The organism is Mesorhizobium sp. WSM4306, assembly GCF_007003975.1.
Classification (GTDB): Bacteria; Pseudomonadota; Alphaproteobacteria; order Rhizobiales; family Rhizobiaceae; genus Mesorhizobium.
The window spans coordinates 1-57,671 of record NZ_VFTC01000032.1; the positions used below are offsets into that span (position 1 = coordinate 1).

General features: G+C 63.4%; 46 protein-coding genes and 1 pseudogene (1 of these 47 running past the window's edge). 20 read left to right on the plus strand and 27 right to left on the minus strand.

Annotated elements, in window-relative coordinates; all coding sequences use genetic code 11:
- Nucleotides 1-140: 140 nt before the first annotated feature.
- Nucleotides 141-1,256 (minus strand): 4-hydroxyphenylpyruvate dioxygenase, encoded by a 1,116-nt coding sequence (gene hppD / locus FJV77_RS27405; RefSeq protein WP_142869641.1) that lies wholly within the window; start codon nucleotides 1,254-1,256, stop codon nucleotides 141-143.
- Nucleotides 1,257-1,395: 139 nt separating this feature from the next.
- Here hppD and FJV77_RS27410 point away from each other — a divergent pair, with 139 nt between their 5' ends.
- Entirely contained in the window at nucleotides 1,396-1,863 is a 468-nt protein-coding gene (locus FJV77_RS27410) for an Lrp/AsnC family transcriptional regulator (RefSeq protein WP_142869642.1), read from the plus strand.
- A gap of 234 nt (nucleotides 1,864-2,097) precedes the next feature.
- Here the strand turns inward: FJV77_RS27410 and FJV77_RS27420 are convergent, their stop codons facing one another.
- A complete protein-coding gene (locus FJV77_RS27420) occupies nucleotides 2,098-2,436 on the minus strand; it encodes a TIGR01244 family sulfur transferase (protein ID WP_142869643.1) in 339 nt (112 codons plus the stop codon).
- Nucleotides 2,437-2,644: 208 nt separating this feature from the next.
- Here FJV77_RS27420 and FJV77_RS27425 point away from each other — a divergent pair, with 208 nt between their 5' ends.
- Entirely contained in the window at nucleotides 2,645-2,989 is a 345-nt protein-coding gene (locus FJV77_RS27425; protein WP_142869644.1) for a RidA family protein, read from the plus strand.
- Nucleotides 2,990-3,031: 42 nt separating this feature from the next.
- Here the strand turns inward: FJV77_RS27425 and hutC are convergent, their stop codons facing one another.
- Nucleotides 3,032-3,772 (minus strand): histidine utilization repressor, encoded by a 741-nt coding sequence (hutC, locus tag FJV77_RS27430; protein WP_142869645.1) that lies wholly within the window; start codon nucleotides 3,770-3,772, stop codon nucleotides 3,032-3,034.
- On the minus strand, nucleotides 3,769-5,121 hold the full coding sequence (locus FJV77_RS27435; RefSeq protein ID WP_142869646.1) for a formimidoylglutamate deiminase: 1,353 nt from the start codon (nucleotides 5,119-5,121) through the stop codon (nucleotides 3,769-3,771). Before FJV77_RS27435 ends, hutC begins: the two co-directional genes overlap by 4 nt.
- A gap of 89 nt (nucleotides 5,122-5,210) precedes the next feature.
- On the opposite strand from FJV77_RS27435, the gene hutI reads away from it, so the two are divergent.
- The 10 genes from hutI (at nucleotide 5,211) to FJV77_RS27485 (ending at nucleotide 25,698) form a co-directional block, all read left to right on the plus strand.
- Entirely contained in the window at nucleotides 5,211-6,446 is a 1,236-nt protein-coding gene (gene hutI / locus FJV77_RS27440) for an imidazolonepropionase (RefSeq protein WP_142869647.1), read from the plus strand.
- The gene (gene hutH, locus FJV77_RS27445) at nucleotides 6,443-7,981 is read left to right on the plus strand and encodes a histidine ammonia-lyase (protein ID WP_142869648.1); all 1,539 of its coding nucleotides are present in this window, start codon (nucleotides 6,443-6,445) and stop codon (nucleotides 7,979-7,981) included. The genes hutI and hutH overlap by 4 nt, the downstream gene beginning before the upstream one ends.
- 1 nt (nucleotide 7,982) lies before the next feature.
- Nucleotides 7,983-8,795, plus strand: a complete 813-nt coding sequence (hutG, locus tag FJV77_RS27450) for an N-formylglutamate deformylase (RefSeq protein ID WP_142869649.1) — start codon at nucleotides 7,983-7,985, stop codon at nucleotides 8,793-8,795.
- A 28-nt stretch (nucleotides 8,796-8,823) separates the two neighbouring features.
- Nucleotides 8,824-10,494 carry a urocanate hydratase gene (gene hutU / locus FJV77_RS27455; RefSeq protein ID WP_142869687.1) on the plus strand — a complete coding sequence of 557 codons (1,671 nt, stop codon included), beginning with the start codon at nucleotides 8,824-8,826 and terminating at the stop codon, nucleotides 10,492-10,494.
- A gap of 85 nt (nucleotides 10,495-10,579) precedes the next feature.
- A complete protein-coding gene (locus tag FJV77_RS27460; RefSeq protein WP_142869650.1) occupies nucleotides 10,580-11,158 on the plus strand; it encodes a HutD family protein in 579 nt (192 codons plus the stop codon).
- Nucleotides 11,159-11,469: 311 nt separating this feature from the next.
- Nucleotides 11,470-20,049 (plus strand): glucoamylase family protein, encoded by an 8,580-nt coding sequence (locus FJV77_RS27465; protein WP_142869651.1) that lies wholly within the window; start codon nucleotides 11,470-11,472, stop codon nucleotides 20,047-20,049.
- 343 nt (nucleotides 20,050-20,392) lie between these two features.
- Nucleotides 20,393-22,165, plus strand: coding sequence for a glucan ABC transporter ATP-binding protein/ permease (locus tag FJV77_RS27470; RefSeq protein WP_142869652.1), 1,773 nt, complete (start codon nucleotides 20,393-20,395; stop codon nucleotides 22,163-22,165).
- A gap of 168 nt (nucleotides 22,166-22,333) precedes the next feature.
- Nucleotides 22,334-23,086 (plus strand): heme ABC transporter permease, encoded by a 753-nt coding sequence (locus tag FJV77_RS27475; protein WP_142869653.1) that lies wholly within the window; start codon nucleotides 22,334-22,336, stop codon nucleotides 23,084-23,086.
- Nucleotides 23,087-23,330: 244 nt separating this feature from the next.
- A complete protein-coding gene (locus FJV77_RS27480) occupies nucleotides 23,331-24,011 on the plus strand; it encodes an outer membrane beta-barrel protein (protein WP_142869654.1) in 681 nt (226 codons plus the stop codon).
- 82 nt (nucleotides 24,012-24,093) lie between these two features.
- Nucleotides 24,094-25,698 (plus strand): sulfotransferase, encoded by a 1,605-nt coding sequence (locus tag FJV77_RS27485; RefSeq protein WP_246691401.1) that lies wholly within the window; start codon nucleotides 24,094-24,096, stop codon nucleotides 25,696-25,698.
- Between the two features lie 18 nt (nucleotides 25,699-25,716).
- Here FJV77_RS27485 and FJV77_RS27490 read toward each other — a convergent pair whose 3' ends face one another.
- Nucleotides 25,717-26,775: a D-TA family PLP-dependent enzyme gene (locus FJV77_RS27490; RefSeq protein WP_142869656.1), complete on the minus strand. Its 1,059-nt coding sequence runs from the start codon at nucleotides 26,773-26,775 to the stop codon at nucleotides 25,717-25,719.
- A gap of 143 nt (nucleotides 26,776-26,918) precedes the next feature.
- On the opposite strand from FJV77_RS27490, the gene FJV77_RS27495 reads away from it, so the two are divergent.
- On the plus strand, nucleotides 26,919-27,605 hold the full coding sequence (locus tag FJV77_RS27495; RefSeq protein WP_142869657.1) for a D-lyxose/D-mannose family sugar isomerase: 687 nt from the start codon (nucleotides 26,919-26,921) through the stop codon (nucleotides 27,603-27,605).
- Between the two features lie 212 nt (nucleotides 27,606-27,817).
- On the opposite strand, the gene FJV77_RS27505 is transcribed toward FJV77_RS27495, so the two are convergent.
- From FJV77_RS27505 to FJV77_RS27530, 6 genes are read right to left on the minus strand one after another with little or no spacing between them, the layout of a single operon-like run.
- Nucleotides 27,818-28,678, minus strand: a complete 861-nt coding sequence (locus tag FJV77_RS27505; RefSeq protein WP_142869658.1) for an RDD family protein — start codon at nucleotides 28,676-28,678, stop codon at nucleotides 27,818-27,820.
- Nucleotides 28,665-29,684: a stage II sporulation protein M gene (locus FJV77_RS27510; protein WP_142869659.1), complete on the minus strand. Its 1,020-nt coding sequence runs from the start codon at nucleotides 29,682-29,684 to the stop codon at nucleotides 28,665-28,667. Before FJV77_RS27510 ends, FJV77_RS27505 begins: the two co-directional genes overlap by 14 nt.
- Entirely contained in the window at nucleotides 29,681-30,991 is a 1,311-nt protein-coding gene (locus FJV77_RS27515; protein WP_142869660.1) for a DUF58 domain-containing protein, read from the minus strand. The genes FJV77_RS27510 and FJV77_RS27515 overlap by 4 nt, the downstream gene beginning before the upstream one ends.
- Nucleotides 30,988-31,944: a MoxR family ATPase gene (locus FJV77_RS27520; protein ID WP_142869661.1), complete on the minus strand. Its 957-nt coding sequence runs from the start codon at nucleotides 31,942-31,944 to the stop codon at nucleotides 30,988-30,990. Before FJV77_RS27520 ends, FJV77_RS27515 begins: the two co-directional genes overlap by 4 nt.
- Nucleotides 31,931-33,136 (minus strand): DUF4350 domain-containing protein, encoded by a 1,206-nt coding sequence (locus FJV77_RS27525; RefSeq protein WP_142869662.1) that lies wholly within the window; start codon nucleotides 33,134-33,136, stop codon nucleotides 31,931-31,933. The genes FJV77_RS27520 and FJV77_RS27525 overlap by 14 nt, the downstream gene beginning before the upstream one ends.
- Entirely contained in the window at nucleotides 33,133-33,765 is a 633-nt protein-coding gene (locus FJV77_RS27530) for a DUF4129 domain-containing protein (RefSeq protein WP_142869663.1), read from the minus strand. The genes FJV77_RS27525 and FJV77_RS27530 overlap by 4 nt, the downstream gene beginning before the upstream one ends.
- A 147-nt stretch (nucleotides 33,766-33,912) precedes the next feature.
- On the opposite strand from FJV77_RS27530, the gene FJV77_RS27535 reads away from it, so the two are divergent.
- Together FJV77_RS27535 and FJV77_RS27540 are read left to right on the plus strand one after the other, a co-directional pair.
- A complete protein-coding gene (locus FJV77_RS27535) occupies nucleotides 33,913-34,695 on the plus strand; it encodes a hypothetical protein (RefSeq protein ID WP_142869664.1) in 783 nt (260 codons plus the stop codon).
- Nucleotides 34,696-34,751: 56 nt separating this feature from the next.
- Nucleotides 34,752-35,621, plus strand: a complete 870-nt coding sequence (locus tag FJV77_RS27540) for a hypothetical protein (RefSeq protein ID WP_142869665.1) — start codon at nucleotides 34,752-34,754, stop codon at nucleotides 35,619-35,621.
- Between the two features lie 41 nt (nucleotides 35,622-35,662).
- Here the strand turns inward: FJV77_RS27540 and FJV77_RS27545 are convergent, their stop codons facing one another.
- From FJV77_RS27545 to FJV77_RS27570, 6 genes are all read right to left on the minus strand, one after another.
- Entirely contained in the window at nucleotides 35,663-37,348 is a 1,686-nt protein-coding gene (locus FJV77_RS27545) for a tetratricopeptide repeat protein (protein WP_142869666.1), read from the minus strand.
- Between the two features lie 125 nt (nucleotides 37,349-37,473).
- Nucleotides 37,474-39,114 carry an ABC transporter substrate-binding protein gene (locus FJV77_RS27550; RefSeq protein ID WP_142869667.1) on the minus strand — a complete coding sequence of 547 codons (1,641 nt, stop codon included), beginning with the start codon at nucleotides 39,112-39,114 and terminating at the stop codon, nucleotides 37,474-37,476.
- Between the two features lie 317 nt (nucleotides 39,115-39,431).
- A complete protein-coding gene (locus tag FJV77_RS27555; RefSeq protein ID WP_142869668.1) occupies nucleotides 39,432-40,490 on the minus strand; it encodes an alpha/beta hydrolase in 1,059 nt (352 codons plus the stop codon).
- 3 nt (nucleotides 40,491-40,493) lie between these two features.
- Entirely contained in the window at nucleotides 40,494-41,171 is a 678-nt protein-coding gene (locus FJV77_RS27560) for an isochorismatase family protein (RefSeq protein ID WP_142869669.1), read from the minus strand.
- 361 nt (nucleotides 41,172-41,532) lie between these two features.
- Nucleotides 41,533-42,837, minus strand: coding sequence for a Xaa-Pro peptidase family protein (locus FJV77_RS27565; protein WP_142869670.1), 1,305 nt, complete (start codon nucleotides 42,835-42,837; stop codon nucleotides 41,533-41,535).
- Between the two features lie 105 nt (nucleotides 42,838-42,942).
- The gene (locus FJV77_RS27570; RefSeq protein WP_246691403.1) at nucleotides 42,943-43,839 is read right to left on the minus strand and encodes a GlxA family transcriptional regulator; all 897 of its coding nucleotides are present in this window, start codon (nucleotides 43,837-43,839) and stop codon (nucleotides 42,943-42,945) included.
- A 181-nt stretch (nucleotides 43,840-44,020) separates the two neighbouring features.
- Here FJV77_RS27570 and FJV77_RS27575 point away from each other — a divergent pair, with 181 nt between their 5' ends.
- The gene (locus FJV77_RS27575; RefSeq protein WP_142869671.1) at nucleotides 44,021-44,518 is read left to right on the plus strand and encodes a GAF domain-containing protein; all 498 of its coding nucleotides are present in this window, start codon (nucleotides 44,021-44,023) and stop codon (nucleotides 44,516-44,518) included.
- Between the two features lie 6 nt (nucleotides 44,519-44,524).
- Here the strand turns inward: FJV77_RS27575 and FJV77_RS27580 are convergent, their stop codons facing one another.
- Both FJV77_RS27580 and FJV77_RS27585 read right to left on the minus strand, forming a co-directional pair.
- Complete coding sequence (locus FJV77_RS27580) at nucleotides 44,525-45,601, minus strand: YeiH family protein (RefSeq protein WP_142869672.1); 1,077 nt, start codon at nucleotides 45,599-45,601, stop codon at nucleotides 44,525-44,527.
- Between the two features lie 86 nt (nucleotides 45,602-45,687).
- Entirely contained in the window at nucleotides 45,688-45,945 is a 258-nt protein-coding gene (locus tag FJV77_RS27585; protein ID WP_142869673.1) for a hypothetical protein, read from the minus strand.
- A 15-nt stretch (nucleotides 45,946-45,960) separates the two neighbouring features.
- On the opposite strand from FJV77_RS27585, the gene FJV77_RS27590 reads away from it, so the two are divergent.
- The 3 genes from FJV77_RS27590 (at nucleotide 45,961) to FJV77_RS27600 (ending at nucleotide 48,396) form a co-directional block, all read left to right on the plus strand.
- Nucleotides 45,961-46,425, plus strand: coding sequence for a GNAT family N-acetyltransferase (locus FJV77_RS27590; RefSeq protein ID WP_142869674.1), 465 nt, complete (start codon nucleotides 45,961-45,963; stop codon nucleotides 46,423-46,425).
- 27 nt (nucleotides 46,426-46,452) lie between these two features.
- Nucleotides 46,453-46,836 (plus strand): ACT domain-containing protein, encoded by a 384-nt coding sequence (locus FJV77_RS27595; RefSeq protein ID WP_142869675.1) that lies wholly within the window; start codon nucleotides 46,453-46,455, stop codon nucleotides 46,834-46,836.
- A 126-nt stretch (nucleotides 46,837-46,962) separates the two neighbouring features.
- Nucleotides 46,963-48,396: an aldehyde dehydrogenase family protein gene (locus tag FJV77_RS27600; protein ID WP_142869676.1), complete on the plus strand. Its 1,434-nt coding sequence runs from the start codon at nucleotides 46,963-46,965 to the stop codon at nucleotides 48,394-48,396.
- Between the two features lie 76 nt (nucleotides 48,397-48,472).
- Here FJV77_RS27600 and FJV77_RS27605 read toward each other — a convergent pair whose 3' ends face one another.
- Nucleotides 48,473-48,745, minus strand: a complete 273-nt coding sequence (locus tag FJV77_RS27605) for a hypothetical protein (protein WP_142869677.1) — start codon at nucleotides 48,743-48,745, stop codon at nucleotides 48,473-48,475.
- Between the two features lie 157 nt (nucleotides 48,746-48,902).
- On the opposite strand from FJV77_RS27605, the pseudogene FJV77_RS27610 reads away from it, so the two are divergent.
- Nucleotides 48,903-49,131 (plus strand): annotated as a pseudogene (locus tag FJV77_RS27610) (aldehyde dehydrogenase family protein); the annotation flags it as partial.
- Nucleotides 49,132-49,209: 78 nt separating this feature from the next.
- Here the strand turns inward: FJV77_RS27610 and FJV77_RS27615 are convergent.
- From FJV77_RS27615 to FJV77_RS27640, 7 genes are all read right to left on the minus strand, one after another.
- Nucleotides 49,210-50,520, minus strand: coding sequence for an HlyD family type I secretion periplasmic adaptor subunit (locus FJV77_RS27615; RefSeq protein ID WP_142869678.1), 1,311 nt, complete (start codon nucleotides 50,518-50,520; stop codon nucleotides 49,210-49,212).
- On the minus strand, nucleotides 50,517-52,253 hold the full coding sequence (locus FJV77_RS27620; RefSeq protein WP_142869679.1) for a type I secretion system permease/ATPase: 1,737 nt from the start codon (nucleotides 52,251-52,253) through the stop codon (nucleotides 50,517-50,519). The genes FJV77_RS27615 and FJV77_RS27620 overlap by 4 nt, the downstream gene beginning before the upstream one ends.
- 28 nt (nucleotides 52,254-52,281) lie before the next feature.
- Entirely contained in the window at nucleotides 52,282-52,683 is a 402-nt protein-coding gene (locus FJV77_RS27625) for a hypothetical protein (protein ID WP_142869680.1), read from the minus strand.
- A 73-nt stretch (nucleotides 52,684-52,756) separates the two neighbouring features.
- A complete protein-coding gene (locus tag FJV77_RS27630; protein ID WP_142869681.1) occupies nucleotides 52,757-56,098 on the minus strand; it encodes a M10 family metallopeptidase C-terminal domain-containing protein in 3,342 nt (1,113 codons plus the stop codon).
- A gap of 342 nt (nucleotides 56,099-56,440) precedes the next feature.
- Nucleotides 56,441-56,944, minus strand: coding sequence for a hypothetical protein (locus FJV77_RS27635; RefSeq protein ID WP_142869682.1), 504 nt, complete (start codon nucleotides 56,942-56,944; stop codon nucleotides 56,441-56,443).
- A 280-nt stretch (nucleotides 56,945-57,224) separates the two neighbouring features.
- Nucleotides 57,225-57,515 (minus strand): hypothetical protein, encoded by a 291-nt coding sequence (locus tag FJV77_RS32690; RefSeq protein WP_142880235.1) that lies wholly within the window; start codon nucleotides 57,513-57,515, stop codon nucleotides 57,225-57,227.
- A gap of 95 nt (nucleotides 57,516-57,610) precedes the next feature.
- A protein-coding gene (locus FJV77_RS27640) for a hypothetical protein (RefSeq protein WP_142869683.1) crosses the window boundary here: on the minus strand, nucleotides 57,611-57,671 show its end. 572 nt of this gene lie beyond the right edge of the window; only the last 61 of its 633 coding nucleotides appear in the window; its start codon lies off the right edge, out of view; it ends in the stop codon at nucleotides 57,611-57,613.

Genomic DNA, 57,671 nt, shown 5'->3' on the forward strand with positions numbered 1-57,671 from the left:
GACGGAAAACCGCCGTCTTACGGGGCATGCGCATGTGGCATTTCGATTCACCCCTCACTTTCCCCGGACAGCCCTGCCGTTCACGGGGAGAGGATGCCGGCAGGCAGGTGAGGGGCGGCTCGACGCTGGTAATTCTGGCGTTACGCCGCTTTGCCGTCCACCTTGATCACGCCGCGCTTGATCTGGTCCTGCTCGATCGACTCGAACAGTGCGCGGAAATTGCCTTCGCCAAAGCCTTCGTCGCCCTTCCTCTGGATGAATTCGAAGAAGATCGGGCCGATCACGGTTTTGGAGAAGATCTGCAGCAAGATCTTGGTCATGCCGCCATCGACGACGCCTTCGCCGTCGATCAGGATGCCATGCTTCTTCATCCGCTCGATCGGCTCGTCATGGCCGTGCACGCGCTCATGCGACATGTCGTAATAGGTGTCGGGCGGGCCGGGCATGAATTTCAGTCCGTTGGCGGCAAGCTTGTCGGTGGCCTCATAGATGGCGTCGGTGCCGACCGCGATGTGCTGGATGCCTTCGCCATTGTACTTCTTGAGATACTCGGCGATCTGGCTGGTCTCGTCCTTGGACTCGTTCAGCGGAATGCGGATCCTGCCGCAGGGCGAGGTAATGGCACGGCTGACCAGGCCGGTGATCTTGCCATCGATGTCGAAGAAATGGATCTGCTTGAAGCCGAACAGCTCGCGATAAAAATCCCACCATTTGTCCATCTGGCCGCGATAGACATTGTGGGTGAGGTGGTCGAGGAAATAGAAACCGACGCCTTGTGGCCGCGGATCGCGCTCGCCCAGCCACTCGAACTCGGCATCATAGGCCGAGCCCTTCTTGCCGTAGGCCTCGATGAAATAGAGCAGCGAGCCGCCAATGCCGACAATGGCCGGCACGTCGAGCGCCTTGTCGTCGCCTTCATAAGGCGTGGCGCCTTTCGACACCGCATGGTCGAAGGCGTGCTTGGCATCGACAACACGCCAGGCCATCGAGGCGGCACAGGGACCGTGCTTGTCGGCGAACTTCATCGCATGCGAGCCGGGCTCGGCATTGACGACATAGTTGATGTCGCCCTGGCGCCAGACGGTGATGTCCTTCGTACGATGCTTGGCCACCGCGACATAGCCCATGCGGGTGAACAGTTCGGCAAGCTTCTGCGGCTCCGGATGCGCGAACTCGACGAATTCGAAGCCGTCCGTGCCGGCCGGGTTCTCCTTGCTGATTTTTGCGGGCGGGGCGTCGTGCGGGAAGGGACCCATGGCATTCCTCCAAACGGATGGTGGCCGCATCGGACCACGAGATATCCAATAATAGCGCGAAGCGGCCGCACGGTGCTTGCATTCAAACGCTTGAAATGATCATGTTGTGCGTAATTCATGCATGATTGGAGATAAATCCATGGATGATGCGCGCATCGACCAATTCGACCGCAAGATAATGGCTCTCTTGCAGGGCGACGCGCGGCTCACCAACAACGACCTCTCTGAGCGGGTGAACCTGTCGGCATCGCAATGCTCACGCCGCCGTCAGCGGCTGGAGGAGGACGGTTTCATCAAGGGCTATCGCGCCGTGCTCGATCGCGACAAGCTCGGCTTCTCGCTGGTCAACGTCATCTCGGTGACGCTAGCCACTCACAATCGCGATAATGCCAGGCGCTTCGGCGAACTGGTGGCGCGGCTGCCCGAGGTGCAGGAGGCGCACGCGCTGACCGGCGAGATGGATTACATCCTGAAAGTGGTGACGCCGGATCTCAAATCACTGTCGGAGTTCGTCAACGGCGTGCTGCTGCCGCACGAATCGGTGCAGCATGTGAAGACGGCAATCGTGCTGGAGACGTTGAAAGAAACCGGCGCGCTGCCGATTTAGTTTCATGGGTTTTATCGGATGAGCCGGCGGGACAGCGCCCCCTCTGTCCTGCCGGACATCTCCCCCACAAGGGGGGAGATCGGATGTCGCGTGGGCTTTCGCCAATCGCTAACGTTGCAGTAAGAGCGCCATAGGCGAAGCTGCTAATCTCCCCACCTGTGGGGGAGATGTCCGGCAGGACAGAGGGGGGCGCGAAGGATTGCCAGTCCTCGGGGACTGTCCCGCGGTAACCTGTCACCCCTTCGACTGCTGGATCAGCCCATACAAATTCGTGCACCGCGCTCCAGATCGGCAATAAGCAAACACCGGGCCTTCGAGCGCGTCGAGCGCCTCGGCCTGGTCCTCGACATTTTCGGCCGTGATCTGGCCGCTGATCACCGGGATGTAGCGGAAGGCCAGCCCTGCGGCTTCGACCGCCGCCTTGACGCTGTCGGCCGAGGGTTGGCCGGGCTGCTCGTCATCCGGCCGATTGCAGATCACGCTCTTGAAGCCGGCTTCCTTGATGGTGGCGGCATCTTCGGGCTGGATCTGGCCCGAGACCGAATAGTCCTCGCTGATTTCGCGATATTCCATGGCTCTCATCCTCGCGTCTGGTTTGGCCGGAGTCTTGCCACTCTCGCACGAGATCAGCAATCCGCGCCGGAAAGAAATCCCTCGGCGCAGATAGACATTTGCGGCCTAAGATCCAACCCAGGCTCAAGAGGTTTCGCGCTGTTGGCCTTGCCCGGAGCCAGCGCCAACTCTAAACAGGCCCCCTCCGACAACAGGTAAGGAACCTCCCATGAGCATTCGTCGCATCGATGTTGGCCCGCGCATGAGCCAGATCGTCATTCACGGCAATACCGTTTACCTCGCCGGTCAGGTTGGAACGCCTGGCGCCAGCGTCGGCGAACAGACCAAGTCGATCTTGGCCACCATCGACGAATTGCTGGCCAAGGCCGGCACCGACAAGACCAAGATACTGCAGGCGATCATCTGGTTGGCCGACATGGGCACCTTCGCCGAGATGAACAAGGAATGGGACAAGTGGGTCCCGCAAGGCAACACGCCCGCCCGCGCCACCGGCGAAGCCAAGCTCGCCGGCCCGGAATATGTGGTCGAGATTATCATTACGGCGGCGATCTGAGGCGTTGAAGCTGCTGATCTCCCCCCTCGTGGGGGAGATCACTTATCCCTGCGAAGGCCGGAACCTCGCCACCAGCGTGTGGCTCTCCGCGGCGTATGTGAACCTCACCTGCGTCACCGGATACTCGGCGCTCCAGGTTCGCCGCTCGACCACCAGGCACGGCGCGCCGGTTGCGATGTCGAGTGCTTCGGCAATGTGCCTGTCCGCCGCCACCGCGCGGATGCGGTGCTCGGCCTCGCTCCATGGCACGCGGCCGATCAGCCAGGGGCCGGGGGCGATGTCGAGAAATTCTTCCTCAGCGGCTTCCGCGACAGCGGCGAGATTGATCAGCCGCTGTTCGTGCGCGAACGGCCGCTTGCCGGCGAAATGCCGGCATTCCAGCGCCAGCACCTGTCCAGCGGCGTCCAGTTCCAGCAGGCCACGATCCTCGGCGCTGCTGCGCCTCTTTTGCCGCGCCACGCGCTCGTAGCGATAGGCCAAGCCGAGCGCCTCGACCTCGATCCTGATGTCGTGGATCTCCAGCACCGCCGCTTGCGACTGCGGCTGGCGCACGAAACTGCCCGAACGGCGGCGGCGTTCGATCAGCCCGGCCTTGGCCAGCTGCGACAGCGCCTTGTTCACCGTCATGCGCGAGCAATTGTATTCAGCGGTCAGTTCGTGCTCGAACGGGATGCGAAATCCCGGCGCCCAGGCGCCGGACAGGATTTTCTCGCTGATGTCGGACAGGATGCGCTGGTGCAGCGAGCCGCCGCCTTCCACCGCCGCTGTCTCGATCATGCTCATGCCGAAAGCGCCATCATCACTTGGCGAAAACGCTCGGCAATCGCCTCGCGCCTGGCGTGCCGGCCGCCGCTGACCTGCTTTTTCCCATGCACCCAGACGCAATCGATCTTGCCGCCATTGGCAAAAATCCAGGCGTCGAGGATGGCATCGCCGCTCTTGCCGGCCAGCGAGGGATGGTTCTGGTCGAGCGAGACGAAATCGGCTGGGCCACCGCCGGCGATCCGCGACGGACCGGCGCCAAGTGCGGTGCTGCCGCCGTCGAGCGCGGCGTCGAACAGCGCGCGCCCGGTCGAGCCGCCGGCCACCGCCAGCACATTGCGGGCGCGGTGCGCAAGGCGCTGCGAATATTCGAGCTGGCGCAATTCGTCCGGCAGGCCGATCAGCACGTTGGAATCCGAACCGACGCCGAAGCGTCCGCCCTGTTCGGTAAACAGCGGCGCGGCAAAGGTGCCGTCGCCGAGATTGGCTTCGGTGATCGGGCACAGCCCGGCAATGGCGCCGCTTTTCGCCATGCCGATGATCTCAGTCTCGGTCATGTGGGTGGCATGGATCAGGCACCAGCTTTTGTCGATCCCGGCATTGGCGAGCAGCCATTCGACCGGCCGCGCACCGGACCAGGCCAGGCAGTCCTCGACCTCCTTCACCTGCTCGGCGACGTGAATGTGGATCGGCCCATCCGGCGCCATAGCAGCGACCGCGGTGAGTTCCTCCGGCGTTGCGGCGCGCAGGCTGTGCGGGGCAACGCCGACGACAGCCTGATTCAATCCGCGAACGGATTCGCGGCTTTTCTCAAGCAAGCGCCCGAAGCGATTCACATCGTTGATGAAACGCCGTTGGCCTTCGTTGGGCGCAGCGCCGCCGAAGGAAGAGTGCGCATAAAACACCGGCAGCAGTGTCAGGCCGATACCGGTCTCGGCTGAAGCTGCAGCAATGCGCTCGGCCATCTCGGCAAGGTTGGCATAGGGCTTTCCGTCGCGGTCGTGGTGCAGATAGTGGAACTCGCCGACGCGCGAGAACCCGGCCTCCAGCATCTCGACATAGAGTTGCGCCGCGACCGCCTCGACCTGGTCCGGCGTCATCGACAGCGCGAAGCGGTACATTACCTCGCGCCAGCTCCAGAAACTGTCGGCGGAGGGGCCGCGCAGTTCAGCCAGCCCTGCCATGCCGCGCTGGAAGGCGTGGCTGTGCAGGTTCGGCATGCCTGGAACAACAATAGCGTGCCGCTCGTCGTTGGCTTGCGGCGAGGAGCCTGGCTCGACAGCCGCGATGCGACCGTCGGCCAACGAGATTCGCACCTTGTCGTGCCAGCCGTCGGCCAGCAGCGCCTGTTCCGCAAAGATCGCCGTCACGTTTTTTCTCCGCATTCCATGAACAATGCACTTGCAGTGCGTTTCAATATGTATATACATAATCGCCATCCAATCAACGGAAAAAGATGATGGCGGCACAGAACAAAAGTCGGGCAGGGGGCCTTCACCTTTGGCGCAATGCGCGCCTGGCGACCATGGCCGAAGGCGAAGCCGGACTGGGCATCGTCGAAAAGGGCGCGATCACCGCCCGCGACGGCGTGATCGTCTATGCCGGACCGGAAGCCGACATGCCGTCAGCCTTGAGTCAGGGCGCTGAGGTCACCGACTGCGAAGCCCGCTGGATCACGCCCGGCCTGATCGATTGCCACACCCATCTCGTCCATGCCGGCAACCGCGCCAACGAGTTCGAAATGCGGCTGGCCGGCGCTACCTATGAGGAAGTCGCCCGCGCCGGCGGCGGCATCGTCTCCTCGGTCAAATCCTTGCGCGCCGCCAGCGAAGACGAGTTGGTTGCGCAGACGCTGCCACGCCTCGATGCGCTGATGGCCGAGGGCGTCACCACGGTGGAAGTAAAGTCGGGTTACGGGCTCGATCTCGAAAATGAACAGAAGTCGCTGCGCGCGGCCCGGCGTCTCGATAAGGAGCGGCCGGTGACGGTGCGCACCTCCTTCCTCGGCGCGCATGCGCTGCCGCCGGAAGCCAAAGGCGACAAGGACGCTTTTGTCGATCTGGTCGCCAACACAATCCTGCCCGCCATTGCCGCTGAAGGCCTCGCGGACGCCGTCGACGGTTTCTGCGAAGGCATCGCCTTTTCGCCGGAGCAGATTGCCCGCGTCTTCGACAAGGCCAAGGCACTCGGCCTGCCGGTCAAACTCCATGCTGACCAGCTGTCCAACCTGCATGGCGCGGCCGTAGCCGCGCGGTATGGCGCACTCTCGGCCGACCACCTTGAATACACCGACGAGGCGGGTGCTGCGGCGATGGCCAAGGCCGGCACCGTGGCGACCATCCTGCCTGGCGCCTTTTATTTCATCCGTGAAACCAAGAAGCCGCCGATCGGCCTGTTTCGCCAGCACGGCGTCAAGATGGCGGTCGCCACCGACAACAATCCCGGCACCTCGCCGCTGACCTCGCTGCTGCTGACCATGAACATGGCCGCGACGCTGTTTGGCCTGACCGTCGAGGAATGCCTGACCGGCACCACCCGCGAGGCCGCCCGCGCGCTCGGCCTGCTCGGCCAGACCGGCACGCTCGAGGCAGGCAAATCTGCCGACCTGGCGATTTGGAACATCGAGCGCCCGGCCGAACTCGTCTACCGCATGGGCTTCAACCCGCTTCATGCCCGCATCTGGAGAGGACAATGACCGAACTCAACCTGAAGCCCGGCAATGCGACGCTGGCCGACTGGCGCGCGATCTACCGTGGCGCCGTGCCGAAGCTCGACGCTGCCTGTCGCCCGAAGATCAAGGCCAGCGCCGAGGCAGTCGCCCGCATCGTCGCCAAGGGTGAGCCGGTCTATGGCATCAATACCGGTTTCGGCAAACTGGCCAGCGTCCGTATTCCGGCCGCCGACCTCGAAACGCTGCAGCGCAACATCGTTCTGTCGCATGCCGCCGGCGTCGGCGAGCCGACGCCGGTCGCGGTGGTTCGGCTGATGATGGCGCTAAAACTCGCCAGCCTGGCGCAAGGCGCTTCCGGCGTGCGGCCGCAAACCATCGAATTGCTGGAAGCAATGCTCGCCAACGACGTCATCCCCGTCGTGCCGGCGCAAGGCTCGGTCGGCGCCTCCGGCGATCTCGCGCCGCTGTCGCACATGACCGCGGTGATGATCGGCGTCGGCGAATGCTTTACCCCGCATGGCCGCTTCCCGGCCAAGGTCGCTTTCGTCTCGCACGGCCTGGAGCCGGTGACGCTCGGCGCCAAGGAAGGGCTGGCGCTGCTCAACGGCACCCAATTCTCGACCGCCTATGCGCTGGCCGCTCTGTTCGAGGCCGAAGTTCTCTATCAGTCGGCCCTGGTCGCCGGCGCGCTGTCGACCGATGCCGCCAAGGGCTCGGACGCCCCGTTCGATCCGCGCATTCATCTGTTGAGAAAGCATCCCGGCCAGATCGAGACGGCGGACGCCTTGCGCAACCTGATGGCTGGCAGCGCCATCCGTGAATCACACCGCGTCGGCGACGAACGCGTGCAGGACCCGTACTGCCTGCGCTGCCAACCGCAGGTAATGGGTGCAGCCCTCAGCGTGTTGCGTCAGGCCGCCGATACGCTCGGCACCGAAGCCAATGGCGTCACCGACAATCCGCTGATCTTCGCCGAAGACGATACGGCGCTCTCCGGCGGCAATTTCCACGCCGAGCCGGTGGCTTTCGCCGCCGACATGATCGCGCTCGCCGTCTGCGAGATCGGCTCGCTGTCGGAACGCCGCATTGCCATGCTGGTAGATCCGGCGCTCTCCGGCATGCCGGCGTTTTTGACGCCGAAGCCCGGCCTGAACTCCGGCTTCATGATTCCGCAGGTCACGGCGGCGGCACTGGTTTCCGAAAACAAGCAGAAGGCCTATCCGGCCAGCGTCGATTCCATCCCGACCTCGGCCAACCAGGAAGACCATGTCTCGATGGCGGCGCACGGCGCGCGCCGGCTGATCGGCATGGTGGAGAATGCCACGGCCGTCATCGGCATCGAACTTTTGGCCGCCGCGCAAGGCTGCGATTTCCACGCGCCGCTGGCGTCGAGCGCCGCCCTTGAAGCCGTGCGCAAGCTGGTTCGCGCCGAGGTGCCGCATCTCGACACCGACCGGCATTTCCATCCCGACATCGAAAAGGCCATCGCCATGGTGCGCAGCGGCGCCACCATCAAGGCTGCCGGCGCGGTGACACTGCCTTCGATTTCGGGAGCCTGACATGACCGACTGGCTGACAGTCACAGAAGGCACCGCACCTCTTCTGGTGTCGATCCCGCACACCGGCATCGATCTCGCCGGCATCGACAACCGGCTGGTTTCGCCCTGGCTCGGCCGCCGCGATTGCGACTGGTGGATCGACAATCTCTATGATTTTGCCGCCGGCCTCGGTGCGACGGTTGTGCATACGTCGATCTCGCGCACCGTCATCGACGTCAACCGCGATCCCTCCGGCGCCTCGCTCTATCCTGGGCAGACGACGACCACGCTTTGCCCGACCGAGACCTTCGACGGCGATCCACTGTATCTGCCCGGCGCCGAACCGACGCCGTCGGAGATAGACCAGCGCCGCATATCCTATTTCGTGCCCTACCATGAAATGCTGGCAGCCCAGGCCGTCAGGCTGCGCGGCCTGCACGAAAAAATCGTCATCTACGATTGCCACTCGATCCGGTCCGTGCTGCCGCGTCTGTTCTATGGCACGCTGCCGGTGTTCAACCTCGGCACCAATGACGGCCAGACCGCCGACCCGGCGCTGCAGGCGCTGGTCGGCCGGATCATGGCCGAAAGCGGTGAAAGCAATGTCATCAACGGCCGTTTCAAGGGCGGCTGGATCACGCGCTACTTCGGCAATCCGCAAGGCGGCTACCATGCGCTGCAGATGGAACTTGCCGATCGCGGCTATTTGCGCGAGCCCGAAGGCAAGGGCGAACCGGACAATTGGCCGGTGCCTTACGATGCCGCGTTTGCCGCGCCGATGCGGGCCACACTGACGAAAATCCTCCAATCCGCCATTGACTGGGCCGGGCGCTGAGACGCCGCCTTACTCGAAAGGGACAATGATGAACAACCCTCGCCACAACATCCGCGAAGTGCGCGCGCCGCGCGGCGACAAGCTCAACGCCAAATACTGGACGACCGAAGCGCCGCTGCGCATGCTGATGAACAACCTCGATCCGGATGTTGCCGAAAACCCCAACGAGCTCGTCGTCTATGGCGGCATCGGCCGGGCCGCGCGCACCTGGAACGATTTCGACAGCATCGTCGCGTCGCTGAAGACACTCAATGAGGACGAGACGCTGCTGGTGCAGTCGGGCAAGCCGGTCGGCGTCTTCCGGACGCACACCGACGCGCCGCGCGTGCTCATCGCCAACTCCAACATCGTGCCGCACTGGGCGACCTGGGACAAATTCAACGAGCTCGATAAGAAGGGCCTGATGATGTACGGTCAGATGACGGCCGGCTCCTGGATTTATATCGGCACGCAAGGCATTGTGCAGGGCACTTACGAGACCTTCGTCGAAGCCGGCCGCCAGCACTACAATGGCAACCTCAAAGGCAAGTGGATCCTGACCGGCGGTCTCGGCGGCATGGGCGGCGCTCAGCCATTGGCCGCCGTCATGGCCGGCGCCTGCTGCCTTGCCATCGAATGCAATCCGGACTCCATCGATTTCCGCCTGCGCACCCGCTATGTCGACGAGAAGGCCGAGACGCTGGACGAAGCGATGGAAATGATCGAGCGCTGGACCAAGGCCGGGGAAGCGAAATCCGTCGGCCTGCTCGGCAATGCGGCCGAGATCGTGCCGGAAATGTTCCGGCGCGGCATTCGCCCCGACATGGTCACCGACCAGACCTCGGCGCATGACCCCATCAACGGCTATCTGCCCAAGGGCTGGACGATGGCTGAGTGGCGCGAGAAGCGAGTCAGCGACCCCAAGGCCGTAGAGAAGGCGGCGCGCGCGTCGATGCGCGAGCATGTCGAGGCGATGGTGGCCTTCTGGAACGCCGGCGTGCCGACGCTCGACTACGGCAACAACATCCGCCAGGTCGCCAAGGACGAAGGGTTCGAAAATGCTTTCGCGTTCCCCGGCTTCGTGCCGGCCTATATCCGCCCGCTGTTTTGCCGCGGCATCGGCCCGTTCCGCTGGGCAGCACTCTCGGGCGATCCCGAGGATATCTACAAGACCGACGCCAAGGTGCGCGAGCTCACCCCCGGCAACACCCATCTGCACAACTGGCTGGACATGGCGCGTGAGCGTATCTCGTTCCAGGGCCTGCCGGCGCGCATCTGCTGGGTTGGCCTCGGCGACCGCCACCGCCTCGGCCTCGCCTTCAACGAGATGGTGGCCAAGGGCGAGCTCAAGGCGCCCGTCGTCATCGGCCGCGACCACCTCGATTCCGGCTCGGTGGCGTCGCCGAACCGCGAGACGGAAGCGATGAAGGACGGCTCCGACGCCGTCTCCGACTGGCCGTTGCTCAACGCGCTGCTCAACACCGCGTCCGGCGCCACCTGGGTGTCGCTGCACCATGGCGGCGGCGTCGGCATGGGCTTTTCGCAGCATTCCGGCATGGTCATCGTCGCCGACGGCACGCCGGACGCCGCAAGGCGCCTGGAGCGCGTGTTGTGGAACGACCCGGCGACCGGCGTCATGCGCCACGCCGATGCCGGCTACGACATCGCCATTGAGTGCGCCAAAGGGCATCAGCTCAACCTGCCGGGCATTCTGGGGTGAGAAACGTCCGGCCGCAGGCAGGCGAAAAGCCGCAGAATCGGCTTTTCGAGTTTCGAACGCCCGTAGCCATAGCGGAGGGCTAGCCATGCGCATCCTTCGTGCCGCCGACTACCGCTCCATGCCGTGGAAGAATGGCGGCGGCACGACGACCGAAATCGCCGTTGTGCCTGACGGTGCCGGGCTCGACGACTTCGACTGGCGCGTCTCGATGGCGCGTGTCGAAGGCGGCGGCCTGTTCTCCGGCTTTGCCGGCGTCGACCGCACGCTTGCTGTGCTGGAAGGCGAGGGCATCATCCTCGACATTGCCGGCCGGCCGCCTGCCGAGGTGACCGGAGCCTCCGCCCCGCTGTCCTTCCCCGCCGATGTGGTGACCACGGCTGCGCTCATCTCTGGCCCGATCACCGACCTCAACGTCATGACCCGCCGCGGGCGGGCGACCCATACGGTCGAGCGCCTCATGGTTTCAGCCCCGACCGATATCCGCCCGACGACCGCAACGACCCTTATCCTGCCGCTCGACGGCGAGGTCGGCGTGACCGACCCGACACCGTCCCGGCTTGGACCTCGTGACGCGCTCGTGATCGGCCCAGACGTGCCGCAATTGCACGTGGAACCGGTGCGGCCGGCGACCGTGTTCGTGATCCGGATCGCCAGCCTGGGCTAGCCGCGCTACCAGCAACGATTAACGCCTGTTGCCAAACATGATCGCACTCCGGAGAAATCTGGCGTAAGCTGTTGCCTGGATCACGAAAAAGCCTGAATCCTTCCGTCGTTCCAAGGTGGACGGGAGGGTAGGGGTGCTCGTCCTTGAGTTGTCGAAAGCCCCTCCTTGAAATGTCGAAGGGATAACGCCCCTGGCGCGGTGCGAAGCAAAACTTTCGGCCAGTGTAATATGCAACCAATTGCATTTGAATCGGTTTTAGGGACATTGCCGTGGCGGTGACGCCGCATCGCGTCCCCCATGCGGAATTTTCAATGAATATCCAAACAAATCCTGCCCAGATCGAAAAGACCAGCGCCAGCTTCCCGGCCATCACCGAAGAGCCGATACGCGCCAATTTCCTGCCAGAAGAGCGTCTGCGCGCGCTGGGCGACAGCCTCGCCAAGGGCGACGTCAAGGACCTGTTCGGCCTGACGCCGTTCGAGTTCCAGGCCCGCATCCGCGACAGCGCCAAGAAGATCCTCGAAGTTTACCGTTCGACCAATGCCGCGCAGACCAGGGGCGAAACCATCACGCCTGCCGCACAATGGCTGCTCGACAACAATTATCTGGTCGAGGAAACCATCTTTCAGGTCAAGCGCGACCTGCCGCGCCGTTTCTACCGGCAGTTGCCGACCCTGAAACTGTCCGATGGCGCGGCCGTGCCGCGCGCGCTGGCCTTGGCCTGGAGCTATGTCTCCCATTCCGACAGTTCGGTCTCGGCGACCATGTTCAAGGCCATCGTCGAGGGTTTTCAGTCGGTCGAGCCGCTGAAGATCGGTGAACTCTGGGCGCTGCCGTCGCTGCTGCGCTTCGTGCTGATCGAAAACCTGCGCCGCATCGCCGTGCGGGTCGACCGCACCAGGCAGATGCGCCACATCGCCAATGAGGTCGCCGACCGGGTTCTGGCGACCGACGACAATGCCGACCGGCAGAAGATCCTGTCGAGCTATGGCGCGCACGCCCAGGACACCACCTTTGCCACGCAGTTGCTCTACCGCCTGCGCGACGGCTCGCAAAATGCCGGCAGGGCGCTGGAATGGCTGGAGGTCGAGCTCGAGAAGACCGGCTCCGATGCCGAGGAAATCATCATTTCCGAGCATCGCACGCTGTCCAGCGGCAATGTCACCACCGGCAACATCATCCGCGGTCTGCGGCTTATCAACGACGTCGACTGGACGGTCTGGTTCGAAGGCGTCAGCCGCATCGACACGCTGCTGCGCGAACGTACAGATTTCGCCGCGCTCGATTTCTTTTCGCGTGACCAGTACCGCACGTCGATCGAGCAACTGGCGCGCCGTTCCGACCTTTCCGAATTCCGCGTCGCCGAGAAGGCGATCGAGCTTGCCGGCCATGTGCCGGGCGTCACCGATGCCTCCGGCGTGCCGGATGCATCAGCCGATCCGACCATGCATACCGATGTCGGCTTCTTCCTGGTCGGCCCGCGCCGGCCGGACCTGGAAAAGGCGATCGGCTACCGGCCGCCTTTCTATGTGACTTTCAAGCGCGCCTTCACCAGCACCGGCTGGCTGGGCATCGTGGTGCCCGTCTTCCTGCTGACGGTGCTGCTGCTGGTGCTCTCCGGCAACGCGCTTGCCCATCTCGGCCTCTCGGTTCCCTCGATTACGCTCATGCTGGCGCTGTTTGCGGTGCCGGCCAGCGAAGGTGCGCTCGCTTTCTTCAACACCGTTGTTTCGCTGTTCCTGAAGCCGACGCGGCTTGTCGGCTATGACTACAAGCACGGCATCCCGGCCGTCTCACGCACGCTGGTCGTGGTTCCGTCGCTGATCGGCTCGCGCGACGACGTCGAGGAAAACATCCGCAACATCGAGGTGCATCACCTCGCCAATACCGCGGACGAAATCCATTTCGCGCTGCTATCCGATTGGCCGGATTCCAAGACCGAGATTGACGCCGCCGATATCGAGATCCTGCAATTTGCACGCGACGAGATCGCCAGGCTCAATGCCCGCTACCCCTCCGAAGGCGCGCCGCGTTTTTATATCCTGCACCGCCGCCGGCTCTACAACCAGGCGCAGGGCGCCTGGATGGGCTGGGAGCGCAAGCGCGGCAAGCTGCATGAGCTGAACCTTCTCTTGCGCGGCGACAGCGACACCACCTTCCTGCCGCTTGATGTGCCGCTGCCGGAAAAGGTCGTCTACGTCATGACGCTGGACGCCGACACGCGCACCACGCGCGACGCCGTGTCGTGGCTGGTCGGCAAGCTCGCCCATCCGCTCAACCGCCCGCATTTCGACGCGGCAAAGCGTGTCGTCACCGCCGGCTACACCATCCTCCAGCCGCGCATCACGGCATCGCTCACCAGCGGCGACGACGCCTCTTTCTTCCAGCGCGTCTTCTCGGCCAACAGCGGTCTCGACCCTTATGTCTTTGCCGTGTCGGATCTCTACCAGGACGTCTTCAGCGACGGCTCGTTCACCGGCAAGGGCCTCTATCACGTCGACGCCTTCGAGGCGGCGCTGAAGGGACGCATCGAGGAAAACAGCGTCCTCAGCCACGATCTGCTTGAAGGTGCGCTGGCCCGTGCGGCGCTCGTCACCGACGTCGAACTGGTCGAGGACTATCCGACCCGCTATTCGGTCGACGCCTCGCGTCATCACCGCTGGGCGCGTGGCGACTGGCAGTTGCTGCGCTTCATCTTCAGCCCGCGTTCCGGCGTGCCGGCGCTGTCGCGCTGGAAGATGATCGACAATCTGCGCCGCTCGCTCACCCCGTTCTTCTGGGTGATGGCGGCGATCGCCGGCTGGACGCTGCTGCCCTTCACGCAGGCCGCGCAATGGCAGGCGCTGCTCATCCTCTCGCTGTTCATGGCGCCGACTTTCGATGTCATCAACGCCATCTTGCCCAAAAGCGGCGACCAGACGCCGCGCGGCCATTTCTCCGCGCTGGCGCGTGACACTGTCTTCGGCACCGCGTTGGTGGCGCTGAAAGTGCTTTTGATGGCGCACAATGCCTGGATGATGGGCGACGCCATCGTGCGCACGCTCTACCGCCTGTTCGTCAGCCGCCAGAACCTCCTGGAATGGCGCACGGCGTCGCAGGCGCACAAGGGCGGCGACAACGACCTCGGCTCCTATTACAGCATGATGTATGGCGCCGTGATCATCGGCGTCGTCGGTCTCGCTATCCCCGTGCTGGCCGATTCCACCGGCGCCTTCGTCGCCTTCTTCTTCGCTTTGTTCTGGATCGGCTCGCCGGCGGTTGCCTGCTGGATCAGCCGTTCCGCCGAGACCGAGGACCGCTTGCGCATATCGCAGGCCGACATCCATGCGCTGCGCACAGTGGCGCGGCGCACCTGGCATTATTTCGAAACCTTCGTCACCGCCGAACATCACAACCTGCCGCCCGACAATTTCCAGGAAAGCCCTGCGCCGGTGGTGGCGCCGCGGACATCGCCGACCAATATCGGCGTCTATCTGCTGTCGGTGATATCGGCGCGCGATTTCGGCTGGATTGCGCTCTCTGACGCCATCACTCGCATCGACGCGACGATGACGACCATCGAGAGCATGCCGCGCAATCGCGGTCATCTCTTCAACTGGTATGACACCACGACGCTGAAGCCGCTCTATCCGCTCTATATCTCGGCGGTCGACAGCGGCAATCTCGCCGGCCATCTGGTGGCGGTGGCGGCTGCCTGCGCCGAATGGGCGGAAGCCCCGTCCGTCCATCTGCAGGGCGATTTCGAAGGCGTCCTCGACACGGTGACCATCCTCGACGAGAGCCTCGAGGACCTGCCCGATGACCGCCGCCAGCTCCGCCCGCTGCGCCAGCGGCTCGCCGACCGACTCGACGGCATGCGGCGTGCCGTCCTGACCATCAAGGCGCAGCCGGAGATGGCCTCGATCCGCACCATCAATCTGGCCGTGCTTGCTGGCGAAATCCGCAAGCTCGCCACCGCCATCCACACGGAGGCCGGATCGCAGCGCAGCGACGTCATCGCCGACTGGGCAGCGCGGTTGGAAGCGACCTGCGAGGCGCATGTGCACGACTCGCACAGCGACGAGAACGCCGTCGAGGCCTTGCGCGCCAAGCTCTTGGCGCTGCGCGAGCGCTGCCGCCGTTATGCCTTCGAGATGGATTTCTCCTTCCTGATGCGGCAGGAAAGAAAACTGCTCTCGATCGGCTACCGGGTCGAGGAACACCAGCTCGACGAAAGCTGCTACGACCTGCTGGCCTCCGAGGCGCGGCTTACCAGCCTGTTTGCCATCGCCAAGGGCGATCTGCCGACCGAGCACTGGTTCCGGCTCGGACGGCCGATTGTCGAAATAGGCTTCCAGGGCGCGCTGATGTCCTGGTCGGGCTCGATGTTCGAATATCTGATGCCGCCGCTGGTAATGAAGGAGCCGCAGGGCTCGATCCTCAACCAGACCAGCAAGCTGATCATCAAGCGCCAGATCCAGTATGCGCGCTCGAAGAACGTGCCGTGGGGCATTTCGGAAGCGGCCTACAACGCCCGCGACCGCGAACTGACCTACCAGTACACCAATTTCGGCGTGCCCGGACTTGGCCTCAAGCGCGGTCTTGGCCAGAACACGGTGATCGCGCCCTATGCCACGATCCTTGCAGCGCAGTTCACGCCGCGCGAATCCGTCCAGAATCTCGCCAGGCTGCGCTCTATCGGCGCGATGGGCCGGCACGGCTTTTATGACGCCGTCGATTTCACGCCGCAGCGCGTGCCGGAAGGCACCGACCACGCCGTCGTGCTGAACTACATGGCCCACCATTCCGGCATGTCGATCGCCGCCGTTGCCGACGCCATTTTCGAAGGCCGGCTGCGCGACCGCTTCCACAGCGACCCGGTGATCGAATCAGCAGAGCTCCTGCTGCAGGAGAGGGCGCCGCGCGACATCCCGACCGCCACCGTCAGGACAGAAGCCGACGAGCGCTCGAAGGACGAGACCGAGGTCGAGAGCCCGGATTCCCGCATTGTCCTCGACCCGCTGAAGGCGCTGCGCGCCACCAGCGTGATGTCCAACGGCCGTTACTCCGTCATGGTCTCGGCAACCGGCTCCGGCTACAGCCGCTGGGGCGAACTCGCCGTCACCCGTTGGCAGCCCGATCCGACCGAAGACCGGCTCGGTTCCTACATCTTCCTCAGGGATGCCGGCAGCGGCGACTGGTGGTCGGCCACCGCAGAGCCAAAGCAGGCGACCGGCGAGACAGTGCAGACGCTGTTTTCCGACGACAAGGCTAGCTTCGTCAAATCGGTTGGCTCGCTGCGTTCCGAGGTCGAGTGCATCGTCATCTCGGAAGGCAATGGCGAGGGACGGCGCGTCACGCTCTACAATGACGGCGCCACTGATCGGCACATCGAGGTGACCTCCTTTGCCGAACTGGTGCTGGGCAACGAAGCTTCGGACAACGCCCATCCGGCATTCTCGAAAATGTTCATCGAGACCGAGATATCAGCCAACAACGGCGCCATCTTCGCCACCAGGCGCAAGCGCGATAAGAACGAGCCCGACCTCACCATGGTGCATTTCGTCACCGATCCCTCGGGATCGGCACGCGATGCCGAGGCCGAGACCGACCGCCGCGCCTTTATCGGCCGTGGCCGCACCATCGCCGAGGCCGCCGCTTTCGACCCAGGCGCCAAACTTGGCGGCCATCATGGCTTCACGCTCGACCCGGTCGCGGCGCTGCGCCGGCAGGTGCGGGTGCCGGCCAACAAGAAGATCTCGCTGACCTTCTGGACCGCCGTTGGCGCCAACCGCGCCGAACTGGACGAAGCCATCGCCAGGCTCGACCATCCCGAAAGCTTTGCCCGCCAGGCGATGCTCGCCTGGACGCGTAGCCAGGTGCAGACCCGCCACCTTGGTCTGAGCCTGACCGACGCCGCCAATGTTCAGAAGCTGGCGCGCTACCTGATCTATCCCGATCCGTTCCTGCGCCTGCCGGCCGAATCCATTGCTTCGGGGCTGGGCAAGCAGTCCAGCCTGTGGCCGACCAGCATCTCCGGCGATTTCCCGATCTTCCTGGTCCGTATCGGCGACGTCGCCGACCTCGAAATCGTCGCCCAGGCGCTGCGCTTCCAGGAGTATATGCGCGCCCGCGGCATGATGATCGACTTCGTCGTCGTCAATGAGCAGGCCTCATCCTATGTGCAGGACCTGCAGCGCGCGGTCGAGACGCTGTGCGAAAACAGCCGCTTGCGTGGCAAGGAGCTCGGGCCGCGCCAGCATATCTTCGCGGTGCGCCGCGACCTGATGGACGAGGCGACCTACAAGACGTTGCTGGCCGTCGCCCGCGTCGTGCTGCACACCCGCAATGGCACCATCTTCGACCAGATCGAGCGCGCCGAGGCGGCGGCCTTGCAGGCCCGCGATGCCTTGCAGCCGGCGGGCGCCGCGACCCTTCGCGAAACGGCTCTGCCAGTGCCGGTGGCGCCTGCATACCATGCTGCGTCTGACGCCAGTGCCGACGGCAGCGGCCTCAGCCAATGGAACGGCTTCGGCGGTTTCGAAGGCGATGGCCGCCACTACGTCACCCGCCTTGCCGGCCGGCGCACGACGCCGCAGCCCTGGATCAACGTCGTCTCCAACGCCTCGTTCGGCTTCCATGTCTCGGCTGAGGGGGCCGCCTTCACCTGGAGCCGCAACAGCCGCGACTACCAGCTGACGCCATGGTCGAACGATCCGGTCACCAACCGACCGGGCGAGGGCGTTTACATCTACGACTATGCAAGCGGCAAGGCGTTCTCGCCGCTTGCCGCCGTAGTGCGCGATCCCTCAATGACTTACGAGACGTGGCACGGCCAGGGCTTTTCGACCTTCCGGTCGAAGCGCGGCCCGCTGTCGATGGATCTGACGCATGTGGTCGATCCCACCGATCCGGTGAAGATCACGCGCCTGCGCATCCAGAACTCGGGCTCGGCACCGGCGCGGCTGCGCGTCTATGCCTATGCCGAATGGGTTCTCGGCAGCCATCGTTCGAGCACGGCGGCCACCATCATCCCGTCGAGGGATCCGGCGACCGGCGCGCTTCTGGCGCAAAACCCCTATGGGCTCGATTTCGGCGACCGGGTGGCCTTCCTGGCCGCTGCCGGGCCGGTGCATTCGGTGACAGCCGATCGCGGCGAGTTCATCGGCAGGCAAGGCACCAGCGCCTTCCCGCACGCCGTGGTCAGCGGCGCCGGCCTGTCGGGCCGCGTCGAGGCAGGCGATGATCCTTGCGCGGCTGTCGCCAGCGACGTCGACATCCCCGCCGGCGGCGACGTCACGCTCGTCTGGCTGCTCGGCGATGCTGCCAATCCGGCCGCGGCGAGCGCGTTGGTGCAGACCCATTCGGGCAAGGATTTCGACCAGCGGCTTGCCGACAATGAACGCGTCTGGCGCGGCTTCCTCGACACCATCCAGGTCGAGACGCCGGACAAGGCACTCGACGCCATGGTCAATCACTGGCTGCCGTATCAGAGCCTGGCCTGCCGCATCCGCGCCCGCTCGGCCTTCTACCAGGCGAGCGGCGCCTTCGGCTTCCGCGACCAGCTGCAGGACACGCTGGCCCTGCTGGCGCATGATCCGAAACTGGCGCGCGACCAGATCCTCAACGCGGCGCGCCGGCAGTTCCCCGAGGGCGACGTCCAGCATTGGTGGCTGCCGCGCACCGACGCCGGCGTGCGCACCCTGATCTCGGACGACGTGGTCTGGCTGGCGCACGCCACCAACAGGTATATCGAGGTGACTGGCGATACAGGGATACTCAAGGAGCAGCTGCCCTTCATCGACGGGCAGGTTCTGGGCGAGGGCGAGCATGATGCCTTCTTCACCCCCGAGATCTCCAAGACGCATGCCTCGCTCTACGACCATTGCGCGCGGGCGCTCGACCTTGCCGTCAAGCGCAGCAGTCCGGCCGGGCTGCCGCTGATCCTCGGCGGCGACTGGAACGACGGCATGAACCGCGTCGGCGAGGCCGGCAAGGGCGAGAGTGTCTGGCTCGGTTGGTTCCTGCTGAAGACGCTTGGCGACTTTGCCGCTGTCGCCAAGGGGCAAAGCGACACCAAGCGGGCGCAGGCCTGGACAAAACACGCCGACGTGCTGAAGCGAGCACTGGAAAGCACCGCCTGGGACGGCCAATGGTACCGGCGCGGCAGCTACGATGACGGCACGCCCCTCGGCTCGCACAATTCGGACGAGTGCAAGATCGACTCGATCGCGCAGTCGTGGAGCGTGCTCTCCGGCGAGGGCGACCCGGCGCGTTCGACCACGGCGATGCAGCAGGCGACGAACCTGCTGGTCGAAGACAAGCTCAAGATCGTCAAGCTGTTCACGCCGGCCTTCCAGAACACGCAAAAGGACCCCGGCTACATCAAGAGCTACCCGCCGGGCGTGCGCGAGAACGGCGGCCAGTACACCCATGCAGCGACCTGGTTCGTCATCGCGCTCGCCGAAATGGGCCGCACCGACGATGCCTATCGCTGCTTCTCGATGCTGAACCCGGTCAACCATGCGCTCGACGATGCGTCGGCCGAGCACTACCGGGTCGAGCCCTACGTCGTCGCCGCCGACATCTATTCGGGTGAAGGCAAGGGCGGTCGGGGTGGCTGGACCTGGTACACGGGCTCAGCCGGATGGCTCTACCGTGCTGCCGTCGAAGGCATTCTGGGCATCGAGCGGCGCGGCAAGCAGATCACGTTCCGGCCCAAACTGCCCAGCCACTGGGACGGTTACTCGGCAACGCTCAAGATGCTGGGGGCCGAGGTCCGGGTTCGCGTCATCCGCGACAAAAAGGCCAAGACCATCTCGCTCGAAGTCAATGGAACCAAGACAAAGTCTTCCGGCTTTGAGCCGAAAGCCGGTGACAAGACCGAGGTGGTCGTCAAGATACCCACGTAAAATCAAAGGCTTGAACCAATTTGCGCGCGCCTTTCAAGGCGCGCGTTTCTATTTGGTCATGCGCATGGCGCAAAGCAGCCCTGCTTCTTATGTATTGGCGCTGCCGGACGCGGGTGATTAAAAATGTGGCAGCGCCGGATCGATGCCACGATTTCGCCGCAAGGCTGACATTTCACCTTTTATCTCAAACCGTTAGGTGATCACGGCAGATTTCGCAACGTCGTCATCTTTTGTTCGCAGATTGGGAACGGAAGAGATAGACGGGCATTGTTTTGCGACCCGTTAACCGGTACGTGTCAAGAAATGGTGCACTGCACAATGAATGTTTGGCGGAGTAGCTGAAGTGTCACTTCTGCAAATCTACTGGAGAGCGCTGGGTTATCTCGCAGCGGACAGGAAACGCGTAGCGTTGATCTGCGGTGCGAATATCGCGCTTGCCGCGATTGCAATCCTCGAGCCGATCCTGCTGGGCCGCGTCATCGGCGCCATATCCGAAAAAGGCGCGGTGTTTTCGACGCTCGCCATTTGGGCCGCTCTTGGCGCCTTCAACGTCGTCGCCTTCGTGTTGGTGGCGCGCGGGGCTGATCGCTTTGCCCATGCCCGCCGTTCGGAAGTGTTGTGCCAATCCTTCGAGCGCGTGATCACCATGCCGCTTGCTTGGCATCATCAGCGCGGCACCTCCAATTCGCTGCACACGCTGCTGCGCGCCGTCGAGACCCTGTTCAGCCTTTGGCTTGAGTTCATGCGCGTGCATCTGTCGACGGCCATCGCGCTGGTGCTGCTGGTGCCGACGGCGATGGCCATGGATATCCGCATGTCGCTCGTGCTGCTTTGCCTTGGCGTGCTTTACGTTGCCATCGGTCGCATCGTCATGCGCCACACCAAGTCGGGCCAGACCGCCGTTGAGCGCCACTACCACACCGTCTTTGCCCATGTGTCCGATAGCGTCAGCAATGTCGCCGTGCTGCAGAGCTACAACCGCATCGGGCACGAGACCGCGACGTTGAAGCGTTACGTCAAGGACCTTCTCGATGCGCAAAACCCCGTGCTCGACTGGTGGGCGATCGCCAACGCGTTGAACCGCCTGTCGTCGACGATCTCGATGATGATCGTGCTGTCGATTGGCGCTTATCTCGTCACCCGTGGACAGCTGCGCGTAGGCGATGTCGTTGCCTTCACCGGCTTTGCCGGAATGCTGATTGCGCGTCTTGATCAGGTGTCGGCCTTCACCACTCAGATTTCCGAGGCGAGGGCGAAGCTCGAGGACTTCTATCGCCTCGAAGACTCCGCTGCCGACGCAGCCGAGCCGGATGGCTTGCGCGACCTCACCAATGTCACTGGTCATGTCCGGTTCGAGAACGTCAACTTCGAGTTCGGTAATTCCGGGCACGGCATCGACGACGTCTCGTTCGAGGTGCAGGCTGGGCAGACAGTCGCCATCGTCGGACCGACCGGCGCTGGCAAGACGACGCTTATCAACCTGTTGCAGCGTGTCTTCACGCCGTCCAGCGGCCGTATCCTGATCGACGGCATCGACACCCGCTCGGTGACCCGCAAGTCGCTGCGCCATTCGATCGCTACCGTGTTCCAGGACGCTGGCCTGCTCAACCGCTCGATCGAGGACAACATCCGCGTCGGCCGCGCCGAGGCGAGCTACGATGAAATCCACGCAGCCGCCAATGCCGCCGCCGCGCAGGACTTCATCCTGTCCAAGAGCGGCGGCTACGACACCATCGTCGGCGAGCGCGGCGGCCAGCTTTCGGGCGGCGAGCGTCAGCGTATCGCGATTGCACGCGCCGTGCTCAAGAATGCGCCGATCCTGGTACTCGACGAGGCGACCAGCGCGCTGGACGTCGAGACGGAGGATCGCGTCAAGGAAGCCATTGACGAGTTGCGGCGCAACCGAACGACCTTCATCATCGCTCACCGCCTGACCACCGTTCGCGATGCCGACCTGGTCGTGTTCATGGACAAGGGCAAGGTGGTCGAGATGGGCGGCTTTGCCGAGCTGTCGCTGCGCAACGGCCGTTTCGCCAGCCTGCTGCGCGCCGGCGGCCTGCTCAACGACGAAGAAGTCCGTCGTCTCAGCCGCACGGTGAATATCGAAGCTGCTTAAGCTTTTCTACCTCCCCCTTGTGGGGAGGTCGGACCCGCAGGGTCCGGGTGGGGGCTTGGCGCTGCCCCACCCCGCTGCTTCGCAGCGACCCTCCCCACAAGGGGAGGGTAAGACATGCGACAACCCACTCGATTGCTCCGAAGCCAACGCCGGTCTATTTAGATCGGCATGAGCGACACCTCCTCACGCCTCGCCGCATGGACCGACCTTGCCAACCCGACGCGCTTTGTCGGGCTGGCCGACAGGTTGGTGCCGTGGCTGGCGTCGATCGCCGCGATCCTGCTCGCCGTTGGCCTCTATATGAGCTTTGCCGCGCCTGAGGATTTCCAGCAGGGCATCACCGTGCGCATCATGTACATCCACGTGCCTTTCGCCTGGCTCGCCATGATGTGCTACACGGTGATGGCGGTCGCCGCGCTCGGCACGCTGGTCTGGCGCCATCCGCTGGCCGACGTTGCGCTGAAATCGGCCGCCCCGATCGGCGCCACCTTCACCGCGCTTGCGCTCATCACCGGCTCCATCTGGGGCAAGCCGATGTGGGGCACCTGGTGGGTGTGGGACGCGCGCTTGACGTCTGTGTTCGTCCTCTTCCTGATGTATCTCGGCATCATCGCGCTGACGCGCGCGCTGGATGACGCCGGCCGCGCCGCCTGGGCTGCCGCCATCATCACGCTGGTCGGCTTCATCAACATCCCAATCATCAAATTCTCGGTCGACTGGTGGAACACGCTGCACCAGCCGGCCTCGGTGTTCCGCATGGGCGGCTCGACCATCGACGGTTCGATGCTGAGACCGCTGTTCGTGATGGCGCTCGGCTTCACCGTACTGTTCTTCGCGCTGCATCTGATGGCGATGCGCACGGAGATCTTTCGCCGCCGGGTAACTGCCATGCGCCGGGTCGCGGCACGGCAGGCTAACTAGCGCGATTCGGCGATGCCCTGATCTTGCGCGCCATCCGAATTGCAACCGAAGCAACAGCCATGCGTCCTGTCGCCAGCATCATTATCGGTGAGGCAGAGACGGTTATGTTGCGGTGCGGCAACAGAAAAGATTAAAGATCGCCCTTGACCTTGCTTGCTCCTGCAACCCTTGCTTGCTGTGTTGACATCTCGCCCCACAGACACGCTTGGTATCCGTCAATGATTGTTGCGAGGGGGATTTGACGATGAAAATGCGTCTGCTGGCTGGTGTGTCGACAATTGCTTTGGCGCTTGGCTGGAGTTCGGCCTATGCCGCCGATCCGACCGTCGACGTTCCGAGGGCAGAGGATCTCTGGTACGTCACGCTGTTTGGCGGCGCCAGTTTCCCCAACCATGTGAAAAGCCAGTGGTCGGCCTATGATATTTCGGTCGATGCCAAGACCGGGTTCGTGATCGGCGGCGCTGTCGGTCGGAGGATCAACGACACGTTCCGTGTCGAGGGCGAACTCTCCTACGCACGCTACAAGGTAGGTGGCTGGAGCTACAGTGGCCCCGGCGACTCCGGGTCCGGCCCTGCTTCCGGCAATGTGTCGGCTACTTATCTTCTCGCCAATGTCTGGGCCGATGTCGCGCATTTTGGCGAAGCCAAGCTCTATGTCGGTGGTGGTATCGGCGCCGCCTACGTTACCGCCGACACGTCCTTTGATGGTGATTTTGGCTATGGTTCTGGCGACTGGGGTTTCGCCGGCCAGCTGGGCGCCGGCGTGACTTACGCGGTGACACAGAATATCGACCTCGATTTCGGTTACCGGTTCAAGGCCGTCACCAGTGTCGATTTTGACAACAACGAGAGCGGCCTCAATCCGTTCAGGGACGCCAAATTGTATTCCCACAATGTGCAGCTTGGCGTTACCTACAAGTTCTGATTTGATCGGGCTGTCGCAGGCCGCGACCGGGATTTGACGGATGCCGCTCTTGCCACGTCGGCAGCCCCTGGATCTGCCGGCAATGTTGCCAGCTTCGCTGCCGACCGCCGGTGAACCGGCGGAAAAGACATTGCAGCGCGGCATCGACCTGCAACGGCGCAAGCGTTTTCGCGAGGCCGAGTTCTGCTACCAGACGGTGCTTCGCACGCAGCCCAAAAATGCCATGGCGCTGAACCTGATGGGCACGCTGGCCATCGAGGCCGGGCATCATGACGCCGCCATTGCCTATATGGAAAAAGCGGTCAAGCTCGAACCGGACAACGCCGTCTTCCGCAACAATCTCGGCAACGCCTACAATGTCACCGATAACATCGACAAGGCGCGCAGACATCTGAGAAAGGCGATCGAGCTCGATGGAGGGCTCATCGAAGCGCTGTGCAATCTCGGCCGATCCTACCGCAGCCAGCTCGAGGGCGACATTGCCGAAGGGTTCTATCGCCGGGCGCTGGCCATCGACGGCCAGTCGGTGACAGCACTTGCCGGCATGGGCGATCTGCTCACCGACATCGGCCGGCAGGCCGAGGCGGTCGAATGTTTTGGCCGCGCACTTGCCATCGACCCGGGCCATGTCGAGGCGCTGGCCGGAATGGCGCTGGCGCGCCGGGCGGCCAAGGACGACCCGACGCTGCCTTTAATACGGGCTCGCCTGGAATTGCCGATGACCACCGACCGCGAGCGGGTGGTTTTGCATCACGCCGCCGGCAAGATGCTCAACGACCAGCGCGAGTATCGCCCGGCCATCCGCCATTTTTCTGAGGCGAAGGCGATTTCCGGCAATGATTTCGATATCGAACGGCACACCCAGCTTTACGACAGCTTCATCGACACTTTCGACGCCGGCTTCTTCGAGGCGCGACGCGATTTGGGAAATCCATCCAGGCGCCCGGTCTTCATCGTCGGCATGCCACGGTCGGGAACAACGCTGACCGAGCAGATATGCGCCAGCCATCGCGATATCTACGGCGCCGGCGAGTTGCCAACCATTCGCGCACTGGCCGGCGAAATTGGTTTCGACAAGCTCGATCCGGCCGTCTTCACCAAGGCCATGGCGGCGCTCACTCCTGCCAGAGCGAAGCAACTTGGTTCGAAATATCTCGACGTTCTCAACAAACGCAACAGCAGGGCGCGGCTTGTCGTCGACAAGATGCCGCATAATTTCGAACTGCTGGCCTTCATCAGCCTGATCTTGCCGAATGCCCACATCATCCATTGCCGGCGTGACCCGATGGACAATTGCACGTCCTGTTTCATGCACAATTTTTCCGAAGCCCACGGCTACAACGCCGATCTGACCACGCTTGGACAGTATTACCGGCAGTATGACCGGTTGATGCGCCATTGGGCCAAGGTCATCCCGCTCGATATCCACGACATGCCCTACGAAGAAACGGTGGCCGATTTCGAAAACCGTGCGCGTGGATTGATCGGATTCCTCGGCGTTGAATGGGACGATGCGTGCCTGCGTTTCAACGAGACCGAGCGCACGGTGCGAACGCCGAGCCGCTGGCAGGTGCGCCAGCCGATCTATTCGTCCTCGGTCGAGCGCTGGAAACTGTATGGCGACGCTCTCGATCCGCTGAAGACCGCACTCGGTCCGGTTTTCGCCCCTGAGGTCAGCGGCCCTTAGGCCGGACCGACATCATGCTCACCCCATCCGTCCCCGCGCCGTCACCGGCAGCGTTTCCAGCACCTTGTCACCATCGATCAGATGCACCTGGTCGAACAGGTTGGTCACCACGCAGCAATGGTCGGGCACCACCCGCACGCGCTCGCCGATGCGAAGCCTGGCGCCTTCGCCAAGCGTGACCGTGCCGTGCTCTTCGCTCAGGCCCGTGACGCGAGCGCCGGGCATGCCGAGCAGCTCACCGAATTCGGGCAGGCCCAGCGTATCGGAGGACAGCGCCTTGCTGCCGCTGTCGAGGATGGCGCGGGTCGGCGTTGGGTGGCTCACCACCGTGGCGAGCACTGTCAGCGCGCAATCGTCGAGCGTGCCGACGCCTTTGGCGACCTGATAGCGGTCGAGATAGATGTAGGTGCCGGGGCGGTATTCGGTAACGACGCTGTCCTCGCCCGAACGCCACATATCAGGCGTGCCGCCGCTGGAGATGCGCTCACAGGCAAGACCCGACGCCGCAAGCGCCTGTTTGGCGCCGGCCAGCCATGCCTCGGCCTCAGCGGCGCGGCCGGCCGCCGGATAGGTCATCAGTCCGCCGAAGGTGAGCCCCTCGGCCTGGTCGATCACTTTCGCCAGCGCCAAGGCCTCGGCGGCGCTCTGTACGCCGCAGCGGCCCATGCCTGTGTCGCATTCGACCAGCACGGGCAGGGGATGGCCAGCATCGGTGAAGGTGGCTGCGAGCCCCTCCAGCGTTTCGCGGCTGTCGGCCGTCACTGACAGCGTCACACGGCCATGCAGCGCCTTGAGGCGCCCCAGCTTGGCGCGGCCCAAAATGTTGTAGGGCAGAAAAATGTCGGAGAGCCCAGCATCGGCCATCACTTCGGCTTCGCCGATCTTCTGGCACGTGATGCCGATGGCCCCCGCCGCTACCTGCTTCTTCGCCCAGTAGGGCAGCTTGTGCGTCTTGATGTGCGGCCTGAGCTTCAGTCCGTGGCGATCGGCATGCGCCTGCGCCTTGATGATGTTGGCTTCGGCGCGGGTCGCATCGATCAGGATCGCCGGCGTATCGAGGTCGTCTATGCCTTGCATGAATGTCACCTTGGGAAATTTGGCTGGACTTATGGCCCCGATCGGCCCGGATGTCATGAGGCCAGCATGCAGTTTGCGTCGACACCGCAAAGCCGTTCGGCTATGCGCTTTAGGCAGGAACGCGACGCCAAGGGATCACGACCATGAAACGCTCAACCGTCAACGACATCATCCGCGAAGCCGACGCCTTCATCCGCTCGTTCGGCTACATCATGCCGCCCTTCGCCTACTGGTCGCCGGAGGAGATGAAGGCGCGCAAGGCCGACTCCGCGGCTATTTTCACCTCGCGGCTTGGCTGGGACATCACCGATTACGGCCAGGAGAAATTCGACGAGCTCGGCCTGTTCCTGTTCACCGTGCGCAACGGCGTGTATGCCGACATGAAGAAGGGCATGGGCATGCTCTATGCCGAGAAGATCATGATCTCGCGCAAGGACCAGCTGTCGCCGATGCACCGCCACAACATCAAGGCCGAGGACATCATCAACCGCGGCGGCGGCAAGCTGGTGCTGGAACTGTTCATGCACGATCGCGACGGCGGCATCGACCCGAAGGCCGAAGTGTCCGTGCCGGTCGACGGCACCATCCACAGGCTGCCGGCGGGCGGCCTCCTGAAGCTCGACCCCGGCCAGAGCGTCACGCTGATGCCCGGCGTCTGGCATGCCTTCTGGGCCGAGGGCAAGGACGTGCTGATCGGCGAAGTCTCGACCGTCAACGACGATTTGACCGACAACGTCTTCCGCGAGCCGATCGGCCGCTTCTCCAACATCGACGAGGACGTCGCGCCGGTGCATCTACTGGTGTCCGACTATGAGAAGTGGGTGGGGTAGCTTCATCGGCCGGCGCTGCCCCTCATCCGCCTGCCGGCACCTTCTCCCCGTATAGTGACGGGGAGAAGAGGGCTAGCCGCAATGCCGCGCCTATTCTGTAACGTCGGTGGTTCGCGAAATCATCGACGACAGCTTCTTTCTCCCCGTCACTATACGGGGAGAAATGCCCGGCAGGGCAATGAGGGGCAGCGCCGGCGTTCCCTCGATTGCAGCTACCGCTGATACTTGTCCGCCTTGCGCGTTCCCAGCAGAAGCTTGCGTTCGAGCTGAGCCCGCAGCTCGCCATAATAGGCGGTGAGGAAGGCCCTGGAATCTACCGGCTCGATGGTCATGCCGATCTTGCGCCCGATCGTCTCGGCCACGGCTTTCAGCGCGAAATAGTCGTCGCGGCGCAGCACCTCTTCCAGCTTGTGCAGTTCGGCGATGCCATAGGCATCGAGCTGCGCCTGGGTGAAGCGGAAGGCGCGTGCGTTCTGGCGTTGCGACAGGTCCTCGACCAGCGCCAGTTTCGGCGCTTCGACCACCCAGGTTCCGGCCAGCAGGTCGCCGATCCGCATGCGGTCGCGGTTGAACAGCGGGAAGAGCGCAAACAGCAGCGCCCAGACCAGTCCGAAGATCGTCGACAGCGTGTCGGCCAGCCCCATCTCGCTGCGGCCGAGGATGATCGACAGCGGCAGGAATATCTCGATCTCGCGCATCAGATTGCGAGCGATGACCTGGTCGACCGAAAGGCCGGCGCCGCTGCGCGACGCCACCCGGATGCCGAGCATCCGCTTGCCGGGCGTGGCAGCGCGGCGGCCGGCCTCGAAGACGATGAAATAGGCGTTGCGCAGGAAGAAGATCAGGATGATCCAGACGATGAACAGCGGCTGCGCTCCTTCGCCTTGGAGGCCGGCCAGCCCGAACAGTGCAACGATCGTGATCACGATTGCGGTGACGATGATGATGACAAAGTCGAGCAGGAAGGCGGCGGCGCGTGTGCCGGCATCGGCGAGCTTGATCCGGAGATCGACACCTTCCGGCGTGATCAGCGGCCGTATCGTCGACACGGCAGCGCGCCTAGCGGTCGCCATGCCGCACCACCCTAAACAGATAGAAATAGCAAATCCATAGCGTCAGCATGAAGCCGCCAATGGCATATCGCGTCACGTCGCTGGTGATCACTTGCCTGCCGATGCCTTCTAGCAGGCCGGCACACAAAAGCATGATCGTCACCCCGACCATGGTGGTGGCGGCCACCCGCCCGGCATCGGCTGCGGCCGTCATCCGGGTCAGTTCGCCGGGGAAGGCGATGCGCGTGCCGATGCGCATGCCGGCTGCACCGGCAAGCGCGATCGCGAACATTTCGGTGGTGCCGTGGATGGACAGCCATCCGCCGAGCTCCAGCCCGAGCCCCTTGGCGACGTAGATCTGGAACATCGCGCCGAGCAGGCAGCCATTCATCAGGATCAGCAGCACGCTCGGCACCGCGAAGGCAAAGCCGAGCGCGAAGGCCAGGATCGCCACCTGGACATTGTGCGTGAACAGATAGGCAGCGAAACCCGACAGGAAATTGCTGTCGGCGCCATCATAAAGCACCTGGCGCAGCACCTCGGCCGATGCGTCCGGGTTGCGCCCGCCGGCGAGACTCGGCGGAATGATGGCGTCGTACCAGCCCTTGTCTTTCGTCACCAGCCAGTAGCCGGCGCCGAAACCGACAAAGGTCAGGACGACCGACAGCAAGGTTTCGCGCCACAAATCGCGAATGGCGTGCGGCCAGTCATGCAGGAAGAAATCGCCGATGCGCTGCCGCAAGCTGCGGCGTGCGCCATAGAGATAGAAATAGCCGCGCAGACAGAGCGCTTCGAGATAGCCGACCAGCGCATTGTCGAGCGAGGTTGCACGCGCCACCGAAAGCGACGACAGCGCCGAGCGGTAGAGCAGCGGCAGCGACAGCAATTCGTCTTCCGACAGCGTGCGCGGCGCGCGTTTCTCGACACGAGCAAGCAGCGCCTCGAACGCCTTCCAGTCGGCCTCGCGTTCCGAACGGAAGCTCGCCAGCGACTGGCGCACGGCATCCTTGCCGGCCAGCGCGTTCACAACAGATCCTCCTGTTTGAGCTCGAGATAGCGCTCGACCAGCGCCGGCCCCAGCCTTTGATGGTCGGCCTCGATGACATGCGCGCCGAGCAACCGCAGTCTTCCGATGACGACCTGCCTTTCGCGCAGCAGCCCGCCGGCGACGACCGAGCGCGCTACATCCTCTGGTGTGTCCGGCGGCATGTCGGCCAGTGTCTCCAGCTCGACATCTTTCATCATCATGAACAGCACCAGATGCCGTTCGGTGAGCCGGCCGACGGTGCGCAGCATCAGTTCGGCACTGATCGGATCGACGAAATCGGTGAAGATGATCACCAGTGAACGCCGGTCGAGCCGCGCTGCAAGCGTGGTCAGCGCCAAAGTGAAATTGGTCTCTTCGGTGGAATAGTCGATCTCGGCCGCGCGCTTCTGGATCATGGCGAAGCTGGCCGAGCCGCGCACGGCACCGCTGGAAACGCGCGGCCGCGCATCGAAACCGAACAGGCTGATCATGTCGCCGCCCTTCAGCGCAATGAACGCCGTCAGCAAGGCGGCGGTGACGGCGCGGTCGACCTTCGGCACGCCGTCGACGGGCTCGCACATCAGCCGGCCGCTATCGATGGCGAGCACAATGTTGTTGTTCTCCTCGATGCGGAACTCGCGCGCCAGAAGCCGGCCGTGGCGGGCGCTGCGCTTCCAGTCGATCATGCGCCGGCCCATGCCGGGCTGGTAGTCTTTCAGCGCCTCGAATTCGCGGCCCTGGCCGGCGCGGCGTTGCGCATGGCCGTCTGGCAGCGACTGGCGCTGCAGAAGCGTGATCGCCTCGTCGCGGGCGCTGCGGATGTCAGGCAGCACCGCGACCTTGCTGTCCATCGGCAGCACGACCTGATTCCAGACCAGCCCGAACGGCCCGCGCCAGCGCACCCACAGGCGGTCGAACCTGGCCATGCCGCGCCGCAGCGCCTGGAATTTGACGTCGAGCGAAGCGCTGCCGGCCTCAGCGGCCAATGCGCCGCCGGTGCCGCCCAGCGGCGCCAGCCGCTCATCATGGCCGAGACGCGCCTGCACGGCGCGCGGACGTCCGCTGAGCCTGGCGGTGACATTGACGGTGAACTGGCCGCCGACGCTGACCTGCGGCGGCGCATGGATGGTGGCGTCCAGGGAGGCTCGTCCGCGCCCGGCGGCGGCGTCCACAGCCAGGAAAGCAAGCAGCACGCAGATCCACAGCAGGCCAAGATACCACAGCGACGGCAGCGCGAGCGCGATCAGGAAGGCCGGTATTGCACCTGCCGCACCTGCCCAGACTGCCCGGCCGCTCGGATAGATCAACGTGGCGCTTCCGTCTGGTCGACAAGGTCGGTGACGATCTGCTCGACCAGGCGGCCGTCGATCTGCGCCGCCGGAGAAAGGATCACGCGATGGCGCAGCGCCGGCACCGCGAGCGCCTTGACGTCGTCGGGGATGACATAGGCACGGCCGTCGAGCGTTGCCCGGGCGCGTGCGGCTCTCGCCAGCATGGCGCCCGCGCGCGGGCTGGCGCCAACCTCCAGATCGGGGCTGGCGCGCGTCGCCCGCACCAGCCGGGCGATATAGTCGACGACATCGTCGACAAGCGTGACCTCGCCGACCGTCGCCAGCGCCTTTTCCAGCGTCTTGCGGTCGGCCTGGGCGGTGATGCCGTATCGCTTGATATCGTGTGAGGCGGTGCCGCCGCCGTGATGGATGATGATCGCCTTTTCCTCTTCGGGGCCGGGATAGCTCACCCGGTGCTTGAACAGGAAGCGGTCGAGCTGGGCCTCGGGCAGGGGATAGACGCCCTGGTGTTCGATCGGGTTCTGCGTCGCCACCACCATGAAATTCTGGCCGAGCGAATGGGTGGTGCCGTCGAAGGTGACGGCATGCTCCTGCATCGCCTCCAGAAGGGCGGCCTGGGTCTTGGGCGGCGTGCGGTTGATTTCGTCGGCCAACAGAAGATCGCAGAAGATTGGACCGTGCGTCAGCGTGAATTGCCCGGTCTGGAAATTGTAGATGTTGGAGCCGACGATGTCGCCCGGCATCAGGTCTGGCGTGAACTGGATGCGGCCATAGGCGACGCCCAGCGCTTGGGCAAAGCAGCGCGCCGTCATCGTCTTGGCCGTGCCCGGTGGCCCTTCGAGCAATATATGCCCGCCGGCGAACAATGCCGTGAGCATCAGATCGACCGTATCGTGTTGCCCGGTGATGGCCTTGGCCACCTCTTCCCTGATCTGTGTCGCCAGGGCCTTTACATCATCGACGTTCACCGAGCCTCCTTGCCGTCCAGTCATGCAGCTTTTCGGCTGCCTCATGCATTTGTGTCAGGGTCTTTGCCGCGTCGGCGGCTTGCAGGCGGGTCGTGAAACCGCCGGGTTCGTCCTTATCACGGGAATCAAGCCATCGGTCGAGCGCTTCGCCCTGCAAACCATGCGGCGCGCCCAGCAGCGCGCCGGCGCGCACCCGCGCCAACGCGCCATAGCGGTCGCCCAGTTCCTCCAGCCGGCCGGCGCGGCGCAACAGCATTGCCGTGGTGTCGACCAGCGCGCGCTTGCCGAAGGCGATGGCGCGCTGGTCGGCCCGCGGCGGACCGAACCGGCCAAGGCCATGCAGGAACGCCAGTGCCGCCGCCGCCAGAATGGTCAGCGTCAGCGCCAGGAATGGCGGTTCGACCAGAAGCTTGGCGAGGTCGTATTTTCGCCCGAAACCGTGCAGCGTCAGGTCGAACGTCACCGGACCCTCTTCGGACTGCAGGAACTCGATCAGCTTCAGCGCCGCCGCTGCCTTGTCGGGATCCTTGAGTGCGGCATTGTTGATCAGGTCGGGGTCGGTCAGGATATAGAACTGCTCGTCTTCCACCTCGGTCAGCACCGCCTTGCCGTTGCCGGCGGCAATCAGCGGGTGTTCGTCTGCTACCCACTGCAACTGGTCGGGAACGTTGACCATCTGCCCTGAGACGTCGATTTGTTTGACCGTGATCTCGCCCCCGCCGAGCTTGGCCTTGGCGATGCGGCCGAGCCAGTCGTTGACCACCACATTGGGCAGCCGCTGGATCTTCACCTCCCAGCCCTCGTGCTGGAACAGCGGCAAGGTCGCCCATTTGGGCAGCACGAACAGCGTATCCAGGCCCTTGCGAAGCTTGATGATGTTGGCGAGCGCATCCGGATCGCTGTCGGGCGAAATGGTGACGACCAGCAGCATTTCAGTCTCGAGGTCGCTGTCGGACCGCGCCATATCGGGCGCTTCGCCGGTCAGCTTCAGCCATTCCGCCAGGCCGGCATAGCCGATGCCGCTCTTCGATAGTGGCGTAGCACCCCCGACGTTGGGCTGACGGAAGTCAGGGGCATAGGTGGACAACAGGAAGAAGCCCGCCGCCGCGAGCAAGCTGGCAAAAATGCCCCAGAACAGCGTCCTTCGGCTGACCGGTTCCTGCTGGGCGATGTCGGCCGTCGCGGCACTCACACCCAGGCATCCCTGAAGACGAATCGCTCATAGGCGCCGCGCGCCTCCTGCCAGCCTTCGGGGCCGACCGGCCGGCGCGCGAACAGCGCCGCCTCGACGATGCGCGCGATCTGGGTGAAGGCGCCGCGCGCCCGTGTCGGGATCGACGCCGCGCTGGCGATGTCGCGCGCGGTCAGCGATGGGCGCAGGAAGTCGGGCAGGCGGCCGGCAATGTCGGCGACGCTGCGGCGGAGCAGAAGATGCACCGCCTCGTCATACTCACCGCGGGCGGCCAGCGCATCGGCTTCCGACAACAGGATCTGCGCCGCACCAGTGTCGGGACGCCACGTCGCCTCAGCCTCGGTCACGCTCTTCTTGCGCCGCCAGGGCAGGCGCCAGGCAACGCCTTTCACCTCGAGCAAAATCAGCAGCAGGATGATCGCGGCGCCTGTGATCACGGCGCCCCAGAACAGGTAGATCATGTAGGGGCCAAGCCATTTCAGGAACTCGCCGAACGGCTTCAGCCACTCGGGGGGCTGGGGCTGCACATAGGCCGGCAGGTCGAACTGGATCGTTCCGTCCGACAGCAACTGCTTGTGCAGTTTGGCCAGCCATTCGGCTTGCGCAGCGTCAGGCTGTGCAGCAGTCACCTTTTCACCCCGTGCAACCTCTGGTTCGCGCCGACACTGGCAATGCAGCGCAACATTTGCAAGTGGGCTAGACGGCGCTCCTCAATCTTGGCAAATTTACTGCTGCAATCGCTAGTCAATATTCGGCGGCGAAACAGGGGGCACATCATGACTTCGACAACATTTGCGCGGCCTGAGAAATTTCAGATCGGCAGGGTCTTCAACAACTGCTTCTCCGTCATCGGCCGCAACATCGTCCTTACCGGCGGATTGGCTTTGCTGTTTTCAGGCCTGCCCACGATCATCCTTCAGCTCTGGACCAACTCGCGCATGGAGGCGCTGCTCCAGGCCGATCCTGGCGCCGCGGCCGATCCGAGCTTTGCGCTGCGCAATTCCTGGGTCACTTTTGTCGCCATCTTCATAAGCGCCATTTTCGGGTTGCTGCTCCAGTCGGCACTTGTGCGGGCCACCATCGAGGATCTGAACGGCAAGCGTCCAAACATCGGCGATTGTCTGCAGATCGCGATTCGCTTCCTGCTGCCGACCTTGGGGATAGGTTTCCTCGTTGCCCTGGGGTCGGGCCTGGCCATGATCGCGTTGATCGTGCCCGGCATCATCCTGTGGCTCGGCTGGTCGGTGTCCGTGCCGGTTCTGATCCAGGAGCGGCTCGGCGTGTTCGGCTCAATGTCGCGCAGTCGCGCCCTGACCAAGGGCAGCCGCTGGTCGCTGTTCGGCCTGTTCCTGGTGCTGATTATCATCGCCATGGTCATCCAGGGCGCGGTCGGCGTGTTTGTCTATCTCTTCCAGGGCATTGTCGCGGCCATCGTGGCTGGCCTGGTGCAGAGCGTGATGTCGATGCTGCTGTCGGTCGCCGCCGCGGTCAGCTATGTCGAGCTGCGCCAGGTCAAGGAAGGCACCAGCGTCGACGAGCTGGCCGAGATCTTCTCTTAGCAGCAAGGGTGTCAATGCCTTGACCCTCCCGGGTCAAGGCTGCGGGTGAGGGCATCGTGACGTCAGTGGCGCAGGAAAGAGCGGAAAAGTTCCGCATAGGCCGGGTCTTCAGCAACAGCTTTGCGGTCATCACCCGCAATCTGGGTTTTCTAGCCGTGGTGGTCGGGCTTTTCTCGACCTTTCCAGCACTGCTGTACAACATCTGGAACCTGTCGCGGCTTGCCGGTATTGTGAACTCCGGGACCGCCGAGGATTTCGAAACCTTGGCCGTGGAGATCTATCCGGCCACAACGCTGATTGCTGGCCTAGTCATTTTTGTGCTGGCCTTGCTGGTGCAAGCGGCGCTGGTGCGGGCAGCTATCGAGGATCTGAACGGCAAGCGTCCCTCAATCGGCGACTGCATCCAGATAGCTTTGCGCAGCTTCTTCCCAACACTCGGCATCGGCATACTGGTTATTCTGGCCTTGGTGGTGGCTGTCTTTGTGATGGTTTTCATTGCGTGGGCCATTCCCCCTATCGGGTGGCTGATCGGACTCGCCCTGGCATTGATTCCGGCTCTTATCTGGCTGCTTTCCGTTTCCGTCTCTGTCCCTATTGCGGTTCAAGAAAGGCTTGGCGTGTTCGGCTCGATATCGCGCAGCCGAGCCCTGACCAAGGGCAGCCGCTGGTCGATATTCTGGCTTTTGCTGATCATTGGCGTGGCGGCAATGCTCATCCAGACGGCGCTCTCCTTGTTCATCAATCTGGGGCTCGCCTCGACTGGTGGCATCACCGGCATCGGAATCATTGTTGCAGCGATCGGCAGCAGCCTTGTATCGACCATCTTCTCAACGGTGCTGTCGGTGACGATTGCCGTCACCTATGTCGAACTGCGCCAGGTCAAGGAAGGCACCAGCGTCGACGAACTGGCGGAGATTTTCTCCTGAAGGTGGTAGTGCCGCCTTCGGTAGACTAAGCCAGTCACACCTCAGTGACAGTAGCAATGGTCTGACTGCATGCTCGTGCGGCACAAGCAAGATGAGGTGATCGGCACATCCGCCCTGGCCAGCGCCGCGGCGAGCTTGGCCTGAAGCCCCGCCAACTCCTTGCTTTCGTCGCGCCGCTTCAGGCATTCGACCAACCCGTGCAGCGCCCAGACATTGTCGGGATGCTGGGCGCAGCGTTGCACTGTGCCGCTCAGGCCCAGATCGTCGCGATACACTTGCTCGGCTTCCTCTGCATGGCCCTGGTCGAGCAGCAGCGCCGCCAGCGCATGGCGGGGAGGGTGCATCCAGGCCCATGGCTCGGTGTAGGACAGATTGTCGTCCAGTTCGACCGCCTGTCGCAGATGCGCGTAGGCCTCGTCATGCCTGCCCCGGTGGTAGGCAAGCTCGCCATCGAGCAGGGCCGCACCGACGGCCAGCGAGGCGCGCGTCGGATTGCTGAGGAAGCGCCGCCCCGGCGGGATGCTCCCGACATGCCTGCGAAAATTCTCGCGCTCGCGCTCGGCCGCCGGAAACTGCTTGAGCGTGGCATGCGCGACGCCCTTGGCATAGTGCTGCATGGCTGATGTCAGCACGTAGAGTTCCGGCTCCGCCACGATCGGCTCGTCGATGATCTCCTGCCAGCGGCCGAAGCGCACCTGCACATGCGCGCGCATCGCGTGATAGCCTTCCACCGTCTGCGTCAACTTCGGCCGGTCGGGGATAGCGACCACGTCCCGCGCGACCAGGCTGCGCACCTTGTCGGCCGCCCACAGTGCCGGCTGGTACTGGCCAAGGAACATGCAGGTGAACATCATCAGATGCAGGTCGTGGCAGCAGCCGAGGAGGTAGTAGGTCGTCTCGCTGGCATAGGCGAGGTAGAGGTCGTTGGCGCGCACCGCCTTTTCGCTGGCGAGCTTCGCCTTCTCGTAGTCGCCGCACAGCACATGGATATGCCCAGGCATGTGGTTCATGTGGCCGGCATCGGGGCACATGGTGCCAAGCAAATTCGCCGAGCGTATGCCGCGCTCCGGCTGCGTCGACATTTCCAGGAGATGGATGTGCAGGTGCAGGATCGCCGGATGCGGCGTCGCACCGGCTTCGTCCGACATCCGGATCGAGCGCTCGCAAATTTCCAGCGCCTCCAGCACATCCGAATTGGGCGCCGGTTTGCCGGTTTTCAGATCCCACAGCCGCCGAACGGTGCGCATCATCAGCGCCTCGACGGTCAGCGCCATCACGTCATGGTCGTCGGGAAAGTCGCGATAGACCTGCCGCATCGCGGCGGCATAGGCATTGTCCCATTGTTCGAATTCCGCTGATGTAACGCCATGAGGCTGCTGGAAGCGGGCGGCCAGTGCCTCGATCAGCCGCTGCTCGACCGCGCTGGCCTTCGCCGCATGGGCACGCGCCAGCTGCACATGATCGAAGCAGCGCTTGGCCGCACGGTTCGCCTCGTCCTTGCCGTGCTCTTTCCAGGTGAGGTTATAAAAAGGACCGGCGGCATAGGCGATGCCCCAATTCACGAAGGCGCAATCAGGGTCGGTCTCCAGCGCCTTCTCGAAGCACTTTATGCCTTCCTCGTGATTGAAGCCGTAGCACCAGTTCAGCCCGATATCGAACCAGCGCTGCGTCTCGGCCGAGGATGTGGAAATGGGGCGGCGATAGGTGCCGAGGTCGAAATGATCCATGCCTGATTCGCTCTGTGCCGAAAGTCGGTCGGGCGCAATCTGTGCCAAAATTCGTGGCGATGGCAAATGGCATTCGGCCGGCGCGGCTCATTCGAACCGCGCCGGCCCAACAGTCCCGGGAGGGATCAGCTTTCCAGCCACACCTTCTCGAAGTGCTGCTCCAGCGACTGATGCTGTTCGCAGCCTTGCACGCCCTTGCGGTAGGTGCGGTAGACCGAGCGCCAGTAGGGCTGGATGATGATGCCGGAATCGCGCAGATTCTGCTCGATCTTGGCCATGATCTCCTTGCGCTGGGCGGCGTCCGGCGTTGCCAGCGCCTTGTCGAGCAGCGCGTCGAACTCCGGATTGGCATAGGCGCTTTCGTTCCATGCCGCACCCGATTTGTAGGCGAGCGCCAGCACCTGGACGCCGAGCGGGCGCCCGAGCCATTCGGTGGTGGAGAAGGGGTATTTGCTCCAGTCGTTCCAGAAGGTCGCCGCCGGCAACACCGTGCGCTTGATCTTCAGGCCGGCCTCGCGCATCTGCGCTGCAATCGCGTCACCGGTGCTCTTTTGCCATTCGACGTCGACCGAGATCAGGTCGAACTCATGGTCGGCCTTGCCGGCCTCGGTAAGCAGTTTCTTGGCCTGGTCGACGTCACGCTTGGCCGGGCCGATATCGGCAAATTCGGGATGCATCGGGCCGACATGGTGGTTGTCGGCGGGCTTGCCGCGGCCACCGAGGCCAAGCGCCAGCACGGCCGAATTGTCGACGGCAAGCTGGCCGGCGCGGCGCACCTTGACCTCGTCATAGGGCGCGTTGCCGACGTTGAAGCGGGCGACGATGGTCGAGCCGGTGGCGATCTCGGAATTTTGCAAGCCCATCTGCTCGGTCTGCGACACGGCATCCGAAGCGGTTTCGTGGTCGGTGTCGATCTCGCCGGATTCGAAGGCCGACAGCATGGCGTTGGGGTCGGAGCCGTAGTCGACCCATTTGATGCCATCAAGGTTGAAGTCCCCTTTCCACCAGGGCTTGTCCTTGCGCTTGACCTCAGCACTTGTCTCGGCATTCCAGCTGACCAGTTCGCAGGGGCCGGTGGTGATCGCCAGCGCCTTCATCGGGTCATCGCCGCCCTCATAGGAGCGGTGCATGATCAGCGCCGGGTAGTCGGCCATGCCCGCGATCAGCGAAATATCAGGCTTCGGCAGATTGAGTTTGACGGTGAAGTCGTCGACCTTCTCGATACCGCCATCGACCGGTTTCTTGGTGTCGGCATTGACCAGCGCGCCCATGCGCGCGGCGACCGAATTGCCGGCCACGCCGGCATCGCACCAGCGGGTCAGATTGTGGATGACATCGTCGGCGTTGAAGGTGTCGCCGTTCGACCAGGCGATGCCCTTGCGTACATGAAGCGTGATCGTTCTGGCATCGTCGCTGGTTTCCCAGCTTTCGAGCAGCCATGGCTCGAAGGTGAAGTCCCGGTTCCAGCGCACCAGATATTCGTTGCAGTGGCGCGCGACGTTGGACATTTCGACGCCGTCGAAAGTGCGCGGATCCTTGAACCCTTTGACGTTCATGGCGACGCGCAAGGTACCGCCGCGCTTCGGCTCCTCGGCCCGGGCGGGCGAGGGGCCGAGACCGCCCAGCGCCAGCGCGCCGGCAGCGCTGACGCCGAAGCCGGCCATGATGGCGAGGTATTCGCGCCGGTTTATCCCGCCCTTTTTGAAATCCTCGGCAACGGGTTTGGCCTGCGGGTGCAAATTGCGGTCGGTCAGCATGAATTTCATCGTCGTTCCCTCTTTTGTTGAGCGCCCCGACGGACAGCCCCGCTGGGGCGGGTGTGGCCGCCGGCGGGCCGTTGCCTGAGCTGCGATGATAGGGCTGGCTGACGCCGGGAAATGTTCGCTTTTCCGCAATTCTTGTGCGCAGTTCCGCGAGGGAGGTGTCCGATCTCCCCCCGTGTGGGGGTTGAGGAGTGGTCCGCATAGCGGATGGAAAGCCAATTGCTTGGCTTTCCGAACGACGAACGTCCGGCAGGACAGAGGGGGGCGCTGTCCCACGGGCGTCTCAGCCCATTGGAACTGTCTTCGCAGGCAGCTTTAATTCAAGAAGTCGAAGGGCCGCGTTCCTTCGCGCCCCCCTCTGGCCTGCCCTTGATCTCCCCCACGAGGGGGGAGATCAACTCCTCGTCGTTCTTGCCGAGCACGGCAACGGCGGCGATGGCCGCCAGGATGCACAAAAATGCCTCGCCGGCGCGCGGAACAGTTTTGCGGGTGCGCAAGAAACTGTGCACCAGGCGCGGCTCCTCATACCACCAGGCACGGCCACCTGCGGCAACGATGCGGTCGCGATAGGTCTGGCCGTCCGATGACAGCGGATCGCACTGGGCGGTGACGATGACCGTCGGTGGCAGGCCCGAGAAATCGCTGTCGCTCAGCGGCGAGAATGTCGGGTCGTCGCGTGATTGCGCCGGGCCGCAGCGGATGGTGCGGTAGGTCTCGATGTCGCGCAATGTCAGCAGCGGCGCTTGCGCGTGCTCGACATAGGAGCCGGCGTTCTCATCGCCGCCGAGGCTGGGATAGATCAGCACCTGGCCGACAGCATGGCGCGGGTCTCGGCGCGACGCATGCGCGACCGCGGCAGCAAGGTTGCCGCCGGCGCTTTCGCCGACGAGGACGATCGGCAGGTCAGTCGTCTGCGACGCCCATTCGAAGGCGGCAAGCGCATCCTCGAAGGCAGCCGGATGCGGATGTTCGGGCGCCAGCCGATAGTCGGCGGAGACGACGTCGAAGCCGATGCCGGCGCAGATCTCGGCGCAGATGTCGTCATGACTGTCGAGCCCGCCCAGCACAAACCCGCCGCCATGATAGTAGACGATGATGGCGCGCACCGGCTTGCCCGCCATCCGGTAGTAGCGGATCGGGATGGTGTGTCCTTCATCGGCGGCGATGATGCCGTCGCTGGCCGAAACCCCCTTGGGATAACCCTGATGGAAGGCGCGGCACATCGCGTCATAGACCGACCTTTGCTCGGCGATCGGCAGTTCAGCGATTTCGGGTGGGAACCAGTCGTTGACGCAGTCGATGTAATCCCACAGCGCCGGGTCGAGCAGGGTGGCGTATTTTCCCCGCCCGGCTGTCTTGAGCTGGTGGAGTGTGCCCATCTTTCAGAGTTCGCCGTAGAGCCGGCCGGCGTTTTCAAAGGTGAAGCGCAGCGGCACCGAACCCTCGACCTGCCATGCGCTGACGGTATCGCCCGCCATCAGCCGGCAGGCGTCGATGGTGTTGGTGACGGCGCCGCCATAGAGCCGGTTCGCAAGGTTGAGGATGGCGGTCTGGTGCATGGCGGCACTGCCGCTGCCGCAGGCGTCCTTGACCAGAAGCACACGAAAGCCTGAGGCCACGGCGTCCTTCACCGTGGCGTCGATGCAGGCCTCGGTCCACACGCCGGCGACGATCAGCCACTCGATCCCGCCGGATTTGAGGTCACGCGCCGCCGGCCCCGAACGGAAGGCGCTGGCCTCCGCCTTGATCAGCAAGGCTTCGCCATTGGCCGGCGCCACCTCATGACAGATTTCCGTCAGCGGATCGCTCTTGTCGGAAAAGGCCGACTTGCCGTCGGCATCGAGCGGATGGAACGGCCGCGCCTTGGCGGTATCGACAATATAGGCCCAGTGGTAGAGCGGCACGAAGTTGCGCCGCGCCGCCGCCTGCAGGCGCTGGACGTTGGCCAGCACCTCGCCATAGCCCTCGACCAAATAGCGCTTGTCCTGCCGGTGCTCCTCCTGGAGGTCGATGAAGACAGCGGCGACAGTGCCGCGTTTGATGGAGATCGGGCTTTTCATGCGGAGGCGCCCGGGTTTACGGCCAGCACCACTTTGTTTCGGACAACTGTGGAGATTGGCAGATCCCCTCTGAGCTTCGTCATCCTAGGGCGTAGCGTAGCGAAGCGGAGCGCAGACCCTAGGATCCATTCCGTGATCCTGATCGAAGGGCGAAAGCGGCTCAGAATATCCGGCGAGCAGAGCGTGTTTCGGGGAGCGATGTTCCGCACCGCTGCGGCGTTCGGGAGTCCCGGCATGGATCCTAGGGTCTGCGCCGCGTCGCTGCGCTCCTTGCTTCGCCCTAGGATGACGAAGGCACGGTTGCCGTGACTATTCCCGAAGGTTTGCGATACTGCGCAGGCGTCGATAGGCGATATCGCGATCAAACCTGCTTCTCCAGAAACTCATCCTCATAGGGGAAACGCGACAGCAATTCGGTGCCGGTGTCGGTCATCAGGATCTCGTCCTCCAGCTTGACGCCCTCGCGGCCGCCTTTCTCGCCGATATAGCTTTCCACGCTGACCACCATGCCGGGCACGATAATGCCGTCGCGGCCGTAGGTCTCGTAGTCCATGGCATGGGCAATGAACGGCGTCTCGCCATGCATGCCGACGCCGTGCATCACTGAGGTATAGCGCTGGTCGACGAAACGGTCTGGGATTTTCCACGCTCTTTCGGCGATCTCGCGAAACGCCATGCCCGGCGTCACGATCGAAATATTGTGCTGAACCTGGTCGTGCGCCATGCGGTAGAGCGATTTCTGATAGTCGGTCGGCTTGCCCGGTCCGCAGCGGAAGGTGCGGGAAAAATCGGAATAATAGCCGTAGCAGCCGATCGTGTCGGTATCGAGCGCCAACAACTCGCCCGGCCGGATCTTGCGGCCGCTGGCCTCGTTGAACCACGGATTGGTGCGCTGGCCCGAGGTGAGCAATCGTGTCTCGATGAACTCGCCGCCTTGGCGGATCACCTCGCCATACATGATGGCGAACAGCTCGTTTTCGGAAACGCCGGGCTTGATCGCCTCGCGCACGGCATAGACAGCGGCTTCAGCGCCCGCCATCGAAACCTGCAGGCATTTGACTTCCTCAGGCGTCTTGACGGCGCGCACCGCCAGGATTTCGCCCTGACAATCCCTGACTTCGCAGCCGCGCTTTTCCAGGGCCAGCGCCTGCAAATGGCTGCAGCGGTCGAGCCCGAGCTTCATCGAGCCGCCGCCATGCTGCTTCAACAGTTCGGCGATCTCGTCGGCGAACGGGCCAGCCGTCTCGTCGTCGCGGCCCGACACGGAAGACCACACCAGCTTGGACGGCCGCGCCTCGTCGATCGTGTCGAGCACCATCGAGACATGGTAGCTCTGCGGATATTCGAACAGCACGATCGGCCCTTCGGTCGGGATAAAGAAATAGCGCGTCGAGTTGCGCAGGAAATAGCCGAACATGTTGCGCGAGCCGGTGGCGTAGCGCTGGTTGTAAGGGTCGAACAGCACGACGCCGCCATAGCCGGCCTCGCGCATCCAGGCCCGCAGTTTGGCCAGCCGTCCCTTACGCAGCGCGTCGGCATCGATGAAGGACGGTTCCGTATCCGACAGCCACATGCCGCCGGCCGGATCGGCCGCAGCGGGATGGCGCATGCGGTCTTTGAAATCCACGTCCTCGGTGCTGTCGGGATCGAATACGACGATGCTCATGGGTGCGCCTCCTGAAAGGTCGAACATAGCTCGGCGTTGCGTGAAGGCTGTGCGCAATCCCGCAAATGTCGTGCGAAATGCCGCAGGCCCAGCGGCGCACAGTTCCTAATGCCGCCGCATCGCCTTCGGTGCGTGCCCATGCTCTTCGCGAAAAGCCCTCGCAAAACTCGACATCGAAGCAAAGCCGCAAGCCAGCGCCACGTCGCGCACCATCAGCGTTGAATGCGCCAGAAGGTCGGCGGCGCGCCGCAGCCTGAGGCGCCGGTAGTAGCCGTTGGGCGAAATGCTGAGCTCGCTGCGGAAATTGCGCTCCAGCTTGTCGGAGGAGACGCCAAGTCTTGCCGCCAGTTCCGTCATGCCGAGCCGTTCCTCGACCGCATCCTCCATGATGGCGATGGCCGACAGCACCAGTTCGTTCTGGACCCCGGTGCGCAGCCTGAGTGGCATCAGCTTGCGGTCCACACTTGAGCGCAAAGGGCTGTGCACGAACCATTCGGCAACGCCGGCCGCGAGTTCGGCGCCATAATCGTTGGTGATGATCTCCAGCATCATGTCGAGGCTGCCGACGCCGCCGGCCGAGGTGAAGCGCTTGCGGTCGATGACGTAGAGATCGCGCCTCAACTCGATGTCCGGGAAAGCCTCGGTGAAGGCGGCCTGGCTGGTCCAGTGCAAGGTGCAGGCATGGCCGTCGAGCAGGCCGGCCCTGGCGAGGAAGAAGGCGGCATCGGCCACCGCGCCGATATGGGCGCCGCCCCGCAGACTCCTACGCATCCAGGCAACCGCATCGTCGGCGACAAGCAAGTCGGCATTGCCGCCCGAGCAGACGACGATGCGGTCGACCTTTGGCGCGCCAGAGGCTGAGAATCCCGGTTGTATGACAACCCCATTGGACGCCTCGACCGTGCCGTTGTCGGCGCCGACGATCACCCAGCGATAGCACTCGCGCTTGGCCAGCACATTGGCAGCGCGCAGCGGCTCGATCACCGAACTGAACGCCATCATCGGAAAGTCGGGAAACACCAGCACGGCAAAGGTGAGGGGGCCTTCGCTCGCTGCGGGCTGAACCCGGTCCTGTCTTCTGCTGGCATGGACGGTATTCACAATTGTGTATTTCCCAGGCGCGTCATTGGTGGCAGACAGGGATATAGCGGGCATCCTGGTCCGCCGGCAACGGAGACGAACCATGTTTGCGGCTCAGACCATCGACAGCGCCGACAAGCCAGCGTTCTATCGCGAACTGGCCACCCAGTTGAAGGCGCTGCTGGAGGGCGAGAGCGACTCTGTCGCCAACGCCGCCAACACATCGGCGCTGATCTTCCAGATGGTGCCCGACCTCAATTGGGCCGGTTTCTATTTCCTCGCCTCCGATGAGGAACTGGTGCTTGGGCCCTTCCAGGGCAAGCCGGCCTGCGTGCGCATCGCTGTCGGCAAGGGCGTTTGCGGCACCGCGATCGATCTCGAAATGTCGATGCTGGTCAAGGATGTGCACGAGTTTGCCGGCCACATCGCCTGCGACGCCGCCTCGCGCTCGGAACTGGTCGTGCTGCTCAGGGACAATGACGGCGTCTTCGGCCTGATCGACCTCGACAGCCCGACGCCCGGCCGCTTCGACAAGGACGACCAGGCCGGCATCGAGGCACTGGCCGCGATCTACGTCGCGGCAAGCTCGTTCGAGGATTGAGCGGCTTTAAGCGAACTTCACCAGCATCAGGCTGAGGCAGCCGATGAACAGGAAGGCCGAGAAGGCGAGTGCCAGGGGCCGCAGGCCGCGCGAGCGCAATTGCGAAATGTTGGCTTGCAGGCCCATGGCGGCGAGCCCCATGGTCAGCATGATGGTGGTGGCGAGCGCCATTGCCGACTTCACTTCCGCCGGCACGGTGACCAGGCTGTTCAGCGCCACGACAGCGACGAAAGCGGCGACGAACCACGGCATGGGCGGCCGTGCCGCCGATTGATCGCCTGACCGGTCGCTGCTCGTCTTGCGGCGCGCCATCAGGCCGAGCGCGATGACCATCGGGGCCAGCATGGAAACACGGGTCAGCTTGGCGACGGTGGCGATCTCGCCGGACTGGGCGCCGTTCTGGAAGCCGGCGCCGATGACCTGCGCCACCTCGTGGATCGAGGCGCCTGCCCACAGACCGAATGCGTGCTGGTCGAGGCCGACCACAGGCGCCAGCAGCGGGAAGCCGAGCATGGCGACGGTGCCGAACAGCGTGATCGAGGCGACGGCGTAGGTGACGTCTTCGTCGCGCGCATCGGTGACGATGTTGGTGGCGACGATCGCCGAGGCGCCGCAGATCGAGGTGCCGGCGGCAATCAGTTGCGCCAGCTTGGCGTCGACGCCGAGCAGCCGGCCGAGCGTGATGGTGAAGACGAAAGTGGCGCCAAGGGTAGCTGCGACAATGCCGACGCCGCTGGCGCCGATCGAGACGACCTGGCTGAGCGTCAGCTGGAAGCCGAGCAGCACGATGGCAAAGCGCAGCAGGCGCTTTTGCGAAAAGGCGATGCCGGCTTTTGCATGCGCGGGCGTGCCGAGCACGTTAGAATAAATCATGCCGGCGACGACCGCCAGGATCATCGGGCTGAACAAGGCAAGGCCTGAGACATTGTGGGCTGAGAAAGCCACAGCGGTGATCATCACCACCAGCACGACGCCGGGCATAATGCCGTTCCACATGGAATCGAGCCGCTTGCGGCCCGCGGCCAGATCGGCAGAAATCGTGCTTTTCGGAATATCGTTCGCGATGTGGATGGCGGAAGACAATGCAATTCTCCAGGCGGGTATGCCGGAGGAATGCCATTCCCGAACCGATCTTTCCAACGAATTGTTCTGGTTAGAATGATCGATTTTTACGAACGATTGGTTTTTGAGCTGACGATGGAACACCTCCCGAATTCGACACGCTGGGCCAATCTCAAAATCTTGACGGGCTGAACTTCCTGTTCCAGCGTGGCGCCATGTTCGTTTTTGCACTCGCCATCACCAAGCGACGCCGCCTCTGCACGATGCGGCGCGGCAAGCCGATTGCGCGACGACGAAGACCGGCACAATAGATCCGGTTCGTTCGTTCCCAGCCCCGCCGCGACATCCGCCGGCGGGGTTTTCATGTCTGGAGCCTTGCTATGACCAATTCTTCCATCCGGTTTCGGCCGGCCGAGCGCGCTGATGCCGCCAAGATCAGGGACATCGTACGCGCCGCCTATGCCAAATGGGTGCCGGTGATCGGCCGCGAGCCGCTGCCGATGCGCGCCGACTATGACAGAGCGGTTGCCGAGCATCCGTTCGATATCGCCGTCGAGGATGACCGTATCGTCGGCATGATCGAAACCATGCTGGAGGATGATCACCTCTGGATTGAGAATGTCTGCGTCGCGCCACAGGCGCAGGGCAGGGGCATTGGCCGGCTGTTGCTGGAGCGAGCCGAACTGAAGGCGCGCACGGCCAACCGCTTCGAACTGCGCCTGCTGACCAATGGCGCTTTCGAGGCCAATGTATTGTTGTACAAAAGGCATGGCTATTCGATCGACCGGGAGGAGCCGTTCATGGGCGGCATGACGGTCTATATGAGCAAGACATTGACGCGATAGCGGGCAATCGGAGGCATGGATAAGACGATGGCAGTTAGGGTCCGGTTGAAGCCACTCTCGGGGCGCTATGCGGTTTCCCGCCTCGAAGCAAAAGAGAGCATTCCCGGCTGGGCCGACGGACCGGGCTTCGTCAGCATCACCAGGACCGAGGACGAGCTTTCGATCACCTGCCTGCAGGATCGCGTTCCGGGCACGGTCAAGCACGACGGCGACTGGGTCGCCTTCAAATTGCAGGGTCCGTTTGCCTTCGACGAAACAGGCATCGTGCTGTCGGTAATAAAGCCGTTGTCGGAAAACGAACTCGGCATTTTTCTGGTATCCACCTTCGATGGCGACCATCTGCTCGTCAAAGTGAAGGATGAAGCCGCGGCAAGGGGGCTTCTGGTCGCAGCGGGGCACACGCTTCTGTAGCCGCCTGGCTCAATCGCCCGCCCTTGCGTTTGACATCGCTCTTGCCGCATCGTTATCTCTGACGCGATACGACGATCCGGCGATCGCCCCCCAATCACATCAGATATCCCCGCCCAAGGAGAAACCATGTCACACAATCTGCAGTTCTATATCGATGGCGTGTGGGTCGATCCTGTTGTGCCTAACACACTCGACGTCATCGACCCATCCAACGAAGACGCCTTCGCGCAGATTTCGCTCGGCTCCAAGGCCGATGTCGACAAGGCGGTGGCCGCGGCCAAGCGCGCCTTCGACACATTCGGCTTCACCTCGGCCGAGGAACGCCTCGATATCCTCAACCGCGTCATCGAGATCTACAAGAAGCGCAGCGCCGATCTGGCGCTGGCGGTGTCGCGTGAAATGGGCGCGCCGCGCCGGATGGCGCTCGACAGCCAGGTCGGCGTTGGGCTGGCGCATCTGCAGAAGATGGCCGAGGTGCTGAAGTCGTTCGAATTCCGCCACATCAAGGGCTCGTCCCTGATCGTCAAGGAACCGATCGGCGTCGTCGGCCTGATCACGCCGTGGAACTGGCCGCTGAACCAGATCACCTGCAAGGTCGGTCCCGCGCTCGCCGCCGGCTGCACCATGGTGCTGAAGCCGTCTGAGATCGCGCCGCTCGACGCCATCATCTTTGCCGAGATCATCGACGAGGCCGGCGTGCCGAAGGGCGTCTTCAACCTCGTCAATGGCGACGGCCCCGGCGTCGGCCAGGCGCTGTCCAGCCACCCCGACATCGACATGATGTCGTTCACCGGTTCGACGCGAGCCGGCATCCTGGTCGCCAAGGCGGCGGCCGACACGGTCAAGCGCGTGCATCAGGAACTCGGCGGCAAGTCGGCTAACATTCTGTTCCCCGATGTCGACCTGGAAAAGGCCGTCGCCAAGGGCGTCGCCGGTTGCTTCAGCAACTCAGGCCAGTCCTGCAACGCACCGACCCGCATGTTCGTGCCGCGCGACCGCCACGACGAGGCTGCCGGCTATGCCAAGACGGCGGCGGAAAAGTTCACCCTCGGCCCGGCCGATGCGGCCGGCACCAAGCTCGGCCCGGTGGTCAGCCAGATCCAGTTCGACAAGATCCAGGACCTGATCCAGGCCGGCATAGTCGAGGGCGCAACGCTGGTTGCCGGCGGCCCGGGCCGTCCGGCCGAACTCAACCGCGGCTACTATGTCCGCCCGACCGTGTTCGCCGATGTCACGCACGACATGCGCATCGCCCGGGAAGAAATCTTCGGGCCGGTGCTGGCGATCATGCCCTATGACACCGTCGAAGAGGCGATCGGCACCGCCAACGACACCGTCTATGGCCTCGCCTCCTACATCCAGGCCAAGGACATCAAGAAAGCCCGCGAAGTCGCCGCCCGCATGCGCACCGGCAATGTCTACATCAACTATCCGCAATGGGATGCCGGCTTGCCTTTCGGCGGCTACAAGCAATCCGGCAACGGCCGCGAATACGCCGAATACGGGCTTGAGGATTTCCTCGAGATCAAGGGCATCGCCGGCTACGAGGCGGCAGAGTAGGGCAGGGAGAAAAGGCTCTCGCAAGCTCCAATGCAATCGAAGGGGCGCGGTCTCGGCCGCGCCCTCGCTAGTCTCGTCAACGGGGTCGCTGCCCGGAGATGGACCGCCCTTTGTCATAGCCGCGGTTTGTCTCGATGATTCCAACCATGGCGCGGGTGAATTCGACCATGCTGTTTGCCGTCAGGGCAGCATCGTCGGGACTCTGACCGACATGTTCGGCGGCTCCGCAACACGACCGGCGGATGTTGTCGTAGTGCGGGTCTCTTTCGTCATCCGGCAACGTCGCCAGTTTGAGGGCGCGGCCGTAGATCATGCGCAATAGCTGCGCCAGTGCGGTTTCGACACTCATGCGTTTTACTCCGCATCGGTCGAGCGTCCCGGCACACAAATAGTGCCGGATCGTCGATCGGGAATTGGTCCCGATACGCAAAGGCTCGATCATACTTATTAATATATCGTTGAATGCTAATATGCATGGCTGTTCCGATTGAGCGCGGAGACGTTGCGAGCAGATCGGCACCGCCAACGACACCGTCTATAGGCTGGCCTCCTACATCCAGACCAAGGACATGAACAAGGCCCGCGAAATCGCCGCCCGCATGCGCACCGACAACGCCTACATCAACTACCCCACCCCGGACGCTGGCCTGCCGTTCGGCGGCTACAATGCCGAATACGGGCTGGAGGATTTCCTCGAGATCAAGGGCATCGCGAGGCTACGAAGCGGCGGAGTAGGGGCTACTCCTTCGGGATCGGCAACCAGCCGGTCCCGGGGGAAGCGGTGAATGGCAAAATACGCCGCTTGCGGCGGCTTCATTCTTCCCGAAAAGCTTTCTGGATCTGATCCGACAGCGGCTTCACCAGATAGGAAAGCATCGTCCGATCCCCTGTCGGAAAGAACACCTCGGCCGGCATGCCCGGCGCCAGCGCCAGGCCGCGCAGCTTGGCGACCTCGGTTTTCGGCAGCGTCACCCGCGCAACATAGAAGGCTGCTCCGGTGCGCTCCTCGGTGGTGAGATCCGCCGAGATCCGCGACAGCGTCCCGGTCAGTTCCGGCGTGGTTTGCCGATTGAAGGCCGACAGGCGCAAAATCGCATTCTGGCCCATCGTCACCTGGTCGATATCCTGCGGTGCGATATGCGCCTCAACGGTCAGGTCGTCCGTTACCGGTACGATCTGCATCACCTGTTCGCCGGGCGTGATGACCCCGCCGATCGTATGCACGGCCAACTGCAGCACCACGCCATCCTGCGGGCTGCGCAGATCGATGCGCTTCAACTGGTCCTCGGCCGCTACCTTGCGTTCGACGAACTCGGAGATCTTCCCTTGCGTTTCGCGTAAATCGGTCGCGACCTCGCTGCGAAGATCCTGGTCGATCTGGATGATCTGCAGTTCGATCTCGGAGGCCTTGCCTTTCACCTGGGCTGTTCCCGCGGTCAGCTGCCCATGCTCGCCTTCGAGCCGCACCGCGTCCCGTTCCAGCGACGTCATGCGCTCGATTCCTATCAGCTTGCGATGCCACAGGGACCGCACGCCCTCCAGCTCGATCTGGATCAGCTCGATCTCGCGGCGTTTGGCCTGCAGCTGCTCGGTCAGGCCGGCGGTCTCCTGCGTCAACTGGGCGATCCGTTCGCGCAATTGCGATCGCTGGCCGGATCGCGCCTGGCGCCGGAAATCGAACAGCGATTGTTCTCCGGCCATCGATGCGGCGACACCAGCCTCGCCGCGCCGTGATGTCAAAACCTCCGGAAAGCTGATCGTGTCCTTGCCGTCACGCTCTGCCTCCAAGCGCGCCAACCGTGCATAAAACTCATCCAGACCTTTTGAGACGATTGCCAAATTGGCGCGCGTTGTCGTCTCATCCAGGCGCACCAGAATATCGCCCGCTTTGACCCGGTCGCCTTCACGCACCCTGATCTCGCCGACCACGCCGCCGGTCGGGTGCTGAACCTTCTTTACATTGGAATCGACCACCAGCCGGCCAGCTGCGATCACCGCACCCGACATTTTGGTCACTGCCGCCAGGCCGCCAACACCGCCGACGAGCAGCAGACAGGTAGCAACCCCAGCCACGAGATAGCGGTGGACCTGCCTATGATGCAAAGCGGCTCTGTCCTCGCTCATGCCGGAACCCCTCTCTCCGTGGCGGCAACGACCTTGAGCGGTGTTGCCGTTCGGAACACCTTGTTCAGCACCTCATCCTTCGGACCGAAGGCCTGCACATGCCCATTGGCCATCACCAGCACGGTATCGACATTGGCCAGGACGGTGGATCGGTGTGCGACGACGATAACGATGCCGCCGCGGTCCCTGATGCCCTGGATGGCGGCGGACAAGGCGACTTCACCCTCTGCATCGAGATTGGAATTCGGCTCGTCCAGGATGACCATGAACGGATCGCCATAGAGAGCGCGCGCAAGGGCGATACGCTGCCGTTGCCCCGCCGACAGCGAGGCGCCGGCTTCGCCAACCCGTGTGTCGTAACCGTCGGCCAGATGCACGACGAGATCATGCACGCCGGCGGCCTTGGCCGCCGCAAGCACCATGTCGGACGACGCATCCGGGTCGAAGCGGGCGATGTTCTGCGCAATCGTTCCGTCGAACAACTGCACATCCTGCGGCAGATAGCCGATATGTTTGCCCAGCTCGTCGGTCGGCCACTGGTCAAGCGTCGCGCCATCCAGCCGCACGGCGCCGCGCGCCGGCAGCCAGACACCGGCGAGAGCACGCACCAGCGACGATTTACCGGAGGCGCTTGGGCCGATTACCCCCAGCCCGGACCCCCTGGCCAGTGAAAAATTGGCGTCCCACACCACCGGCGTCCGTTCGCCCGGCGGCGCGACACTGACATTCTCAACCACCAACGCGCTGACAGGCGCAGGCAGGGTTACGCCGGTTGCGCCTTCCGGCAGCGCGGACAACAGCTGCTTCAGGCGTGCCCAGCTTTGCCGCGCCGCAATGAAACCCTTCCAATGCGCTATCGCCAGTTCGATCGGAGCCAGTGCTCTTCCCATCATGATCGAGCTTGCGATCATGATGCCGCCGGTCGCCTCTTGCTGGATGACCAGATAAGCACCGGTCGCCAGCATGGCCGATTGCAGCATCAATCGCAGGATCTTGGAAATCGTGCCAAGCGTTCCCGCCACATCGCTGGCTGCCGCATGGGCGTTCAGGTACTCGGCATTGACGGCATGCCATCGCTCGGCGATACGCCCGCCAAAACCCATGGCCTGCATGGCCTCGGCATTGCGTCTTGTTGCCTCGGCCAACGTGCTGCGGACGGCTGCGTGCTGTCCGGCGACCCTTGTCGGGCCGCGGGTCCGGAATTCGGCCAGAAGCGTCAGTGCAAACAGCACAACAGCGCCGGCAAGCGCGGTAACGCCGATCCAGAAATGAAAAATGAAACAGATGCCGATATAGAGCGGCATCCATGGCAGGTCGAACAGCGCGGTTGGTCCGGGACTGCCGATAAAGGCGCGAACCTGATCCAGATCCCGCAAGGGCTGCAGTCCGTCACCGGAAGGCTTGGCGCGCAGCGGCAGGCGCATCAGTGCAGAATAGACCGACGGGCTCAGCTTTGCGTCCAACCCCTGTCCCAGCCGCACCATGAGGCGAGAGCGGATCAGCTCCAGCACCCCCTGAAACACGAACAGTGTTCCCGCAAGCACCGCCAGGCCGACCAGCGTTGGCACGCTGCGACCCGGAACGACCCGGTCATAGACTTGCAACATGAAGAACGAGCCGGTCAGGGTCAGCACGTTGACGACCCCGCTCATCAGGACGATGCCCGAAAAAGCACGTCGAAAGGACGCCAGAATTCCGGCCAGCGTAAGCGGCGGCGATGGCGTCAGCTGCATGCAGGCTCGCAATATGGCATCTCGCCCCTCAATACGTAACTGCCTTGAGTGTGACATGGACGGGCAAGCCCGCCTCGAACTGTGCGCTGCCCCGCGCCACCAGCCAGCCATCCGCACGCTCCAGGCGCGCAACGATCCGCAGCGTCGGTGAAGCAGTCGAGCTTGCGGGCAGTGGCAAGGAAAATTCTATCGTCTTTGAGCCGCCCTCGCTTTTGAGACTGATTTTCGCGGCGCGACGTCGCGCACTGTCCTGAATGGCGGGGTCCTCGAGATAGATCTCGAGATGACCTTCCGGGATAGCCTTGCCGCCCACGAAGGTGATCGCGCCACGAATATCAGTCGCTTGCGCAGCGGATGCTCCGACTGCGCCGGCCGCAGCGGCAACAGCCGCAACTCCGGCAGCCAATAATACTGTGCGGCGGTCGGTCATCGCGTCCTCTCCCTTTCGCTGCGGCGACGCGTTTTTAGGAGGGGCGCCTGAAGGCACCCCTCCCGGTAACGCGTCAGATGACAACGAAGTCTGCAGCCGAAAGATCCAGATTTGTGTTCAGGTGCGCAAATTGAATGGCTGCTTCCTGTCCGGAACCATCGGCGTCGTAAGACAATATTCCATTGTCGGTATCGTAGATGATGCGGTCGTCGGCATCATGAGCAGCACCCGCTGCGCTCTTGTAGAATGAGCCCAGGGCGAGGGCGCCGTCGCCGCCAACGCTGGCAAAGATGAGGTTATCCAGCAGGATCGTATCGTCGGCGACCTTGAAGTCCTTGATCCAGTCGATATTGCCGTTCCCAAGTTCTATCGAGAAGCGGAAATAGTCTTGGCCCGCGCCGCCGGTCAGCGTGTCGGCAGCCAGCCCGCCATCCAGCAGGTCGTTGCCGCCCCCGCCGGAGAGCGTATCGGCGCCCGCAACGCCCGGCTGAGCCGGCGCAGGCGGGAATTCGACCGATACGTTGAGCTTGTATGTCGACCCCTCCGGCACGGATTCCACCCAGCCATCGCCGGGAGCCGTGTCCGACCATTTGCCTTCCAGAATGTAGTAGGTTCCGGTTTCCTGAACGATGAAGCTGGTGCTCGAATCGCGGCCGTTTGTGGAGCCGGGATCGTCGCCGCCATCGTCGTTCTGGGCGACGATATTGCCATCGCTGTCCAGCACCCTGACGATGCTGTCATGGACATTGGGGTCGGCAATTCCATCGATGTCGATGGTGATGATCGTGCCGGCAGCCAGGTTGACGCTGTAATATCCGCCCAGGCCGTTTCCGGTGGCGTTGACGGTGGTGTGAAGGGTGGTCGTCGAATCGAAGATGTCGGGGTCGGCGGCCAGCGAGAAGTTGTTCGATATGTCGAAGGCGGTTGCGATCGAATTGTTCGTCGCTTCCGGTCCGAGCGTGGCGTAGCCGGTGCCCATGCCCGGGCGTGGTGGAGCATCGCCCTGATAGGCGAAATCGCCGAGCAGGGTGTCATCGCCGCCGCCGCCGTCGATCTTGTCGGCGCCGCCCTGGCCGGTCAGCACATTGGCCGAGCCGTCGCCCGTCAGCTGATCGTTAAAGCCCGAACCGGCCAGATTTTCGATCGAGATGTAGGTGTCGCCGCCGGATTTGCCCCCACCCAGCTTAAGGTTGAGCCCGCTGGTCGCGTCGGCGTAGTCCGCCGTGTCGCTGCCGGCGCCGCCATTCAATGTATCGGCGCCGCCGCCGCCAGTCAGCGTGTCGTTGCCGGCTCCGCCTGAAAGTTTGTTGGCCTGGGCATTGCCGATGAGATGGTCGTCGAAGAAGGAACCGACTGCGTTTTCGAAACCGACGAGGATGTCGTGCCGGATAACGGTGCCGCGCCCGACGATCTGCACCGGGCCATCGCCGTCGCCGCCGTTGGCCGTGCCATTGGCGAGGTCGATCGTCACGCCCGCGGAGCTGCCTTCGTAGACGACGGTATCGATACCGGCGCCGCCATCCAGATAGTCCTGGCCGGCGCCACCGATGATGGTGTCGTTGCCGGCTTCACCGTACAGGATGTCGCCGTCATTGCCGCCATCCAGTATGTCGTTGCCGCCGCCGCCGTTGAAATAATCGCCGCCGCCCCGGCCCCAGAAATGATTTGCCGCGGACGTGCCGATGAAACGGTCGATGCGGTCATCGGACCCGATCAGGTTCTCGATGCTGTAGAACGTATCGCCCGAGGCGGTGCCGCCGCTGGCCAGGTTCGTCTCGAGGTTGACGATCAGCTGGAAGGGGCTTTCCTTGCTGTAGTCGACCGTGTCGACGCCGGCACCGCCCCTGAATATGTCGATGCCGTCCTGGCCGCTCAGCGTATCGTCGCCGGCGCCGCCGTCGAGAATATCGTTGCCCTGGCCGCCGAGGATCGTATCGTTGCCGCCGCCGCCATAGAGCGTGTCATTGCCGTCGTCGCTCTCGGTCTGGTCTTCAAGGTCGGCAACATCGATGGTGTTGTTGATGTCGCGGCTGGCGAGCGAGTCGCGGCCGCCGATGATGAGGTCATCGCCGCCCTGACCGAAGATCGTGTCGTCGCCGGCCCCGCCGTCGAGCGTATTGTTCCCATTGTCGCCGAAGATGACGCTGGTCATCGTGTTGTCGCCGATGATGGGAGGCGTTTCACCGCCGCCGTCTCCAGGCTGGAGTGTCGACTCGTCGGCGTAGATGATGTGTTCGACGTTGGCGATTTTCCGGATATTCAAGTTCCGGGACAGCAGAACGACCGTGTCATTGCCGCCATTGGCTTCCTCGCGCACGATGTCGTCGAGGGAGTCGACGAAATAGATATCGTCGCCGCCATTGCCGGCCATGCGATCGGCGCCGCCGCGGCCATCCAGCACGTTGTCGCCGTCATTGCCGATCAGGACGTCGTCATAGCTGCTGCCGATGCCGTTCTCGATGTAATAGTCGGTCCCATCAGCGTTGTGGCCGGCAAAGATCGACACATTATTGCTGTGGCCGTTGACGCTGGAGAACTGTCCGGCGCGCAAGTCAAGGATCGTGCCGGCCGTCGAGCCGGAGAAGTCGATCGTGTCGGTTCCGCCGGTGTCGTGGATCACAAAACCGATATCGTGTTGCATGCCCGAGGCGCTGAGCCGGTAACCATCCACGGTACTGCCGAAGCCGTAGACATTGTCGCCCGTGTTGAGGTCGATATGCTGATAGGTGCGATCACCATTCGCGTCGACGGTCGAGAAAAAGCGGCGGATGACAGCCTCGATGTCGGCCATCATCGGCGTTGATGCCGACCAACGGCTGGTTTCACCGACATCGATCCCGTCGAAATAGGACATGACGCTGTATTGCTGACGGTCGTAGGTCCAGGTCGCATTGTTCAGATAATTGATCTGCACGCCGCCGGGACCGCTGTAATTGTAGAGGCCGGGATGGTTCAGGCCGAACTCATGACTGAATTCATGGATGAAGGAATCGAACACATAACCGCCAATGGCTGTCTTGTTGGGCTCGGTGTCGTGAAAACGCTGACCGATGCTGACATAGCGGTCGTTGGAATAGGCGCTGCCGTCGTCCTGCTCGCCCAGTTCGGGGCTGACAACCTGCATCCAGTCCGTTGCGCTGTTGTATGGCGCATCGTCGACGATTTCGAACTTCAAAGGCGTGACAAGCGACCACATCTGCAAGGCGCCGATAGCGGCGGCCTTGTACTCGGGATGGTCATTGAGGTCGGAGACATTGATCCTTAGCGTTCCCGCCGCGATCGCCGGCGTCAGCGAGCGGTCCAGCGCACCAAGGTAGTCGAGGTAGGACTCGTAATCTTCGCTTTTGCCATACGGGTTATCCGGTGTCTGGTCGTTGACCCACCATTGATCGCTGGTCTGGCTCGGGTTCGGCATCCTTGGGACTCCTTGTCTCACAACCGCGGCAATTGCGGCTGTACGGTTTAGCTGTTGCCAACCACCGACAAGCATCGTTTGCGCTTGCCGGTCGAGCCCCGTCCCAGTGCCAACAATGCTATTGGAATCTTCGCTTGTCTACCCGCTATTCGCGCTCAATACATAAGAGATTATTGGCGCGCTTGTCCCGGCGGACTTTGAGATACTCGCTTGCTCTTGGTTAAGCTCGCGCTAATCTATGTTCGCACCTCGCCGACCTTAGCCAGCTTGCAAGGCCAAGGTGCCGGGACGCTGGATGCCCGGCTGATACAAGAAGCTGGCAGTAAAATGCGCAGGCGTGCTTCAGGACCCTGTCCGGCGTGCGAAATGTTCATACGTTACGCGCCAGGAGTCGCTCTCGGCCGCTCTCTCCTCGCCGATCCAGTGAAAGCTGTCGGCGGTGGTCTCGGTGAACCGCCACCGGGCCTGCAGACCGCGCGAGTCCTCGCCGATCTGGACGATGTCCTTGCCCTCGGCCCGCCCGATCTGGCGCGAATAATCCTGGTTGAGCGGATCGCTCCAGATGATGTGCCAGCCACCGATCCCGGGATCGAAGACGCGCAAGGTCGTGCCATACATGGTGGACGGGGCAGGGCGCCTGGGCCTGATCCAGATGTCCTGAATGGCGCGGCCTTCGAGCACCCAGCCAAAATGGCATTCGCCATCCCATTTCTGAATTGTGCCGTCGTTGCGGTGGTGGAGCGTGTCCATGTCCCAGCTTCCGATCAGCCATCCATAGAGGTCCATGTCTTTCGCCCGGTCGGCTGGAGGACCGTCAGATGCGAGAGCGGTGAGAAACGTCGTCATGATTGTCTCCAGGGCAAGCCACGCCAAGGCGCTGGGGCACAACCATTGCAGCGTTGAGGGCTCCGGTCTTGGGAAAAATTGCTGTAGTGCCGCGGCTGCTGGCCTTCCGCGTTCGCGCCATTTCAGGTCAATGCGCGAATGCTAATGTAGCGACGGCGGGTACCCCAATGCCCGCCTGGCCGGCGCCTCCTCAGGCGATCTCTTGGATGAGCGGCGCCGGCCGCCCCAGCTTGGGCGGCGACCAAATTCCTGCGGCAGGAATATCAGGCCTGGTACGAGGTTATTGCTGGGCAGTTTTGGCAGGCATGCCGATATCGGTCTGTATCCCCAGAACGTCGGCAGCCCAATCGCGCAGTTCCGGTGAAGCATCGCCGGATTTCATGATCGACATGGCCAACGCCGCCATGTCCGCTGGCGGCTTGGTGTTTGAAGTCACATAGGTGAAATAGCCGGCCATGATGGCGCACCCCACCGAAATGACCGGCGGGACGATCTGGAGTGTCGTCAAAGCAATTGTGCGCCAGGCGCCGGATCGGCTGGGTGCTGGAACCTCATCCTCAAGGTCGACCATGCTGCTTCTGTCCAAAAGCCGGGAGAACATAATCCGTAAGGATGATCTACATTAGTTAAAATGCAGATAAACCCTATTACTGATGAGCAGCTGTCCTAGTCGGTCCCTCCGGACGGGGCGGCATTTTCCCAGCCGGCCAGCTCCGGCAGGTCGTCG

Coding starts and splice junctions, on each gene's coding strand:
- hppD (WP_142869641.1), bottom strand. CDS start 1,256: ATGGGTCCCTTCCCGCACGACGCCCCGCCCGCAAAAATCAGCAAGGAG.
- FJV77_RS27410 (WP_142869642.1), top strand. CDS start 1,396: ATGGATGATGCGCGCATCGACCAATTCGACCGCAAGATAATGGCTCTC.
- FJV77_RS27420 (WP_142869643.1), bottom strand. CDS start 2,436: ATGGAATATCGCGAAATCAGCGAGGACTATTCGGTCTCGGGCCAGATC.
- FJV77_RS27425 (WP_142869644.1), top strand. CDS start 2,645: ATGAGCATTCGTCGCATCGATGTTGGCCCGCGCATGAGCCAGATCGTC.
- hutC (WP_142869645.1), bottom strand. CDS start 3,772: ATGAGCATGATCGAGACAGCGGCGGTGGAAGGCGGCGGCTCGCTGCAC.
- hutI (WP_142869647.1), top strand. CDS start 5,211: ATGGCGGCACAGAACAAAAGTCGGGCAGGGGGCCTTCACCTTTGGCGC.
- hutH (WP_142869648.1), top strand. CDS start 6,443: ATGACCGAACTCAACCTGAAGCCCGGCAATGCGACGCTGGCCGACTGG.
- hutG (WP_142869649.1), top strand. CDS start 7,983: ATGACCGACTGGCTGACAGTCACAGAAGGCACCGCACCTCTTCTGGTG.
- hutU (WP_142869687.1), top strand. CDS start 8,824: ATGAACAACCCTCGCCACAACATCCGCGAAGTGCGCGCGCCGCGCGGC.
- FJV77_RS27460 (WP_142869650.1), top strand. CDS start 10,580: ATGCGCATCCTTCGTGCCGCCGACTACCGCTCCATGCCGTGGAAGAAT.
- FJV77_RS27465 (WP_142869651.1), top strand. CDS start 11,470: ATGAATATCCAAACAAATCCTGCCCAGATCGAAAAGACCAGCGCCAGC.
- FJV77_RS27475 (WP_142869653.1), top strand. CDS start 22,334: ATGAGCGACACCTCCTCACGCCTCGCCGCATGGACCGACCTTGCCAAC.
- FJV77_RS27480 (WP_142869654.1), top strand. CDS start 23,331: ATGAAAATGCGTCTGCTGGCTGGTGTGTCGACAATTGCTTTGGCGCTT.
- FJV77_RS27485 (WP_246691401.1), top strand. CDS start 24,094: ATGTTGCCAGCTTCGCTGCCGACCGCCGGTGAACCGGCGGAAAAGACA.
- FJV77_RS27490 (WP_142869656.1), bottom strand. CDS start 26,775: ATGCAAGGCATAGACGACCTCGATACGCCGGCGATCCTGATCGATGCG.
- FJV77_RS27495 (WP_142869657.1), top strand. CDS start 26,919: ATGAAACGCTCAACCGTCAACGACATCATCCGCGAAGCCGACGCCTTC.
- FJV77_RS27505 (WP_142869658.1), bottom strand. CDS start 28,678: ATGGCGACCGCTAGGCGCGCTGCCGTGTCGACGATACGGCCGCTGATC.
- FJV77_RS27535 (WP_142869664.1), top strand. CDS start 33,913: ATGACTTCGACAACATTTGCGCGGCCTGAGAAATTTCAGATCGGCAGG.
- FJV77_RS27545 (WP_142869666.1), bottom strand. CDS start 37,348: ATGGATCATTTCGACCTCGGCACCTATCGCCGCCCCATTTCCACATCC.
- FJV77_RS27550 (WP_142869667.1), bottom strand. CDS start 39,114: ATGAAATTCATGCTGACCGACCGCAATTTGCACCCGCAGGCCAAACCC.
- FJV77_RS27555 (WP_142869668.1), bottom strand. CDS start 40,490: ATGGGCACACTCCACCAGCTCAAGACAGCCGGGCGGGGAAAATACGCC.
- FJV77_RS27560 (WP_142869669.1), bottom strand. CDS start 41,171: ATGAAAAGCCCGATCTCCATCAAACGCGGCACTGTCGCCGCTGTCTTC.
- FJV77_RS27565 (WP_142869670.1), bottom strand. CDS start 42,837: ATGAGCATCGTCGTATTCGATCCCGACAGCACCGAGGACGTGGATTTC.
- FJV77_RS27570 (WP_246691403.1), bottom strand. CDS start 43,839: ATGATGGCGTTCAGTTCGGTGATCGAGCCGCTGCGCGCTGCCAATGTG.
- FJV77_RS27575 (WP_142869671.1), top strand. CDS start 44,021: ATGTTTGCGGCTCAGACCATCGACAGCGCCGACAAGCCAGCGTTCTAT.
- FJV77_RS27585 (WP_142869673.1), bottom strand. CDS start 45,945: ATGAAAACCCCGCCGGCGGATGTCGCGGCGGGGCTGGGAACGAACGAA.
- FJV77_RS27590 (WP_142869674.1), top strand. CDS start 45,961: ATGACCAATTCTTCCATCCGGTTTCGGCCGGCCGAGCGCGCTGATGCC.
- FJV77_RS27595 (WP_142869675.1), top strand. CDS start 46,453: ATGGCAGTTAGGGTCCGGTTGAAGCCACTCTCGGGGCGCTATGCGGTT.
- FJV77_RS27600 (WP_142869676.1), top strand. CDS start 46,963: ATGTCACACAATCTGCAGTTCTATATCGATGGCGTGTGGGTCGATCCT.
- FJV77_RS27605 (WP_142869677.1), bottom strand. CDS start 48,745: ATGAGTGTCGAAACCGCACTGGCGCAGCTATTGCGCATGATCTACGGC.
- FJV77_RS27615 (WP_142869678.1), bottom strand. CDS start 50,520: ATGAGCGAGGACAGAGCCGCTTTGCATCATAGGCAGGTCCACCGCTAT.
- FJV77_RS27620 (WP_142869679.1), bottom strand. CDS start 52,253: ATGCAGCTGACGCCATCGCCGCCGCTTACGCTGGCCGGAATTCTGGCG.
- FJV77_RS27625 (WP_142869680.1), bottom strand. CDS start 52,683: ATGACCGACCGCCGCACAGTATTATTGGCTGCCGGAGTTGCGGCTGTT.
- FJV77_RS27630 (WP_142869681.1), bottom strand. CDS start 56,098: ATGCCGAACCCGAGCCAGACCAGCGATCAATGGTGGGTCAACGACCAG.
- FJV77_RS27635 (WP_142869682.1), bottom strand. CDS start 56,944: ATGACGACGTTTCTCACCGCTCTCGCATCTGACGGTCCTCCAGCCGAC.
- FJV77_RS32690 (WP_142880235.1), bottom strand. CDS start 57,515: ATGGTCGACCTTGAGGATGAGGTTCCAGCACCCAGCCGATCCGGCGCC.